Source organism: Niveispirillum sp. SYP-B3756 (assembly GCF_009495745.1).
Taxonomy (GTDB): Bacteria; Pseudomonadota; Alphaproteobacteria; order Azospirillales; family Azospirillaceae; genus Niveispirillum.
This window is the reverse complement of record NZ_WIDQ01000001.1, coordinates 57,672-111,528: the sequence shown is the minus strand read 5'-3', so window position 1 is coordinate 111,528 and position 53,857 is coordinate 57,672. Positions and strand designations below refer to the sequence as shown.

Here is a 53,857-nt window from a genome sequence, read left to right as displayed (position 1 = left end):
GAAACCTTCTGGATGGCGGCGATCTGCACGGCGATTTCCTCTGTCGCCTTGGCCGTCTGACTGGCCAGATTCTTCACTTCGGAGGCGACGACGGCGAAGCCCTTGCCGGCCTCTCCCGCCCTTGCTGCCTCAATGGTGGCGTTCAGGGCCAGCAGGTTGGTCTGGCTGGCGATGGCCTGGATCAGCCCTACCACATCACCGATCCGCTGGGCGGCCTGCGCCAACCCGGTGACCGTCTCGTCGGTCTGGCGCACCCCGGTGGCGGCCTCCCCGGCCACCTGCTTGGCGCGGTAGATCTGTTGATTGATCTCGGTGATGCTGGCCACCATCTGCTCGCTGGCGGCGGCCACCGTTTCCACATTCGATGTCGTCTGTTCAGCCGAGGCGGCTGCATCGGCGGCCTGCCGACTGGTCTGTTCCGACAGGGCCGACATGGTGTGGGCGGTGCTGTCCAGGTCGTTGGCGGCGTCGGTGACGTTGCGCAAGGTCTCGCCGGATTCGCTGTCAAAGGCCTGGATCAGCCGGTCGATCTGCGCGGCGCGGCGGCTTTTCGCCTCCTCCTCTGCTGCCTGGGCGGCGGCCAGCGCATCGGCCTGGATCAGCCCTTCCTTGAATACCTGGACGGCGCGGGCCATGGAACCGATCTCATCCTGACGGTCCATGCCGAAAATCTCCGTCCCCAGCTGCTTCTGGCTCAGCAGGGACATGCATTGCGTCAGCCGGTTGGTGGGGACGGTGATGGCACGGGTGATGGCGATACCGATGCCCGCGGCCAGAACCAGGGCGATGGCAAGTGCGCTCATTGCCACCGTGCGGGCGCGATCCCATTCTTTTTGCATATTCCGGCGGGCGGCCTCGCCCTCGGCCTCGTTCACCACGACAGCCTTGTCAAGGGCCGTGAACATTTCATTGACGGCCGTACGGCTCTCACCTTGGAACAAGGCCACCGCTGCTGCGGTATCGCCATCGCCCAACTTCTGCAAAATGGCGCTGCTGCTCGGCTGGAAAAGGGTCCAGGCCCGATCGAAACGCGTAATCTCCGCCCGTTCGTCATCGACAATGGACTCGTAGTCTTTCCGTATCTCGATGATATTATTATCCAGTTCAGCGATGGTTTTTTGATGTTCTTTCAGCTTTTCTGGGTCATTTTCAATAATCGCGGTGGCCTGATAACGGCGTAGCTGCAGGACGCTTATCAGCAATTTATTGCTGGCGACGACGGACGGCATTGTGTTCGTCATCACCTCATCGCTCGTTTCGCCCATGGCTGACATGCCCATCAGCGAGAAGAACCCAAGAAACGCTGTGACAACAAGCATCAGTCCAAAGGATCCGATGATCCGGGTCCGAAACGATAAATCGGACAAGCGCATCTTAACTCTCCCACTTAAGTAACCAAAAATGGAAAAATGCCAATTATTTCGCTAGAAGTTTCCTTTATGGACATTATTTTGCCGGCGTATATTTGGCCAGTTAAAAATTTATGCAAAATAATCACCGTTGATTATTTTGTCGCTTGTACGAGCATGAACTTGTCCCACTGCTATTTACAATGTACCGTCGCGCAGTGGCTTGGCAGCGGGCAGCAGTGTTAACAAACAGTCACTTCCCCTTTCGACGGCGCGGGTTTACTCCCAAACAGATGTGCGGAGCACTAGCGGGGCCGTCGGCCCAGGGGAGGTCGGGTTTGTTCTCGATATTGATCCCGCTCATGAACGAGCAGGATAATGTCCAGCCCTTGCTGGCGGAAATTTATGCGACATTGCCGGATGCGCCTTCCTTCGAGCTGTTGCTGGTGGATGACGGTTCCACCGACGAGACGGTGGCACGGGTGCGGGAGGTGCAGGGGCTTTATCCGGGCCTGCGGCTGATCCGCCACCAATGGCGTGCCGGCAAGAGTGCGGCACTGCGCACAGGCGCGCTGGCCGCGCGGGGGGAGTGGCTGGTGACCATTGATGGCGACCGCCAGAATGATCCGGCCGATATTCCCCGCCTGCTGGCTGAGCGCGACAGGCAACCCGATCTGGTACTGGTGGCTGGTAACCGCCGTCGACGCGATGACACATTGGCCAAGCGCCTGACCTCGCGTCTGGGCAATGGCATCCGGCGCGCCTTCCTGCGCGATGCCTGTCCGGATACGGCCTGCGGGTTGAAGCTGATCCGCCGCGACCTGTTCCTGGCACTGCCATTTTTCGACAGCCAGCATCGGTTCCTGCCCGCCCTGGTGAAGGGGCGGGGGCTGGCCTATGCCAACCTTGCCATCAATGACCGTGCCCGCGTCGCCGGCCGGTCAAAATATACCAATCTGGGTCGGGCGGCTGTCGGGCTGTTCGACCTGCTGGGGGTGGTCTGGCTGTTGCGCCGCACCAGCGTGCCGGGCGCTGTGACGGAGGATGGGCAAGCATGATCTGGACCCATATAGCAGCGTGGTGGAATGCCGCCATTGCCGACAAGGGTTGGCTGGTGCTGTTCGGTCTGTCGGCGCAGATCATGTTCATGATGCGCTTTCTGGTGCAGTGGATCAGCTCTGAACGGGCCGGTCGCAGCGTGATGCCTGAGGCTTTCTGGTATTTCTCTCTCGGCGGCGGGCTGATGCTGATCATCTATGGCGTCTTGCGGCCGGATATCGTGATCATCGCCGGGCAGATCCCGGCCCTGGTCATCTATGCCCGCAATATTGTGCTGATCCGCCGGCACAAGCCGGGCCGGGTGGTGCCGGCGGCCCGCCAGACGGCGGCGGTGGCGGAATGAACAGGCTTTACCGCCCGGCGGTCTTGCTGCCGGTCCATTGGCTGCTGCTGCTGCTGGTGGCGCTGGCGGCCTTTCTGCCGGGTTTTGCCGGTATCCCGCCCTTTGACCGCGACGAGTCGCGCTATGTCCAGGCCAGCCGGCAGATGCTGGAGACCGGCGATTATGTCGATATCCGCTTCCAGGATGAGGCGCGGCATAAGAAGCCGGTGGGTATCTATTGGGCGCAGGTCGTGGCGGTAAAGGCGCTGGGCGGCGATGCTGCCGATGCGCCGATCTGGATGTACCGGGTGCCCTCCCTGATCGGGGCGGTGGCCTCGGTGCTGCTGACAGCCGGGATTGGCGCGCGACTGTTCGGTGCCACCGTGGGGCTGGCCGCCGGTCTGATGATGGCGACTTGCGTCATTCTGGGCGTGGAAGCACGCATGGCGAAAACCGATGCGGCACAACTGGCCTGCATCCTGGGGGCTATGTTGGTGCTGGCTCATCTTTATCTGGACCGGGAAAAGCCATTTGCCGCCCCGCTGGGGCTGGTGTTGCTGTTCTGGCTGTCGCTGGGGCTGGGCATTCTGATCAAGGGGCCGATCATCATCATGGTGGTGGGTACGGCCTGTGCCGCCCTGTGGGCCATGGACCGTCGGGCCGGCTGGCTGAAACGGCTGCGGCCCCTCCTCGGGGTGCCACTGCTACTGGCTGTGGTCCTGCCCTGGCTGGTGGCGATTGCCATCGTTACCAAGGGCGCCTTCTTCAGCTATGCCATCGGGCATGAATTTCTCGGCAAGGCCAATGCCGGGCAGGAAAGCCATGGCGCACCGCCCGGCTATTTCCTGGCCACCTTCTGGCTGACCTTCTGGCCCTGGGCCTTCCTGGCCCTGCCGGCCATCCCGTGGGCCTGGCGGCACCGGCATATCGATGCCGTGCGCTTCTGTGCCGCCTGGATTATCCCCACCTGGGTGATCCATGAGGGCGTGGTGACCAAGCTGCCGCATTACCTGCTGCCGGTGCTGCCGGCGGTGGCCATGCTGGCGGTGGCGGCCTTGCTGGACCGGGTGGATGGGCTGTCGGTACCGGGTGACCGCTGGTGGCGTCGGGCGGCACTGGGCCTGGGCGGGCTGGTCGGGCTGGGTTTTGCCGGCGCGCTGGTGGCGTTCCCTATTCAATTGACGGGGGGGCCGGTCTTCACCGCCCTTCTTGCGGCGCTGGGCGTGCTGGTGACAGTGGGGGCCATGTTCCTGTTTGACCGGCGCGGCGATGGTGACCGGCTGCTGCTGGCTGGTCTGGGTGGGGCGGTGGCGACCTTTGTGCTGCTGTTCGGTGTAGCCCTGCCAGGGCTGAAACCGATGTGGCTCAGCCCGCAGGTGGCCGATGCCTTCAGCCGCACGCGGCCCTGTGGCCATTCCGTGCTGGCGGCGGCCGGCTATAACGAGCCCAGCATGGTGTTTCTGATCGGCACCAATACAAGGTTGGGCGGCGGGGAAATGGTGGCCGGCCATCTGCTGGCCGATCCCGCCTGCGCCGTGGGTCTGGTGGCCAGGGGGCGGGAGGAGGATGCCTTCATGGCTGGCCTTGCCACCCAGGGGCGTACACCGCGCCTGCTGGTGGAACTGGCTGGCTTCAACTATTCGCGGGGGCGCAAGGAGGTTCTGCACCTCTATACATTGGCACCCTGAAACAACAGAACAGCCTTTCGCGGCGGCCCGCAGCCGCGTTATACCCTGTCCCGGTGATCGGAACCGATCACCGGTCTCAAGCGCCGGGGCCAACGTCCGTTGGCTTGGCTCACGCGGCACGTGCCGCGCGGCGGCGGTCGCCGCCGTACCAAATCCCGGTAAGTTCTCCTCACCGGGATTTGGTATTAAACAGAGGCTCAACCAATGTTTCGGCCGGACCAGCGTGCCGGAATTTAGCAGCAATCAACATACAGGAGGATTTCATGTCAGGTCGTATCGATGCGCGTCTGGCGGAACTGGGGATTGAACTGCCGAAGGCAGCGGCTCCGGTGGCAGCCTATGTGCCGGCCGTGCGCACCGGCAACCAGCTGTTCATTTCCGGCCAGATTCCGCTGTGGAATGGAGAACTGCGCCATGTCGGCAAGCTGGGTGCCGGTTACAGCCTTGAGGAAGGGCGCGAGGCCGCCCGCACCTGTGCGCTGAACCTGATCGCCCAGGCCAAGGCAGCACTGGATGGCGATCTGGACCGGATCACCCGCGTGGTGAAGCTGGTCGGCTTCGTCAATTCCACCGGCGATTTCAATGATCAGCCCAAGGTGATCAATGGCGCCTCGGAGCTGATGCAGGAAGTCTTCGGCGATGCCGGCCGCCACGCCCGCTCCGCCGTTTCCGCGTCTTCCCTGCCGCTGGGCGTGGCTGTGGAGGTCGAGGCGATCTTCGAAGTGGCGTAAAAACATTATCTTTTCAGGGGTTGGCCCTTGGCGGGCCAGCCCCTGGTGCCATATCGTCTGTCGCAGACGTGACGGAATGTTGAGTGATATGGAAACAGGCACGCCCCCCGGCACCATCACGCTGAAGCTGGTGGACAGTATCCGTGACATTCCCGCTGCCGACTGGGCCTCCTGCGCCGCCGGTGTGCCGGGCGGGGCCGATAACCCCTTCATCAACCATGATTTTCTGCGCATTCTCGAACAAAGCGGTTCTGTCGGGGGAGATACCGGCTGGCAGCCGCGTCACCTGACGCTTTGCGATGGGGAAGGCCGCCTGCTGGCGGCCATGCCGCTTTATGTGAAATCCCATTCCTATGGCGAATATGTCTTCGACCAGGGTTGGGCGCGTGCCTTTGAAAATGCCGGCGGCGAATATTATCCCAAGCTTCTCTCCGCCGTTCCCTTCACCCCCGTCACCGGCCCCCGGCTGCTGCTGCGCGCCGATGCGCCGCCGGGTGCGGCGGCGGTGATGATGACGGGGCTGCGCCGGCTGGCCGAGGATAATGAGCTTTCCGGCGTGCATGTGAATTTCGTGACAGCGGCGGAATATCGGGATTTCACAGAGCGCGGCTGGCTTGGCCGCATCGGCACCCAATATCATTGGACCAATCAGGGCTATCGCAGCTTCGATGATTTCCTGGCCCAGTTCAGTTCCCGCAAGCGCAAGGCGGTGCGCAAGGAGCGCCAGGCGGTGGCCGATAGCGGGCTGGCGCTGGTCACCCTGACCGGGGATGAACTGCGCGAGGAACATTGGGATGCGTTCGACCGGCTATACCGCGCCACCTCCGACCGGAAATGGGGCTGGCCCTATCTGACGCGGGAGTTCTTTTTCCGCTTGGGTGAGACGATGGCCGATCAAGTGGTTCTGGTCATGGCGCGCGAGGGCGCGCGCTGGGTCGGCGGTGCCTTGAACCTGCTGGGTGGCGACACGCTTTATGGCCGCAACTGGGGTGGGGCCGGGGAATACCCGTTCCTGCATTTTGAGGCTTGTTACTATCGCGCGCTGGATTTCGCCATTGAGCGCGGGCTGGCGCGGGTAGAGGCTGGCGCCCAGGGAGAACATAAAATCCAGCGCGGCTATCTGCCGGTGGAAACCTATAGTGTGCATCACCTGACCCATCCGGGTCTGCGCGATGCGGTGGCCGGTTTCCTGGACAATGAACGCGCCGCCATGGCGCAGGAAATCACCGCCCTGATGGCGGAGAGTCCCTTCAAGCGGGAAGGCTAGGCCCGCCTTCATGCCGGGCCTCGCAAGGGCTGTTCTTGGGTTTAACCGAGGGGTATTGTCCCTATTACCGGCACAATGCGACCGATTTTGGCATGGCTTTGCCGCGCTGCAAACAGGTGACAGATCGGGCAGACTTGGCATAGTTTTGCGCGCGGCAAGTGAGCGGCCTTCGTGATGAAAGCTTTGGTTGGAGAACCAATCTCACCTTCAGTCATAGAAATGACGTCCTCTTTGCCAAGCAGATGAATGATGCCGGTCAGCCGGATTGGCAACAATCGCGTGGGAGTAACTTTCTTGACTGATCAACTGACGTGTCCCGCCTGCTCGTCTGAGCATGTCTATCAGGATGGCAGCTTGTGGATGTGCCCGGAATGTGGCCATGAGTGGAATCCGGAGGCTGCCGGCACGGAAGAGGCGACGGATGGCGTCATCCGCGATGCCAATGGCAATGTGCTGGCCGATGGTGACACCGTTACGGTCATCAAGGACTTGAAGGTCAAGGGCTCGTCCCTGGTGGTGAAGGGTGGCACAAAGGTCAAGGGCATCCGCCTGACGGACGGGGCCAACGGTCATAATATTTCCTGCAAGATTGACGGCATCGGTGCGATGAATCTTAAGTCGGAATTTGTGAAAAAGGCCTGAGGTGGCAGGATTGAAGGGCTGTATCACCCGATGAGGCACATCATTTTGACGAAACCCTTTGTCAGAGTGACGCCTGTTACAGATTTCAGTCCCCTATATAACGATTGTCCCGCCTGCGGGGGATGATGGGCGGTTGATGCCGCCATCATTTCTATGTCCAACGGCTTATCCGGGGTTGCGCCCTGGTGCCTGATATGAAGAGGCGATCTTGCTGATTGAAAAGCTGAACTGGCGTTATGCCACCAAGAAGATGGACCCGTCCAAGGCTGTGCCGCAGGACAAGCTGGACCGGATTCTGGAGGCGATCCGCCTCGCCCCCACCTCCAGCGGGTTGCAGCAGTTCGAAGTGCTGGTGGTGACCAATAAGGAGATCCGGGAGAAAATCAAGGCGATCGCCTGGGATCAGGGTCAGGTTACCGACGGCTCCCATCTGCTGGTCTTCGCCGCCTGGGATAACTACACCGCAGAGCGCATCAACGGCATGTTCGATCTGGTGAACCAGGAACGCGGATTCACCAATGAAGGCTGGGAAAATTATCGCCAGATGCTGCTGAACAGCTATCCGCAGCGCGATCCGGAAGTGAATTTCCAACATGCCGCGCGTCAGGCCTATATCGCGTTGGGTCTGGCCATGACAGCCGCTGCCTTTGAAGGCGTGGACTGCACCCCGATGGAAGGGTTCGATCCGGCGGCTCTGGATGAAATCCTCGGCCTGCGGGCGCTGGGGCTGCGGTCCGCCGTCATTCTGCCGCTGGGCTATCGGGATGCCGCTGGCGACTGGTTGGTGAACCTTAAGAAGGTGCGTCGCGCCGCCGCTCAGGTGTTCCGCTTCGTGGACTGATCACCGTCAGGTGATGGGTAAGGCCGGGTTCTTCCCTGAAGCGGGAGGGCCCCGGCCTTTTTCATGCCAGCAGTTCGGCCTCCCGGATGTCGAATTCGCGCCGGGCCTGCCGGATGGCGTCATGATGTTGTTCCGCCCATCCCACCAGCGCCCCCAGTGGGCCCAGGATGCCCTGTCCCAGGGGCGAAAGACGATACTCCACCGCCGGCGGCTTGGTGGGGAAGACTTGCCGGATCAGCAGCCCATCGCGTTCCAGATTGCGCAGCGATTGGGTTAACATGCGCTTGGAAATGTCCGGTACGCAGCGGTGCAACTGGCTGAAGCGCTGCGGCCCGTCGGCCAGAGTCAACAGGATCAGGCTGCTCCATTTATCGCCGATCTGGTCCAGCACATCGCGTACCGGGCAATTGGCCAAGGAAAAGCCCAACCTCTCCCAACGGGCGATGGCGCTTTCAGGCGTGGCGTCCCCTATCAGGGCTAGGTTCCCTTTTTGTAACCTGGGCATGGAAAACTGCCTCCTTCCGCGTAGGTTCAGCGGTCTCTATTATAGACCAATCCTTGAACAGAGACCATAGAAGGCGGTTTCATCATGAGCAATGCGCGCATTCTCATCACCGGTGCCACCGGCCAGCTCGGCCGGCTGGTTGTTCAGTCGCTGCGGACCCTGGTGGCGGCCGACCGCATCATTGTTGCCGTGCGCGACCCGGCTAAGGCGGCTGATCTGGCCGCCGCCGGTTTGGAGGTGCGGGCTGCTGACTATAACCAGCCGGCCCAGCTGGCAACGGCCTTTGCCGGGGTTGACCGGGTGCTGCTGATCTCCTCCTCCGACGTGGGGTCGCGGTTGCCGCAGCATCGCCATGTCATCGATGCGGCGGTCCAGGCCGGGGTGAAGCTGCTGGCCTATACCAGCCTGTTGCATGGGGATGCCTCGCCCTTGCCGCTGAAGGCGGAGCATGTGGCGACGGAGGCCTATCTGCAGGCTGCGGGTCTGCCCTTCGTGCTGCTGCGCAATGGCTGGTACATGGAGAATTATAACGGCTTCATCCCGTCCGCCCTGGAGCATGGCGCCCTGTTTGGCGCTGCGGGGGAGGGCCGGATTGCCGCTGCCGCCCGCGCTGACTATGCCGAGGCGGCGGCCCGGGTGATCGCCGAGGGGGAGGCCCATGCCGGCAAGATTTACGAGCTGGCCGGTGACCAGCCCTTCACCCTGGCCGATTGGGCTGCCGCCCTGGCCAAGGCGGCGGGCCAGCCTGTTGCCTATCAGAACCTGCCGGAAGCGGAATTTCGCGGCCTGCTGGTGAAGGTGGGGCTGCCGGAACCGCTGGCCGACCTGCTGGCCAGCTCTGACGCCGGTGCGGCACAAGGCGGGCTGTTCGATGACAGCCACACGCTGAGCCGTCTGATCGGTCGCCCCACCACGTCCCTGGCCGCCGTGCTGGCGGAAGCGCTTGCGCGTTGAGTTACAGCAGGGCGAGCGTGCTGCTGTCACGCTCGCCCCCGCACCAGCGGTCCAATGCCTGCTTAAACAGGGGGGTACCATCGCCGCCCGCCCGTTCAAACAGGGTCATGCAGGATCGGAATTTCAGATCGTCAGGGGTGCCGAACAATTGGTGCAGGCTGTCGACAGGCGCCCCCATGACCGCGGTGGTACAAGCGTACAGGCGGGAACCCAGTATCGGGTGGCGCAGATAGGTCTGCGCCTCAGCCAGATCGGCCAAGCCAAAGAACTGCGCGGTGGGGGAGCGACCCAGGCCCCGCAGCTGCGGGAAAATGAACCACATCCAGTGGCTTTGTTTGCTGCCCGCCCGTATTTCAGCCAGGGCCTGATCGATCATCGGTTCCTGTGCATCCAGGAATCGCTGGGCATCGAAGCCGCTCATCTCCTCGTCCTCCGCTGATCATGGCGACGCCGTCGGTTGACAGCCAGGGCCAACCTGTGAAGACCTGGGCATGAAATGCCCGCTTTTACAGGGGCTGCAACAAGGAGTCTGTCAGGACATGAGCCGCCGCGTTACCCTTTATGGAATCAAGAATTGCGACACGATGAAGAAGGCCCGGACTTGGCTGGACAGCGCCGGGGTTGACTATGTGTTCCATGATTATAAGGCATCAGGCATTGATCGCCCCACCCTGGAAGGCTGGGTGGCCTCTCTCGGCTGGGAGATCCTGCTGAACCGTGCCGGCACCACCTTCCGCAAGCTGCCGGAAGCGGCCCGCGAAGGCCTGGATCAGGAAAAGGCCGTGGCCCTGATGTTGGACCAGCCCTCCATGATCAAGCGGCCGGTGCTGGATATCGACGGCAAGCTGCTGGTTGGCTTCAAGCCGGAGACTTATCAGGCGGCGTTGGGTTGATATCGCGCGGTGATGGTCGGGCAAAGGGCGCTTGCCATCACCGCGTCTCGCCCAACCGAGATCGTGGTCAAAAAGGAATCCTCAGCCGGGCTCAAGGTCAGTTCACTCGACCCGATATGCGCGTGGCGCATGGGATGTTCCGTTCTCTATGCGAACGAAGTGAGAACATAGCGCTTGATGTTCTTTGTTCGTTCTGACACTGTTCAACCAGAACAGATGGAGGACAAGATGAAGCGTCTCGCCTATCTCCGTGATGTTGTTGCCCTGACGGGCTTTTTCGGCACCATGTATGCGTGGTTTGTTGTCGGTGCGCTTATTTGAGGCGACGGACAGGATGCGGTTTTGACGGAGCGAAAACCGCTCTAACCGGCGTCGATATGGGCGCGAACTGCGGCAAAGACGGTCTGGAACATTTCCGTCGTCAGCCGACCCGTATTGGTATTGTATCGGGAACAGTGATAGCTGTCGAACAGCGTCACACCTCGGCGCAGCGTATGCGTTGCCCCGTGTCCAAAGCGGAAATGTGACGGGCGCAGGCCAAAGGCGGTCAGCGTGCTGTTATGGGAAACCGTGCCCAGGGCAACCACGGCACGCAGCCGTGGCATGGCGGCAGTTTCCCCGACCAGGAAGGGGCGGCAGCTGGCGACCTCCGCCGGTGTGGGCTTATTTTCTGGCGGAACGCAACGCGCCGCGTTCGTCAGACGGCAATCCAGCAGTTCCAACCCATCGTCCGGGCGGCGGTCATACTGTCCATGGGCGAAGCCGTACCGGATCAGTGTGTCATAGAGCAGATCACCGGCATAATCACCGGTGAAGGGGCGGCCTGTCTGGTTGGCCCCGTGCAACCCCGGCGCCAGCCCCACAATCAGCAAACGCCCATCCAGCGTCCCGAAGGAAGGGACGGGGGCATTGTGGTAGCTGGGGTAGGTAGCCCGATTCGTCTGGCGGAATTCCGCCAGACGCGGACAAAGGCCGCAATCCCGGCCAGGGGACGGGATACGGGAAGCAGCGGTGCTGACCATAAGTAAGGCGCTCAGTCCAGCGGATCGGGATGCTGATCGGGCTGCACCGAATGATCATCATGCGGGGCATGTTCAGCTGACAGCGGGGCCTGCTGATAACGCGGCCCGTGGCTGCGTTGGATGGAGGCAGAAAGATCCTGCAATTCCAGGAAATTATCGGCCTGCCGACGCAGTTCGTCCGCCACCATCGGCGGCGTGGAGCGCACCGTGCTGATCACGGTCACGCGCACACCCTTGCGCTGCACGGCTTCCACCAGCCGGCGGAAATCCCCGTCGCCGGAGAAGAGCAGGATATGGTCGACATGCTCGGCCATCTCCATGACATCGATCGCCAGTTCGATGTCCATATTGCCCTTGATCTTGCGGCGGCCTGACGCGTCGGTGAATTCCTTGGTCGGCTTGGTGACCATGGTGTAGCCGTTATAATCCAGCCAATCGACCAGCGGCCGGATCGGCGAATATTCCTGGTCTTCCACCAAAGCCGTGTAATAAAAGGCGCGGATCAGGCGCCCTTCGGCGGCGAACAGTTCCAGCAAGCGCTTGTAATCAATGTCAAAGCCCAGGGACCGGGCAGCGGCGTAGAGGTTGGCGCCGTCAATGAACATCGCCAGCCGTTCCTGTTGATAGAAAATCTTTCGTGCCATTTCTTCCTCAGCAAATTGATCGTGAACAAAACACGCGCGGAATATTGTGTTCCCGCCAGAAGGGATGGGGCCTTGAAATCCGCATCAGCCATGTGGGAGCAGCAGGCCCCAAAAGCCAGCCCTCTCCCCCATTTTCGCGGCATACCGGGCAGAGCTACCCAGAATGCGCATTCCCTGTATGGCAGTTTCTGGCACCCTATGCCATCACTACGTTGTCAGCAAGCGCCGTTATGTAAATGTCGGCAAATGCCGGCGCGATATTACAAAGACCATGGAATTGCCACGTGATTTTCATTGGTATCGGTTCCAATCTCAGCTCTGGTTCGGGGACGCCCGCGCAGACCTGCCGTCAGGCTCTGGATCGGCTGCAAGAACAGGGGGTGCGAATTCTCGCCCTCTCCCGCTTTTATGAATCCGCTCCGGTGCCGGTGTCGGATCAGCCCTGGTTTGTCAATGCGGTGGCAGCATTGGGTACTGATCTGGGCGCCGCCGAATTGCTGGCCCTGATGCATCAGGTTGAGGCGGCGTTCGGGCGGCAGCGGCGCGTGGTTAATGAGGCGCGCACGCTGGACATGGATCTGATCGACTACAATGGTATGTGTAAGGTGGGGGCGCTGGCGTTGCCACACCCGCGTGCGGCGGAACGGGCCTTTGTTCTGCTGCCATTGCGGGAGTTGGCGCCCGATTGGCTGCACCCTGTCAGTGGTCGGTCGATCGGCGATCTGATCGCCCATCTGCCGCCGGGACAACTGATTCGTCCCCTGGCGAGCGAATGACGCGCGGACGTAGGGTGGGGGGCAGCCTTGTTCACGCAGTTGGTGAGGGCGTCTTGCAATGCAGCGGATGCCCCCTTATAAATGAATGCTTCCATGTGGCTGGAGTGTCGTTGGAATGGCCCGCGTTACCGTTGAAGATTGTGTCGAAAGAATCCCGAATCGTTTTGAGCTGGTGATGATGGCCGCTCAGCGCGCCCGTGACATCGCGTCCGGCTCGCTGTTGACCATTGATCGCGACAACGACAAGAATCCCGTTGTGGCCCTGCGCGAAATCGCTGATGAGACTGTTGTTCTGGAAAATCTCAAGAACAGCCTGATCAAGGGGCATCAGCGCGTTGCCGAGCAGGACGAGCCGGAAGAGGAAATCGTCGAGCTGATGGCCGGCGAGGCCGCCTGGGTGCAGGATGCCCCGCGTGCCGATGCCGGTGAAGATGATGATCTGGGCGCTGATTTCAGCGAAGGCGACGTGAACGCCACCGATCTGGCCGACGAGGATCTCTAAGGGGCCGGGCAACGCGAAAATGCAAGGTGCGTGCTGGCGCAGGGATCAGGGCTTGACGGGGGCGCCGCGATGAACCGTCAGGCAAAAATCATCCGCCAGTACGAACTGGTTGAGCGCGTGGTGGGATACGACCCCAACGCGGATGAAGAGGCGCTCAACCGCGCCTATGTCTTTGCCATGAAGGCGCATGGGTCGCAGACGCGCGCCAGTGGCGACCCTTATTACATGCACCCGATCTGGGTAGCATGGCTGCTGACCGAACTGAAGCTGGACTATAGGAGTATCATTACCGCCCTGTTGCATGACACGGTGGAGGATACGCTGACGACGCTGGAGGAAATCCAGCGTCTGTTCGGGGTGGAGGTGGCGCGTCTGGTCGATGGCGTCACCAAACTGTCCCGCATCGAGCTGCAGAATATCGGGGAGCAGAGCGAGAGCACCAAGCAGGCGGAGAATTTCCGCAAGCTGGTGCTGGCCATGTCGGAAGATATTCGCGTTCTGCTGGTCAAGCTGGCCGACCGTCTCCACAATATGGAGACGCTGCAATATCTGAAGCCGGAAAAACGCCGCCGCATCGCCCGTGAAACGCTGGAAATCTATGTGCCCCTGGCGGAGCGCATCGGTATTCAGCGCTGGAAGGACGAGCTGGAAAATATCGCCTTCCGGGAACTGAATACCGACGCCTATGAATCCATCAAGATCCGTCTGGATGAGATGGAAAAGGTCGGCGCTGGCCGCGTCGACCGCATCATTGACGAGTTGAAGAAGACGATCTGCTTCGGCAATGAATCGCCGATCCCCGAGGCAGAGATCAGCGGCCGGCGCAAATCGCCCTATTCGATCTGGCGTAAGATGCACGCCAAGAATGTGGCGTTCGAACAATTATCCGACGTGATGGCCTTCCGCGTCGTCGTCGATAATATTACCGAATGCTATCAGGCGCTGGGCATCATCCATGCCCGCTATCCGGTGGTGCCGGGGCGGTTCAAGGATTACATCTCCACGCCCAAGCCCAATGGCTATCAATCCATCCACACCACGGTGATCGGGCCGGAGAAGCAGCGTATCGAGGTGCAGATCCGCACCCGTGATATGCACGCCGTGGCCGATATGGGTGTGGCTGCCCACTGGTCCTACAAGCAGGGGGCGGGGCCGGAGGCGCCGCGCACGGAAGGCCGGCAATATCGCTGGCTGCGTGAGCTGCTGGATATTTTGGAACATGCCACCCGGCCGGAAGAGTTCCTGGAACATACCAAGCTGGAACTGTTCCAGGATCAGGTGTTCTGCTTCACGCCCAAGGGTGACCTGATCGCTCTGCCGCGCGGGGCGACGCCGGTTGATTTCGCCTATGCCGTGCACAGCCAGGTGGGCGACACCTGCGTCGGGTCCAAGATCAATGGCCGGATGCAGCCGCTGCGCTCCCACCTGCAGAACGGCGATCAGGTGGAGATCCTCACCTCGAAAAATTCCTCGCCCTCGCCGGACTGGGAAAATTTCGTCATCACCGGCAAGGCGCGGGCCCGCATCCGCCGCTTTACCCGCACCCAGCAACGCGGCGAGCATATCAAGCTCGGCCGCGGGTTGATGGAGCGGATTTTCAAGCAGGAAGGCTACGAATATTCGGAAAAAGCCTTCGATGCGGTACTGAAGATCTATCAGCAGCCGTCGGTGGATGATCTGCTGGCGGCCATTGGCAGCGGGCAGACCGGGTCGCGCGATGTCTTCAACTCCATCTTCCCCGGTCACCGTACCGTCACCCCCGCCACCAGCGACGAGAAGGTGGCGGCCTCTGTGGCCGCCGCGGCCAGCAAGGCCAAGTCCCGCAAGACCGGCGCGCCGCTGGCCATCCGCGGGCTGATCCCCGGCATGGCGGTGCATTATGCCCGTTGCTGCCATCCCATCGTCGGCGACCGCATCGTCGGCATCGTTACCACCGGCAAGGGGGTGACAATCCACACGATCGATTGCGAGACGCTGGAAAGCTTCCATGACAGCCCGGAACGCTGGATCGACGTTTCCTGGGATCCCACGGCCGACAGTCCGGATGATCTGGTTGGCCGCTTGTCGGTGGTGGTGTCGAACGAGACCGGGGCGCTGGGCAACCTGTCAACGGTGATTGGCAAGAATGGTGGGAATATCACCAACCTGAAAATCACCAACCGCACCTCCGATTATTTTGAGATGTTGATTGATGTGGATGTGCATGACGTGAAGCACCTGACCAACATCATGGCCGCCTTGCGCGCCACCCCCGTGATCCAGTCGGTGGAACGCGGGCGCTGAAATCCGCTCCCCTGGTCAAGGGGGGCGGGGTTGGCAAGCCGGAAAGGGCTTTGGCACCATTATGTTCATGCGCCGTCACCCCTTGAGCCGGGCACAACAGCTGCGCCGATTGCTCTGGCCGCGCATGGGGCTTCGCCGCCAGGGCCGCTATTACATTATCAAGGTGGCCCGCATCCAGGGCACGCCGCATTCCATCGCCTTGGGCATGGCGGCTGGCGTTTTCATGGGGCTGACCCCCTTTGTCGGGCTGCATGTGCCCTTGTCCATGGGGCTGGCCTGGCTGTTGGGTGCCCGGATGATGGCGGGGGTGATCGGCACGCTGATCGCCAACCCCTGGACCTATCCGGCCATCTGGTTTGCCAGTTATCGGCTGGGTTGCCTGCTGTTGGGCATGTCGCCGGGGGAAGGGGAGGGGCTGGACCTGTCGTTGACCTTCCTGCTGGATCATCCCTGGCAGCTCTTCATGCCGATGCTGGTGGGGGGCAGCCTGCTGGGGGCGGTGCTGGGGCCGCTCACCTATCTCGTTGCCAAGCCGCTCATCGCGCTCTATCAGCAACGCAGGGCGGAGCGCCGCCGGGCGGCGGCGCGTAAACGGCTGAAAGGATAAAAGATGGCGGGGCGGGCTTTGCGTCTGGGCGTGAATATCGACCATGTTGCCACGGTGCGCAATGCGCGCGGCGGGGAGCATCCCGATCCGGTGCGCGCGGCCCTGGCGGCGATTGAGGCCGGGGCCGATGGCATCACCGCCCATCTGCGCGAAGATCGTCGCCATATCCGCGATGCCGATATCGAACGGCTGATGGCCAGCATCTCCCGCCCGCTGAATTTTGAGATGGCGGCGACGGAGGAGATGCTGGCCATCGCCCTGCGCCACAAGCCGCACGCCGTCTGTCTGGTGCCGGAACGGCGGGAAGAACGCACCACAGAGGGCGGGCTGGATGTCATCGCCAACCGCGATTACCTGACGCCCTTCGTCGCGCGCCTCTCCGATGCCGGCATCCGGGTGTCCCTGTTCATCGGGGCGGACCTGGCGCAACTGGAAGCGGCGGTGGCCGTCGGTGCGCCGGTGGTGGAGCTGCATACCGGCGCCTATGCCGATGCCCCGGCGGGCCGGGAGCGGGAGGCGGAGCTGGCACGCCTTCTGGCCGGTGCCGCCCATGCCGAACTTGTCGGCCTGGAATGCCATGCTGGCCATGGGCTGTCCTTCGAGAATGTTGCCCCCATCGCCGCCATCCCCACCATCGTGGAGCTGAATATCGGCCATTTCCTGATCGGGGAGGCGATTTTCAGCGGGCTGACGGCGACGCTGGCCGAGATGCGGGCGCGCATGGATGCTGCCCGTGCCGCTGCGGGCGGCGCATGATCCTGGGCATCGGCAGCGATCTGGTGGATATCCGCCGCATCCAGGCCAGCCTGGACCGGTTTGGGGAGCGTTTCACCGCCCGCGTCTTTACGGGCGCCGAGCGGGCGGCGGGCGATGGCAAACCCACGCCTGCCGCCCGCGCCGCCTTCTATGCCAAGCGCTTTGCCGCCAAGGAGGCGGCATCCAAGGCGCTGGGCACCGGCTATGCCGACGGCGTGTATTTCTGTGACCTGGAGGTGGTGTCGGCGGCCAATGGTCGCCCTGCCTTGCAGTGCCATGGCGGGGCACTCGCCCGGTTGCAAGCGCTGACCCCGCCCGGCATGGCGGCTCGGATTGATCTGTCGATGACAGACGAGCCGCCCTATGCCCAAGCTTTCATCGTCATCTCCACCGCCGTGCTGCCATGAGCCAGACCCGCAAGAGCGCCCGTGTGAAGCCCATTTCCCAGGCGCCCAGCCATAGCGGCTGGGGGGAGGTGATGCGCACGGTTGCCATCGCCCTGCTGTTTGCCATCACGGCGCGCACCAGCGCGTTTGAGCTGTTCAATATCCCCAGCGGCTCCATGGTGCCGACGCTGCTGGTGGGTGACTATGTGGTGGTGTCGAAATTCTCCTATGGTTTCAGCCGCTATTCGCTGCCCAGCTTCCTGCAGTTCGGCGACCGTTCCGCCCCGGTGACGCGGGATTGTCAGGCCGTGCCCGGCCGGTTGTTCGGCCGGATGCCGGATCGGGGCGATGTCGCCGTCTTCAAGCTGCCGAAAGATCCCTCGATCGACTATATCAAGCGCATCGTCGGCCTGCCCTGTGACCGGGTGCAGATGATCGGCGGCACGCTTTATATCAATGGGGAAGCCGCCCCGCGCGTGCGCGTACCGGATTTCGTGCTGGCGGAAACCTTCGGCGGTACCTTCACCGCCGCGCAATATATTGAAACCCTGCCGGGTGGGCGCCAGCATCCGGTGATTGAGATGGCGGGCGATACCTATCCACTGGATAATACGCCGGTCTATACCGTGCCGCCGGGCCATGTCTTTGCCATGGGTGACAGCCGGGATAATTCCCAGGATAGCCGGGTACCGGAAGCGGTCGGCATGGTGCCGCTGGAAAATCTGGTGGGGCGCGCCAGCCACGTCCTGCTGTCGCTGGAGGAGGGGGCATCCCTCTGGCAATTCTGGAAATGGCCGTCGGTCCTGCGGACCGAGCGGCTTTGGGAGCCGGTTGAATGAGTAAGAACCTGCCATCCACCGCCGCCGCCCCGGCGGAGGGGCTGGAAGCGGCCCTCAATCACAGCTTTGCCAACAAGCTGTTGCTGCGCGAAGCGCTGACCCATCCGTCTGTCGGTGGTCTGGATCGCCGGGCCGTTGGCCGGGGGTATGAGCGACTGGAGTTCCTGGGCGACCGGGTGCTGGGGCTGGTGATCGCGGAATGGCTGTTGGAACGTTTCCCCAGTGAACAGGAAGGGGCGCTGGCCCGCCGCCTGACCGCCCTGGTGCGGGCCGAGGCGCTGGTGGTGGTGGCGGGCAAGATCGGTCTTGCCCAATATCTGCACTTGTCCCCGTCCGAACAGGCGGCCGAGGGCGGCATCAAGCCCGCCATCCTGGCCGATGCCTGCGAGGCGGTGATTGGCGCGCTGTATCTCGATGCCGGGCTGGAGTCGGCGCGGGCCTTCATCCGCCGCCATTGGGACGTGCAGTTGGAACGCGCCCGCGCCGCACCCCCGCAAGACCCGAAGACCGGCCTTCAGGAATGGGCGCTGGCGCGCGGACAAAAACTGCCGCTTTATGAGGATATCGGCCGCAGCGGCCCCGACCATGCGCCGCAGTTCGAAGTCCGCGTCAGCGTGGATGGACATGAACCAGCGACGGCCAAGGGGCCATCCAAACGCGCGGCGGAAAAGGCTGCCGCCGAACAATTGCTGCGCCGTGTTAGGACGTGAATGACCGAGAATGAAAAGAAGCCGTCTCCGGATGGCAGCCAAGCCGCTTCGGCACAGGACACCCCGGTGGTGAGCGGTGACGATATCGTCTCCCGCTTCCTGTCGGGCCAGGGGGCTGCCGATGAAACGCCGGCGCCGGAGAATCCCCGTTGCGGCTTCGTCGCCCTGGTGGGCGCGCCCAATGCCGGCAAATCCACCCTGCTGAATGCGCTGGTCGGTTCCAAGATCTCCATCGTCAGCCCCAAGGTGCAGACCACGCGGTCGCGCGTGCTGGGCATTGGCATGGAAGGCGACAGCCAGATTCTCTATGTCGACACGCCCGGCATCTTCACGCCCAAAAAGCGGTTGGAACGCGCCATGGTGGCGGCCGCCTGGCAGGGGGCGACCGACGCCGATCTGGTGGCCGTGCTGTTCGACGCCACGCAGAAGCGTATCGACGATGATACGCTGGGCATCATCGAGAAGCTGAAGGAGGCAGGCCGCAAGGCGCTGCTGATCCTCAACAAGATCGATCTGATCCGGCGCGACCGTTTGCTGGAACTGGCGCAGGAATTTGCCGGCCACGGCATTTTCACCGACACGTTCATGGTCTCGGCCCTGACCGGGGACGGGCTGAAAGGCCTGTTGAAATATATTGCTGGTGCCCTGCCGGCTGGCCCCTGGCTTTATCCGCCTGACCAGCTCTCCGACATGCCAGAACGTCTGCTGGCGGCGGAAGTGACGCGGGAAAAGCTGTTTCTCCAGCTCCACCAGGAAGTTCCCTATGCCACCACGGTGGAGACGGAAAGCTGGCAAGAGTTCGAGAATGGCAGCGTCCGCATCTCCCAGGTGATCTATGTCCAGCGGGACAGCCAGAAGGCGATCATCCTGGGCAAGGGGGGCGCACGCATCAAATCCATCTCCGTGGCATCGCGCCTGGAACTGACCAAGATGCTGGAACGACCAGTCCACTTGATGCTGTTCATCAAGGTGCGGGAAAATTGGTCGGAAGACCCCGACCAGTACGAGGCGTGGGGCCTGGACTTCAACGCCTGATCGTTACGAAAAAGGGCCCCGGAACAAAGCTGTTCCGGGGCCCTTTTTGGGGGGGCATACTGAGCATCCAAAGAAAAAGGCACCGCGAAAAATCCGCCGGCGCCTTTTCTTCAAGCACAGGGCCGTCAGGCCAACAGCTTACTTCAGGCCGAAGCTCTGGAAGCGCTTGTTGAACTTGGCGATCTGCCCGCCGGTGTCCAGCAGCTTCTGAACGCCGGTCCACGCCGGATGCGACTTGGTGTCGATGTCCAGACGCAGCGTATCGCCGGCCTTGCCCATGGTGGAGCGGGTCTTGAACGAGGTGCCGTCGGTCATGATGACGGTGATCTCGTGGTAGTCGGGATGGATATCGGTCTTCATGGTCGGCAGTCCTCAAAACGAAGCCGGGCTTATAAACAATCGCGCGCAGGCTGGCAACCCCATCACGCATTGCTGTAACGCAAAGCTGGGTTGGGCTGCGGCAGGTGTTCCAGTTGCCCTCAGGCCGCGCAGCCGTTACCACGGGTGACGGGTGGATGCCACCTGCTTTTTCTGATTGAGGGCTCTGCCTTGGCGTTTCGAGACAGCAACCGTTCCGATGATGCCGCCGCCGCCCGCCCGGTGCGGCGGGATTTGAAGCCGCTGCGCCTGCTCTGGCCCCTTTTGCTGCCCTATCGGGCCCGGATGGCGGGGGCGACGCTGGCACTGATCGTCTCCGCCGGCACGGTGCTGGGGCTGGGGCAGGGGTTGCGGGCGCTGGTTGACCGTGGATTCGCCGCTGGGGATGGCAGCCTGCTGAATCAGGCGCTGCTGGTCCTGCTGCTGGTGATCATCCTGATGGCGGTCTCCACCTTTGCCCGATTCTATCTGGTCTCCTGGGTGGGGGAACGGGTGGTGGCGGATATCCGCCGCCGGGTCTTTGACCATCTGGTGTCACTGTCGCCGGAATTTTATGAGACGACTCGCACCGGTGAGGTGATGTCGCGCCTGACCACCGACACCACCCTGCTGCAACAGGTGATCGGTACATCGGTCTCCATCGCGCTGCGCAATACCCTGATGATGGCCGGCGGTCTGGTGTTGCTGGGGCTGACCAGCGCCAAGCTGACCGGCATGGTCTTGCTGGTGGTGCCGCTGGTGGTGGCGCCCATCGTGATTTTCGGCCGCAAGGTTCGTCAGCTTTCCCGCGCCTCCCAGGATGCGGTGGCCGATGTCGGCAGTGCCGTGGATGAGGTGCTGGGCGGCATCCGCACCGTGCAGGCCTTTGGTCATGAGGCCTGGGAGCGCCAGCGATTCGCCGGCCGGGTGGAGGCGGCGGTCGATGTCGCCCTGCTGCGCATCAAGGCAAGGTCATGGTTGACCATGCTGGTGATCGTGCTGGTCTTCACCGCCATCGGGCTGGTGCTCTGGGTGGGCGGGCAGGATGTCATTGCCGGGCGAATCAGTGGCGGCCAGCTTTCCGCCTTCGTCTTTTATGCCGTGTTGGTGGCCGGCGCCGTGGGCGCCTTATCGGAGGTGGCCAGCGATCTGGCCCGTGCGGCGGGCGCTACGGAGCGGCTGTTCGACCTGCTGGCTACGCCGTCCCCGGTGCAGCCGCCTTCTCAGCCGCTGTCCCTGCCGCAGCCGGCGCGCGGGGCGGTACAGTTCGATGATGTGCATTTCAACTATCCAGCCCGACCAGATCAGTCGGCCCTGACCGGCCTGACCCTGGCGGTGGAGCCGGGAGAGACGGTGGCGCTCGTCGGCCCGTCCGGTGCCGGCAAGACGACTATCTTCCAATTACTGCTGCGTTTTTACGATCCGCAGCGGGGCAACATCCGTCTGGATGGGGTGGATGTGGCCCAGGCAGCGCTGGACGATCTGCGCGGGCGCATCGCCATTGTGCCGCAAGACCCCGTGATCTTCTCCACCAACGCCATGGAAAATATCCGCTATGGCCGGCCCGATGCCAGCGACGCCGAGGTGCTGGCGGCCGCCCAGGCCGCCCATGCGCTGGAATTCCTGCAGGCACTGCCGGACGGGTTCAACACGTTCTTAGGCGAAAAGGGCGTGCGGCTGTCCGGCGGCCAGCGCCAGCGCATCGCTATTGCCCGCGCCATTCTGCGCAATGCGCCCGTGCTGCTGCTGGATGAGGCGACATCGGCGCTGGACGCCGAAAGCGAACGCGCCGTGCAGCAGGCGCTGGACGGGTTGATGCGTGGGCGTACCACCCTGATCATCGCCCATCGGCTGGCCACCATCGTCAATGCCGACCGTATTGTCGTGCTGGACCAGGGCAGGGTAGAGGCGGTGGGTCGGCATGAGGAACTGATCCGCCAGAACGGGCTCTATGCCCGGTTGGCGGCGTTGCAGTTCGACCAGCCGCAGGGCGCCTGATCAGCAGCCGGCCGGGCAGGGGGCCTCCCCGCCCGGCCGGTGGTGCTTCCTCACCGGATGCGGGACAGCGTCAACTGCGCCTTGGACGCAGCAACCAGCAGGTCTTCGGGTTTGACCGGCAGGGTGGCGGGGCGCTTGGCGGTGGGATAGGCCTTTTCCAGCAGGCTGATCGCCTGCGTCGCCTCCGCCGGGGCCGACTTGCCCGCTTTGGTCAAGCCGGCCAGCCGCTGCTTGGCGGCGATGGCGAAGCCATACCCGTCCAGATAGGGCTCAAACGCGGTGCCGGCGGCGGCGGTGCGATACTGCCGCGCACCCCGGTCGATCATGTCGGCCAGCAGCTTGGCTTGAACCTGAGCCGGAGAGGCGGTTCCAGCCGGGGCCCTGCCGGCGGCGGCCTCCAGCGCATCCAGCACGGCCTTCACGGCCTTTTTCACCTCTGGCAGCGGGGCCTTGTTCAGCGCCAGTTCGGAGGCTTTTTCCATCTGGGCCTGGAAGGGCGTCACGCCCTGGGCTTTGAAGACAGGCTCCAGATCGACATAAATCTCTGAAATCGGGTGGGCGAACATCTCCCCGGCGGCCTGAGTCTCGCCCTCCTCGAAGGCTTTCAACCCGGCATGATAATGGGCGGCGGTGACATCCAGGGCGGAAATGAAGGCCACCGGATCCTTAGCGGCTGCCTCGGGGCTGACCCCGGCCTCCCCGCCTTCGCCACCCTCTCCCCCTTCGCCGCCTTCACCGCCCTGGGCCAGCTGCATCAGCAGCGGTGCGCCGTCCAAGGTTGGGCTCGCGGTGGCAGAGAGCATCGGGGCGGCACTCGCCACAACGGAAAGGCCGATGCCGAGCCAGAGGCGATGACGAATTTGCATGATCCATTCCCATAATTTGCTGCATGAAAGATGGGCGAGACGGTGCCATGTGGCCTATAATATTGCAAGTCACTCGCAACACCATTCTCTTTTGAAACGGCTGGAGCCCCGATGATACTGCCCGTCGCCAATGTGCTTTCCCCGGATCAGATACAGCAGATTGTCGAACGCCTGACCGGCGGGCGCTGGCAGCCGGGGGCGGCGACGGCGGGCTGGCACGCTCGCTTGGTGAAAGAAAATGAACAGCTGCGCGCCGACGACCCCGCCCATGCCGATCTGCGGGCCCTGGTGGAACAGGCGGTACGGGGCAATCCGCTGGTGGCGATGGCCACCAGGCCGCGCCGCTTCGGCCCCATCCTGTTCAGCCGCTATGCCGGTGGTCAGCATTATGGCTCGCATGTTGATGATGCGCTGATGGGCGGGGTGCGCACCGATATTTCCTTCACCTTGTTTCTGGCCGAACCAGAAAGCTACGAGGGTGGCGAACTGGTGATGGAAACGACGGCAGGGGAGGTGGCCTTCAAGATGCCGGCGGGCAGCGGCATTTTCTATCCCTCCACAACCCTGCATCATGTGGCACCGGTGACGGCGGGGCAGCGTATGGCAGCGGTCGGCTGGATACGCTCCCTGGTACGTGATGCGGCCGACCGGGAAATTCTGTTTGATCTGGATACGGCCCGTCAGGCCCTGTTCCAGCAATCCGGGAAAACCCCGGCCTTTGATCTTCTCTCCAAATCCCTGGCCAATCTGTTGCGCAAATGGGCGGAGGATTAATTTCTGCGTGCCGCGGCCCTGATTTCCGCCGGCCAGCGACGAATTGGCCCGGCGGATGATTGTTTAAGCCAATTCTTATTGATCCGTGTCAATGCAGCGGCCCTTGCACTGCGTCAATCTTCTGCAATCGAACCTTGGATGGCAGGAGAAGACCCATGTCGCAGAGCCCTTTCCGTTTTCGTGCCGAAGATGCCATAGCGCTGAGCCTGATGGATCTGGCGAACGCGCTTTCCCACCAGTGCGAAGGGGTTCTGGCCGAAGCCGGGCTGACCGCACCGCAATGGACGGTGCTGATGAATGTGGCCGGTGATGTGAATTTCCAGGATGGCCGCCGCATCGGCGATGGCATCTTCTCCTCGGAGATCGCTTCGGCCCGCGGCCTGTCGCGCCCGCATATCAGCGCCACCGTGACCGAGCTGATCCGCAAGGGCCTGATCAGCCAGACCGATGATCCGCAGGATCGCCGCCGCAAGCTGCTGCGCGTTACCCCGGCCGGTCTGGAAATCCTCTATCGTCTGCAGCCGCGCCGGCAGATGATCAATGATCGTCTTCTGGCTGATCTGTCGGCTGATCAGCGTCAGCGCCTGATGGACCTGTTGCTGGTGGCTCGTCGCCGCGCCCGCGAAACCGCGGAGGGCGATACGGTAAGCCTGCGGATCGCTTGAAACGTGGCGGGCACCGCCCGCCGATCATGGCATAATTGAGGTGTTTTGCTGCTATGCACAACGGGCTGGGTTGCGGAACATGCTGTTGAATCAGCCTGCTCTTAATCCAATGTTAGCCATGTTTCGTGTTGCAGCGGGTGCCCAGGCCTTTAAGGCGTTCCACCTATCCTTTTGGCTGGGCCTTCTTGCGGCGCGAAAGGGGCGTGACGATATAGAGTGTGACAGTGGGTCTTCGTCGCGCTGCTTATCGCGTCACGCCCGGTCCCGTCAGCAGGTTCCGTCAGCAGGTGATGGTTGTCATGGCTCTGGATATTCGTCCGCTCGTCAATGGCGTCGCGGTTGCCCCGCAGATGGCGCTGGATGATTTCGCAGCCATCCAGGCTGCGGGTTATCGCACCATCATCAATAACCGCCCTGATGGCGAAGACCCGGGCCAGCCCACCGCTGCGGATGCGGCGGCGCGCGCCCAGGCACTGGGGCTTGCCTATATTCATCAGCCGGTTACCAGTGCAACGCTGGGCGCAGAGGTGGCAGCCGCTTTTGCCGGGGCTGTCGCGGCATCGCCAGGGCCAGTGCTTGCCCATTGCCGCAGTGGCACGCGCTGCACGATTCTATGGGCACTCGCTGAAGCGAAAGCCGGAACGCATTCAATCGACGAAATATTACGCATTTCCCGCTCTGCGGGTTACGATATTACCGCGCATCGACCATTGCTCGACCGTCAGCGCTAAAAGTCGGGATAATCATACAGCGAAAACGCTTAAGGCCATTGTGTTGGCCGCATCGCTGTGCGAGTGTCGCTACCGGTCCGGTCGGGGTACCGGTAGGTGGAGGCTGCACGCGACATGATGCGCAGTTGGGCTCAAGGGCTCCTCGCAATCCTGTTTACGGTGACGTTGGTCCAGGGGAGTTTGCTTCCCCGGTCTGCGCTGCAATCCTTTGCCTCCAATCTGCTGGCCGTACCGCTGCTTTCGCTCTCTCCAGAGGATAAGCAACAGTCGCCTCGTTTTTCCGATAAGGGAATTGAGCCGACATCCAGTCGTTCCCATGGCTCTGCCAAGCGTGAGCGGCAGCTGGATGGTGATGAGCCCTCCTTGCTGCCGACCTTGCTGGTGGTGGCCATTGCTCTCTTCTACGCCCTGCCACTTCGTGGCAGCGACGTCGTTCGTGCCCTTCGCATCGGTCTGACGCCGGAAGGGCGCCATCGTGAAGCCGGACGTTGCCCCACCGGGCCGCCCGGTTTGCCGTGCTGAGAGTGAGCGGGTTTCTGCACGGCGTTTCGCCTGCCTACGGCCCGCAAAGAACTGTCCCCGTAACAGGCCCTGTCTTTGAAGTCCTGCTTCGGACTTGTCAGGCCGTCGCATTCGGAACCTTGTCGAACAGCTGTGATTACTTCGCGGGATACTTCCTTCGCAACGGGAAGGTCGCGTATATCACTGACTTTTGGCAAGAACATGGCTCGCGGCTGTGGATTTGAAAAAAAGTCGGCTTTGAATAAGACCGGCAGATGATTCAACCCACCTATGTGTGCTATGCCGGATGCCCCATCCCCCGTGGATCGAGTGACCGACCGATGTCCTACCTGTCGCAAACGCCCTATCGGCGGCAAACACAGCCGCAAAAATCCGGGCGGTTGGTTGGCATTGTGGTGGTTGTTGTCCTGCATATCGGGTTGATCTACGCCCTCGCATCCGGTCTTGCTCGCGATGTGGTTCAGATGGCTACTGAACCGCTTGAGACCAAGATCATCGAGGAAGTCGCCCCGCCGCCGCCGGAAGAACCGCCGCCGCCGCCACCTCCGCAGTTCGAAACGCCGCCGCCGCCGTTCATTCCGCCGCCAGAGATTCAGATCTCTCAGCCGCCGCCGGCCAATCCGCCGATTACGGTGGCGACCAACCAGCGGCCCCCGGAAGTGCGTCCGCCGACGCCGGCCCCGACGCCCGCTCCTGCCCCGCCGGCACCGCCGACGGGCGGCAAGCTGAACGTCAAGTCGGTGTCCAAGCCGGACTACCCCTCTCAGTCGATTCGACTGGAAGAGGCCGGCACGACGATGATGCGCCTCTACTGTAATGAAGATGGCCGCATCTCTGACGCTAAGGTTGAAAAGTCGAGCGGATATGAACGGCTTGACAATGCCTGGTTGAAGGAAGCCAAACGTGGTCGCTGGAAATGCGAGCCCCCGACGATTGGCGGCAAGACCCAGGGCGCCTGGCTGCCGGTGATCGTTCCGCTGGTTTTCCGCCTGGAAGACGCGCGTTAAGCGTCAGTTGCAAGACCGATCGATCCCATTCGAAACACGTAAGTCTGAAAGCAGAGCTACGATGAGCAAGATGTTCACCCTCGGCGGTATCAGCCGCCTTGCCGCTGCCGCCGCCCTGGTTGCCACCCTGTCGGCACCGGTTTTTGCCCAGGCCACCGATCCGGCTGCCGCTCCGACGGCCACCACGACCACCCCGGCTGCCGCTGATCCTGCCGCTGCCCCGGCTGCTGCTGATCCTGCCGCTGCCCCGGCTGCCGTTGAGCCGGCCCCTGTCCCGGCCGCCGAGGCTCCGGCCGCCGAGGCACCGGCTGCCCCGTCTGAGAACCCCTACGGTCTGAAGGCCATTGTTGCTCACGGCGACCCAGTCGATCAGGGCGTGCTCGTTGTTTTGGTCATCATGTCTGCTGGCACCTGGTATATCCTGATCACCAAGCTGTTCGAGCAGACCCGTCTGATGAGCCAGGCCAAGGCTGCCGAGAGGGATTTCTGGACCGCCGGTTCGGTTGCCGAAGGTGCGACCCGCCTGAAGGAAACCTCGGCTTTCCGCGGCGTGGTGGAAGATGGCCTGCGCGCCACCGAGCATCATGATGGCGCCCTGACCGACCATATCGACTTGCACACCTGGGTGACCATGTCGCTGCAGCGGTCGGTCGATGCCGTTAATGCCCGTCTGCAGGGCGGCCTGTCCTTCTTGGCCTCCGTTGGTTCCACCGCCCCCTTCATCGGTCTGTTCGGTACCGTGTGGGGCATTCTGAACGCGCTGGTGAATATCGGTCTGTCCGGTCAGGCTTCGATCGACAAGGTCGCCGGTCCGGTCGGTAGCGCTCTGGTCATGACCGCTATCGGTCTGCTGGTCGCCGTGCCCGCCGTGCTGGCCTATAACTGGCTGACCCGCCGCAACAAGGTGGTGATGGACCGTCTGCGCAACTTCTCCTCCGATCTGCACTCCCTGCTGATCGCCGGCCAGAAGGTGAAGACCTCCTCCGCCCGGAGCGCCTGACCATGGGAATGAGCGTCGGGCCCGCCGATGGCGATGAAGAAACGGTGGTGTCGGAGATCAATACGACGCCGCTCGTGGACGTGATGCTCGTTCTGCTGATCATCTTCCTGCTGACCATTCCGGTCGCTATCCAGACGGTTCCCGTGACGCTTCCCACCGAAGCCAACGTTCCGACTGTGACCAAGCCGGAGAACGTGACAATTGCGATTGATGTTGACGGCAACATCTACTGGAACGCCAGTTTGTTGCCCGATTACAACGCGCTGTTCGAGCGTATGAAGGAAGTCGCGGTGCTGAACCCCCAGCCGGAGATCCACATTCGTGGTGACAAGGAGGGGCGGTATGAGTTCGTTGGTCGGGTGGTTGTGACCTGCCAGCGCGCCGGCATCATGAAGATCGGCTTTATTACCGAGCCCCCCGCAGGTGTTCTGGGGACTGCCGGTCAGTGACCGGCAGTCTTCCCCTCGGGACTTATACGATAGGAGGCCCCCATGGGCATGAGTGTAGGTGGCGGCAGCGGTGAAGAGGGTGCAGTCAGTCCGGAAATGAACACGACGCCGTTGATCGACGTCATGTTGGTTCTGCTGGTGATGCTCATCATCACTATTCCGGTTCAGACCCACGCCGTGAAGCTGGATATGCCGATCGGTCCGCCGCCTCCGCAGGAAAATACTGTGGAGCCTGAGGTGGTTACCATCCAGGTCGATTTCGACGGCACCGTCATGTGGAATGGTCGCGCCCTTTCCGGGCGTGACGAGCTTGAGCGGGAGATCCGGACCGCCGCTGCGAAAAATCCGCAGCCGGAAGTTCATCTCTGGTCGAACAAGCTGGTTAAGTACAAGAGTGTTGCGACCGTTCTGACGTCGGCCCAGCGTCTGGGCTTGACCAAGATCAGTCTGATTGGCGGCGAACAGTTCCTGAACTGATTTGCTACTGAAGAGATGTGGCGTCGGTCTTGTCGACGGCGCCACATCTCTGCCGTCATGCAGTGATTTAATCCGTTTTCAGCGGTCGGATGGCCGGCCGTCATGGTTCACCTGATCGGCGGAGTGGGCGCCCCCTTTGGTGTGCGCGCGCCGATGCGAGACCCGAGATCGAGACAATGACCCGTACCCGTATCTTCAAGGCCGCCCTGCTGGGAACGGCTCTCGCCTTTGGCTCCTTCGCTGCCGTGATGGCGCCGGCCGATGCCTTTGCGCAGAAGGCCAAGGAGGAGAAGGGCAAGCCCGCTGGTGACACCGTGCGGCCCGAGGTTGGCAAGCCGCTGACCGAAGCCCAGGATCTGATGAAGGCGAAGAAGTTCAAGGAAGCTGTCGCCAAGATCCGCGAGGCTGACTCTGTCGCCGACAAGACGCCGTTCGAAGATTTCATGGTCGAACAGATGCGTCTGGTTGCCGCCTATCAGGCGGGCGACACACCGACTGCCGAAAAGGCGTTCGAGACGGTTGCAGCGTCTGGCCGTATGCAGGCCTCGCAGCTTCTGACCTTTACGCAGGCTTTTGCCCAGCAATATTATCAACAGAAGAATTTCTCCAAGGCTGTCGCCTGGACACAGCGTTATTTCAAGGATGGCGGCAACGATGCCAACATGCGGACGCTGCTGATTCAGTCCTATTACCTGAACAAAGATTACGCCAACACGATCAAGGAAGTGTCCGCAAAGATTAGCGCAGTCGAAAAGTCTGGCCACAAGCCGGACGAGAAAGATTTGCAGTTGCTGGCGGCTTCCAACAATGAAAGTAATAACGAAGCTGGCTATGTTGTCGCGCTGGAGAAGCTGGTTCAATATTATCCTAGTAAGAATTACTGGACGGATCTGGTGTTGCGCACCCAGCGTAAGCCCGGCTTCAATCGTGATCGCCTGGGACTGGATGTCTATCGCCTGATGAACAATATCGGGATGCTGGATACCACCAGCGATATCATGGAAATGGCGCAGTTGTCGCTGCAGGCCGGCAATCCCGGCGAAGCTCAAATGATTATCGATAAGGGCTATGCGACCGGGCTGTTGGGGCAGGGTAAGGAAGCTGAGCGTCACAAGCGTCTGAAAGAGCTCGCTGCCAAGAATGTGGCAGAGGATAAGAAGACCTTGGCACAGACCGAACAGCAGGCTGTTGCCGGTGGTAACCCCGGCCCGATGCTGCGTGTTGCCGAAGCCTATGCCGGCTATGGCCAATACGACAAGGCCATCAGCCTGACCGAGCAAGCGCTGGCAAAGGGTACCGGTCTGAAGACGCCGGATGATTCCCGCCTGCGTCTGGTGACTTACTATTTGGCCACCGGTCAGAAGGCCAAGGCGGAGGCGACGGCCAAGCAGATCAAGGCCACCGACGGTTCGGCCGATCTTGCGCGGCTGAACCTGTTGGCGGCGGCTGCCAAGAAGTAAGCCGGACGAAAAGGGCGGGTGGAGCGATCCACCCGCCCTTTCACTTTCTGCCCAGCTTTAAGATGCGGCAGCGCATAGCTCTGCCGTTGACAATCCGCCTGCGCTGTTGCCGGACCCCCGATGCCGGAATTCGAACCGCTCTACCGTCCACGACTGCAATATCCTGAACGGGCCCTGCGGCTGCGGCGGGAAGGGCGCGTCATTGTGGAATTTCAGATCGGCAGTGATGGTGCCCCTCACGATGTCCGCGTGGTGGAGGCCACACCTCCAGGATTGTTCGAACAGTCCGCATTGCGATATGCTGCGGGCCTGCGCTATACGCCGGATATCGCGGCGGACACAGACGGTCTGGTCGCGCGGGAGCGTGCGCGGCAGCGACTTGTCGTTCGTTTCGAAATGCGGGGTCAGGCTTAGCCCCTGCCGAATAGCTGGGCAGCTTTTCCGTGCTTGGCTACGGAAGGTCTTTCCAGGTGGCCTGGAAATCCTTATCTGTATGCCAGAGGCATAGCTTTCATCTGGATCGGGAGAATTCCCATGGGCACCTTTAGCATTTGGCATTGGGTTATTGTTTTGGTTGTTGTCCTGCTGGTGTTTGGTGCCGGCAAACTGCCCAATGTAATGGGCGACATGGCCAAGGGTGTGAAGGCGTTCAAGAAAGGTATGCGCGACGACGAGACGCAGGCCGATGATCCGAAACTGACCGAAAACAAGCCCGGTGCTGACGCCCCGCGTTAAGTTCCAAAGTTTATCGGTATCGGTTTGTGCCCTCACGAATATGTCGGATCAAGCTGCTTTTTTAACCCCGGCTGATGTTGAGAATCTGGCCGGGGATCGTTCTGTTGAGCCCCGTATTCTTCTGGTGCAGAAGATCGTACGGACAGCGGAACTTGGCCTGATGGCGCCGGGTGCGCAGGAAACGGCCCGTGACCTTCTGCTAAGACTGGCCCGCGACACGGTGCTTCAGGTGCGCGAAGCTGTGGCCTGGCAGGTTTATAACAGCCCTTTGCTGAATGATGAGTTGGCGAGCGCGCTGGCCACCGACGTGACATCGGTGGCCTTTCCATTGCTGCGTCACGCGGACAGTCTGGCGGATTCGATCCTGCTGGAGGTTATCGGTCAGGATGATGCCGCCAAGCAATTGGCCATCGCTGCCCGGCGCGCGCTTTCTGCCACGGTCAGCCACGCACTGGCGAAGGTCGGCAATCTGGCTGTGATTGCAAAACTGGCAGGCAATGCTGGTGCTGAACTGCCTGAGAAGACCCTGCAAGGGCTGGCTGACCGTTATGCCCATGTGCCGTTGATCGCCGAGCCACTGGCGGGGCGTGAATTGCTGCCAGCATCGGTGGTGGAACGGCTGGTGGCAGGTGCCTCCAATCTCGTGCGTGACATGCTGATCAGCCGCTACCACCTTTCACCCGTTCTGGTGAAGGAACTGGTGGGGCACGGGCGGGACAGCGCGACATTGGCGCTGCTGCGGCCGCTGGGACGATCCGGGATGCATTCGCGTGCGATGGCGGTTCACCTGCATGATGCCGGCCGTCTGGGGTTACCGCTTCTTCTGCGTGCCCTTTGTGCGGGCGATTTTGACTTTTTCGCCGCCGGTATTTCCGTGCGATCGCACGTCGCCGCCGGCAATGCGGCGGCGTTGCTGGCGGATGGCACGGGCGAGGGGCTGCGTACGCTGTTGGGCCATGCGCATGTGCCCAAGCGGTTGCACCAGCCGTTCCTGTTGGCTCATCAAGTGGCGCAGGAAATGGACTATGCGGGCGGGGATGTCGGTCGCGTGGCGTATCAAACCGCCGTGCTGGCCACGCTCTATGCCAAATGCGGGCAATCGGAAGAACGGGCGATGGATGATCTGTTGCTGCAGTTGTTTGACAGCAAAGATGAACAGCTCGTCGACGAGGCGATGGATCGCGCCGGGGTTTTGTTCGTTCCGGTCAGGGGCACCCCTCCACGCGAATAGCGCCGGATGTCGGGCTTGTGGCGTTATACTCAGCGGTGTTGATCAACACTCTCAATTGCCGCACCGTCATGCCAGAGGATTGGCTTCACGCGGCATATGAGGGAACTGATGAATTCCAAGAGCCATGATCCATAACTCGTGGGGTTAGAACGCCTTGATCTGCATCTGGATCGGGCCGTCGGCCCGGCCATGGATGAATTGATCAACATAGGGGTTGCCGGAATTATCGATCTGCGACACCGGCCCGACCCAGATCAGCTTGCCTTTGTAGAGCATGGCGATACGGTCGGCGATCTTGCGGGCGCTGGCCATGTCATGGGTGATCGACAGGGCCGTCGCGCCCAGATCCTTCACGCATTTCACGATCAGATCATTGATGACGTCGGCCATGATCGGGTCTAGCCCGGTGGTCGGTTCATCGAAAAAGATGATTTCCGGGTTGGTGCAGATGGCGCGGGCCAAGCCGACGCGCTTTTGCATCCCGCCGGAAAGCTCCGCCGGTGACAGGTTGGCCACATCCGGCCCCAGCCCGACGGCGCCCAGCGTGGCAATGGCGCGTTCCCGCGCCTCCTTACGACCCACGCCATGGCCCTGGATCAGGCCGAAGGCGACATTTTCCCAGACCGGCAGGCTGTCAAACAGGGCGGCCCCCTGGAACAACATGCCGAACTTGGCCAAAGCCCGTTCGCGGTCGCGGCCACCAATATGGGTGGTATCCTCGCCATCAATCTGTATCGTCCCGGAATCCGGTGTCAGGATGCCCAGGATGCTTTTCAGCAGCACCGACTTACCGGTGCCGGAACCGCCAATAATGACAATGCTTTCGCCGCGCTTGATCTCCAGATCGACGCCATCCAGCACGACCTTGGTACCAAAGGCCTTCTTCACGCCTTTCAGGGCGATCTTTGGCACTTCCATGGCGGTGTTCAATTCCAGCGTCTCGCTCATGAGAAGAAGATCCCCGTCAGCAGATAATTCAGCACCAGGATAAGGATGGAGGAGGAAACCACGGCATTGGTGGTGGCCGCCCCCACGCCCTGGGCACCCCCGCGCGAGTTATAGCCGTGGTAGCAGCCCATCAGGGAGATGACGAAGCCGAAGGCGCCGGCCTTCACCAGCCCCGACACCACATCCATGAATTCCAGATAATGCCAAGTATTGTTGATATAGCTGGAGGGGTTGAAGCCCAGTCGGTAAACCGACACCAGATAGCCGCCGAACACGCCAATAATATCGGCCACCAGCACCAGCAGCGGCAGCATGGTGGTGCCGGCCAGCAGGCGCGGCACCACCAGATATTTGAAGGGGTTGGTGGACAGGGTGGTCAGCGCATCCACCTGCTCCGTCACCCGCATGGTGCCCAGTTCCGCCGCCATGGCGGCACCGATGCGCCCCGCCACCATCAGACCGGCCAGCACCGGCCCCAGCTCACGGGTGATGGACAGCACCACCACAGTGGCGATGGCGCTTTCGGCTGAGAAGCGGGAAAAGCCGCTATAGCTCTGCAGCGCCAACACCATGCCGGTGAAAACGGCGGTCAGGCCGACGACGGGGAGGCTGTAATAGCCGATCTCCACCATCTGCCGGCCGATATGGCGGAAATAGAAGGGCGGGCGCACGCAATGCGACAGGGCCGTCAGGGTAAACATGGCCAGCCGACCCGTCGCTTCCAGGAAGGTCAGGGTGGCGCGACCAATCGCACGAAGAAAATGCATTAACCTGACCTCTCAGGGCGCGGGGCGGATGGGTTAACGGCTAGCCCCTGGCATCCGCCCTGTCAATGGCGCCAAGGGACGTGCGGCTGCGGCGCAACAGAGCCATGAACATAGGGGGCGGCCATCGGTTCCGCCAGCCATCATCCGCCGTGATAGACCCGATGATAGCGGGCACCCAGACGGGTGAGGATTTCATAGCCGATGGTGCCGGCCTCCCGCGCCACCTGATCCACATCGCGGGCGGGGCCGATCACCTCCGCCCAGCCGCCGACATTCAGCAGGGGTGCGGGCACCTCGGTGACATCCACGGTCAACAGATCCATGGAAACGCGGCCGATAACGGGGCAGGGGTGCCCGGCAATCATCGCTCGGCCCTTGCCGGCCAGCGACCAGGGATAGCCATCGGCATAGCCCAGGCCCAAGGCGGCCACCTTGCCGGGGCGGGTCACCCGATGGGTGGCATCATAACCGACGGTGACGCCCGCCGGCACTTCCCGCACCTGTAAAATCCGGCCCAGCAGCCGGATGACGGGGCGCATCGGGTTGGGCATCCAGGGAGCAGGGTTGGGACCATAAAGGGCGATACCGGGGCGGACCAGATCGAAATGGTAATTGGCCCCATGGAAGATGCCGGCGGAATTGCTGAGGCAAAGCGGTGCGGGCGGTAAACCCGCTACGGCCCCCAAGAAGCGGCTACGCTGCTCAGCCGTCAGCGGATGCTGTGGATCGTCGGCACAGGCCAGATGGCTCATCCAGGCCTGCAATTCCAGCCCGGCCAAAAGGGTGGGTAGATCATTTCGGACCCGATCCAAATCACCCAGCGGTAGGCCAAGGCGGTTCATTCCGGTATCGACATGAATAATCGCCGGCAGTTTCCGGCTCAGCCGGGCCGCATGATCGCACCAGCGTTCCATCTCTGCCAGGGTGGAGAGCACCGGTACCAGCCTTTGATCGGCGATCTCCCCCTGGGTGCCGGCGGGCACCCCGTGCAGCACGATGATGCGGGCTTGGGGCAGGGCGGCGCGCAGCCGCACGCCGGCCTCAATATCGGCGACAAAGAAAGTACGGGCGCCGGCCTGCCACAGGCTGCGGCCCACCGGCACGGCGCCCAGCCCATAGGCATCGGCCTTGACGACGGCGCCGCATTCGGCCGGACCGACGCGGGCGGCAAGATCGCGCCAGTTGGCGACAAGGGCAGCCAGATCAATGGCAAGCACCGCCCCGACGCGGGCCGCAGCCGGTGTTTCCAGCGCAGCGGCGAGGGGGGAGGGGAGGTCAATCATGTTTGCTGTATCCTGCGTCGCGGAGTGGCGCGTCGCTTAATCGTCGTAATCACCACCGCCATGGGTGGTGTCCAGATCGCCGAAGCGCGTGTAATTGCCATCGAAGAACAGGCGCACCGTGCCGACGGGGCCGTGACGCTGCTTGCCGATGATCACGTCGGCGGTGTTGTGTACCTGGGCCAGCCGTTCCTGCCATTGCTGGTAACGGTCATTATATTTGTCTTCGCTCTCATCCGGCCGGCGTCCGGGTTCGGCGCGCTCCAGATAATATTGTTCGCGGAAGACGAACATCACCACGTCGGCATCCTGCTCAATGGAGCCGGATTCACGCAGGTCGGACAGCTGGGGGCGCTTATCCTCGCGGCTTTCCACGCTACGCGACAACTGCGACAGCGCGATGACGGGCAGTTCCAGTTCCTTGGCGATGGCCTTCAGGCCACGCGTGATCTCGGAGATTTCCTGCACGCGGTTCTGTTCGCCCCGGCCGGTGCCGCCGCCGCGCAACAGTTGCAGATAGTCGACCACCACCAGACCCAGCCCATGGGTGCGCTTCAGCCGCCGCGCACGGGTGCGCACGGCGGTGATGGACAAGGCCGGCGTGTCATCCACGAAGAAGGGGACACGGGCCAGATACTGGCTGGCCTCGACGAATTTCGGGAAATCGGTGGCGGCGATATCACCCCGGCGGATCTTGTCGCCGGAGACCTCCGCCTGATCGGCCAGGATACGCAAAGCCAACTGCTCGGCCGACATTTCCAGGGAGAAGAAGCCGACCGGCGCCCCCTCCTTGCCGCCGGACAGCATATAGGCCTTGGCGGCATTGAAGGCGATGTTGGTAGCCAGCGCCGTTTTACCCATGGAGGGACGGCCGGCCAGGATCAACAGATCGCTGGGATGCAGGCCACCCAGCTTGCCATCCAGATCGCGCAGGCCCGAGGTGACGCCGGTGACATGGGTGGAACGGCGGAAGGCCGCCTCCGCCGTTTCGATGGCGGCCTTCAGCGCCCGGTCAAAGGGCACGAAATCGCCCTTGATGTCGCCGGTGGCCGCCAGTTCGAACAGCTTCTTTTCCGCCTCTTCGATCTGGTCATTGGCGGCAATGTCGATATCGTGCTTATAGGCCTGATTGACCATCTCCTCGCCCACCTCGATGAGCTGGCGGCGGAGATAGCTGTCATGGATGATGCGGCCGTAATCTTCCACATTATGGACGGTGACGATGGCTGCGGCCAGGCGGGCCAGATATTCCTGGCCGCCAATATCGGCCAGATCGCGGTCCTGCTCGAAAAAGGCCTTCAGCGTGATCGGGTTGGCCACCTGCCCCCGATCAATCATCTTCAAGATCGCCTGGAAAATCTTCTGGTTGGCCGGATCGAAGAAATGTTCCGGGCGCAGAAACTCGCCCACCTTTTCGAAGGCCTTGTTGTTCACCAGAATGGCGCCCAACACAGTCTGCTCCGCCTCCTCATTATGGGGCGGGCTGCGATAGGCGGGCGTGTTGCCGGTGAAGCCGGAAGGGTCGATCAGCTTGGTATCCATGATGGGATGATTTTAGCAGCCCTGCAGGCCAGCCGCTAAACCATCCCATGGCAAGCCCGGTGAAAGCCGGGGACAGTTTGTGGATAAGCTGTGGATAAATAGGATCAGGCGGCATGTATCCGGCGCTGTTCTGCACGTTCGCCGACATAGAGATAATCGCGCGTCAGCGGCACGCTGTCGACCTCCCGGGACAGTTGCATCTGGAAGACCATATGGCCCTGATGGCGGAAGGCACATTCACTCCCGACCAGATAAAATTCCCACATCCGGCAGAAACGCTCATCATAAAGGGCGGCCACCTTGTCGCGGTTGGCCATGAAGCGGCGGCGCCAATGGCGCAGGGTCTGGGCGTAATGCAGCCGCAGAATCTCCACATCCGTCAGCCAGAGACCGGCCCGTTCCACCTGCGGAATGACTTCAGACAGGGCAGGGGAATAGCCGCCGGGGAAGATATATTTGCGCAGCCAGGGATTGGAGGTTTCCGGCCCTTCTGCCCGGCCGATGGAATGCAACAGGGCTACCCCATCCGGGGCCAGCAATGATCGTATTGTCCGGAAGAAGCCCGCATAATGGGGCACGCCGACATGTTCGAACATGCCGACGCTGACGATCCGGTCAAACTGGCCCTGGCATTCCCGGTAATCGCACAGGGCGAATCGCACCCGGTTGGACAGTCCCGCCAGCTCGGCACGCTGGCGGGCCACGGCCAGCTGCTCCTGGGACAGGGTGATGCCCGTCACCTCCACATCGGCCAGTTCCGCCAGGGTCAACGCCATGCCACCCCAGCCACAGCCAATATCCAGCACCTTCTGACCAGGACGCAGCAGCAGCTTTGCCGCGATATGGTGCTTCTTGGCCGCCTGCGCCTCCTCCAGATTCATGTCGGGTTCGGCGAAATAGGCACAGGAATATTGCCGGTCGGCATCCAGGAACAGATCATAAAGCGCGCCGGACAGGTCGTAATGATGGGCCACATTCCGCCGCGACCGGTCCATTGGGTTGCGCTGCTGCCAGAACCGCTGCAACCCGATGCCCAGCCGGCGCAGCCCATCAAAGGGGCCGATCGTGCCGAAACCGGCATTGCGGGTGACCAGATCGATGAAATCATAGAGGCTGCCGCGCACCATCTGCAGCGTGCCATCCATATAGGCTTCACCCGCATAAAGGCCGGGATTGAGGGCCAGTTTCCAGTGCAGCGACGGATCGGTCAGCCGCACGATGATGGTTTCCGCCGCATCGCCCGTGCCGAAAGCGTGCACGCCGCCACGCGCATCCACCACTTCCAGCCGGCCGCTACGGATCAACCGGGAAAGCATCCGGAACAACAGCATGTCGGTTCCCCTGCCGCCGATACCTCGTGACGATAGGGTAATCCCGAAAGGGCCCGGATTGAACCCGGCCCTTCGATGCAGCCAAAAGGGCATAGATCGGCAAGCGCCAAAGAAAAAGGCGGCCTGTCTTTATCGGACGGGCCGCCTTTCGCTTCAGTCAGACAGAAACCGGGGCTATCAGGCCTCGGTTTCTTCCGTGGCTTCGACTTCCTCAGCCACGTCGTCTTCCTCATCCTCGTCGTTGCCGACGACCATGCCGCCACGCTGGGCCTGCACGGTGGCTTCTTCCACCGAGCGGGCAACGTTGACGGTCACGAACACCGACACTTCCGGGTGCAGGACAACCTTGACCTTGAACAGGCCCAGGGTCTTGATCGGGTCGACGATGGCGACCTGAGCACGGGAGATGGTGGTGCCGGCGGCGGTGACGGCATCGGAAACGTCACGCGACGTGACGGAACCGTACAGCACACCCGACTCGGCAGCCTGACGCACCACGACGACGGCCAGACCGTCGACCTTGGTGGCCACCACTTCGGCTTCCTTCTTCAGTTCCAGATTGCGCGCTTCCAGCTGCGCCTTCTGGCCTTCGAAGTAAGCAAGGTTTTCCTTGGTCGCGCGCAGGGCCTTCTTCTTGGGCAGAAGGAAGTTACGGGCATAACCTGCCTTGACCTTCACAACCTGGCCCAGTTGACCCAGCTTTTCGACGCGTTCCAGCAGAATGACGTCCATGGTCTTTTCTCCTGGTTCGCTTACTTCACGATGTACGGCAGAAGAGCCAGGAAGCGGGCGCGCTTGATTGCACGGGCCAGCTCACGCTGCTTCTTCGCCGACACGGCGGTGATACGGGACGGGACGATCTTGCCGCGCTCGGAGATGAAGCGGGACAGCAGCTTGACGTCCTTGTAATCGATCGCCGGCGCATTCGGGCCGGAGAACGGGCAGGTCTTCCGGCGACGGAAGAACGGACGACGGCCACCGCCGCCGGAGCGGGGAGCGCCTGCGGCCGGAGCGGCGCCCTGGGGACGTTCGGCGTTCATGCGCGGTCTCCTTCACCTTCAACAGCGGCGTCACGACGCGGGCCACGGCTCGGACGGTCACCACGATCACCGAATTCACGACGAGGACCACGATCGCCGAAGCCACCGCGCGGGCCACGCTCAGCGCGCTCGCCCTTGTTGGCCAGCATGGCGGTCTGGCCTTCCTCGATCTTTTCAACCTTAACGGTCATGTAGCGCAGCACGTCTTCGTTGATCGACATGTTGCGTTCCATCTCGGCCACGGCCACGGCAGGCGCGTCCAGACCCAGATAGACATAATGACCCTTGCGGTTCTTCTTGATCCGGTAGGTGAGGGTCTTCAGACCCCACTGCTCGGTCTTCACGACGGAGCCGCCCTGTTCCTTCAGGATGTTGCTGAAGGTTTCGGTCAGGCTCTCGACCTGCGCGGACGAGATGTCCTGGCGGCAGATCAGGATGGTTTCATACAGTGCCATTAAACTCCCCATGGCTATTGATGATCCGCCGCTGAACCAGTTCGGTTAAGAGCCGGAAAACAGCCGCACGGACCTAGCCGATGCCAAGGCAGGACACCGGCGGGGTTACGGAAGCGGGGGACTATACAGCAACTTTCCCCCGGTGCAAGCCGGCTTGCACCTGCTTTCCGGCATGGGCTTGTGCGCTTTTGCGCATGGGGTCAGGGTGCTGGGCGGCGTGCCCAGAGGGCCAGAAATTCCAGGCGCAGCCTCTCGCTCTCTTCCCGTTCAAGGGCTTTGCGCAGCCGCGCAACACGTTCCTGCTCCATCAGGCGGCTGCAGGAAAACCAGAAATCCATATCGGCGATCTTGCCCAGAATGCGGATGCGGCCGGGGCCGGTGTGGGTTTGCGCGGCACTGCCGACCAGCAGGCCGAAACGCAGGCGCCCCATGTCAATCATCTGGATGATGGCGCCTTGATCATCAACGGGGATATAGCGGATGCCGCGCTGTTCCAGGGTGACGCGATAGATGCCGGATGCCGCACCGATGGCCCCGTCGGCCAGCCGCAGCAACGCGTCGACATCGCCTTGGTACGGGTCGTCTGCCCGCCCGACGATAACCAGACTGTCACGCAGCACGGGCAGCAACCAATGGGCAGATTGCTCCCGGTCCGGCAGTCGGGCATTGGCCAGCGCGCAGCTGTCAGGTTCCTGTGTCAGCTGGACCTGCCAGCGTTCCGCGCTGGCAGGGCGCAATTGAAAGCTGACAGAAGCCTGCCGGGCCACTTGAGTCAGCCAGGTTTTCAGTGCCTGAACGCGCCCATCCGCCGGATCGCGGGTCAGCTGCGTGCGGGCAATATAGAGATTGATCGGCGACTGTTCGTGGTCCCCGATCCAGACGCCGTCCAGGGGGCCTGATTTGGCGAAGCCTGGGGATGGGCAGATCGTGGCCAGTGTGATCATAATGATCTGCAGCCAACGGAAGTACCGTCCGGTGCAGTGTCTGTCAGTATGCAGGGTGATGGATTTTTTCCCTTTCATGGCGCGCCGTCATCTTCTGGTCCCAGGCAGGGCATTGTGATTGAACTTTCTATTGTCCGATCCTGACAAGTTCATGAATACTGCTTTGTGAATGCAATAGCATGGCTTTTTGAAGTGCTGTCCGTTCCGGTGACGCAACGATGGTACCTTACCTTAACGTCATAGGGGTTTCCGGCCGGGCAGGCAGGGCTTTGGCTTGACAGGGCGCGGCGCCGCTGTATCAAGGCCCCACTGGATTTACAGCAGGATTTCGCTATGACCCGCGCTTTCGTCTTTCCCGGTCAGGGCAGCCAGGCCGTCGGCATGGGCCGTGAACTGGCGGCGAATTTCGCCGTCGCCAAATCGGTCTTTGATGAGGTGGATGCGGCGCTTGGTCAGAATCTTTCTGCGCTGATGTTTGAGGGGCCGGAAGGCGACCTGACGCTGACGGAGAATGCCCAGCCGGCGCTGATGGCTGTCTCCGTTGCCGTGGCCCGCGTGCTGCAGGCGGAAAAGGGGCTGGACCTGTCCAAGGCCGCCTTTGTCGCCGGGCACAGCCTGGGTGAATATTCGGCCCTGTGCGCGGCCGGTGCCATCAGCCTGTCTGATACGGCCCGCTTGTTGAAGCTGCGCGGCCAGTCCATGCAGAAGGCAGTGCCGGTTGGCGTGGGCGCCATGGCTGCCATTCTGGGGGCTGATCTGGATGCCGCCCGGGAGATCGCGGCGGAAGCGGCGCAGGGCGAGGTCTGCAGCGCTGCCAATGACAATGCGCCGGGTCAGGTGGTGGTTTCAGGCCATAAATCAGCGGTGGAACGCGCCATCAAGATCGCCGCCGAGCGCGGCTTCAAGCGGGCTATCCTGCTGCCCGTCTCTGCCCCCTTCCATTGCCCCCTGATGCAGCCGGCGGCCGATGCCATGGCGGCAGCCCTGGCCGACACGGCGATCCAGTCGCCCGTGGCCCCGCTGGTGGCCAATGTCACCGCCTCGGCGGTGACGGACCCGGAGACCATCCGCCGTTTGCTGGTGGAGCAGGTCACCGGGGCCGTGCGCTGGCGTGAGAGCGTGCTGTTCATGAAGCAACAGGGTGTCACCGAACTGGTGGAACTGGGGTCCGGCAAGGTGCTGGCCGGTCTGGTCAAGCGCATTGATAAGGAACTGGCCGCCATTTCCGTCGGGGCTCCGGCGGATATTGACGCTTTCACCCTGGCCTGATAGCCCGGACCCAACGAATTCCTAAGGAGTACAGGCATGTTCGACCTGATTGGCAAGAAGGCGCTGGTCACCGGCGCCTCGGGCGGTATCGGTGCTGCCATCGCCAAGGTGCTGCACGCCCATGGTGCCACCGTGGCTCTGCATGGCACCAAGGTGGAAGCGCTGAACGCCCTGGCGGCGGAACTGGGGGAGCGGGCCGTTGTGGTGCCGGCCAACCTGTCCGACCCGGCCCAGGTGGAAGAACTGGCCAAGCAGGCCGAGGCCGCGCTTGGTGGTGGCGTTGACATTCTGGTCAATAATGCCGGGCTGACCCGCGACGGGCTGATCCTGCGCATGAAGGATGAGGATTGGCAGTCGGTTATCGATGTCAATCTGACGGCCGGTTTCCGCCTGTCGCGCTCGCTGCTGAAAGGCATGATGAAGCGGCGCTGGGGCCGCATCATCGGCATCACCTCGGTGGTGGGCGTCACCGGCAATCCCGGTCAGGTCAATTATGCCGCCAGCAAGGCTGGCATGATCGGCATGTCCAAGGCGCTGGCCCAGGAAGTGGCCAGCCGCAATGTCACCGTCAATTGCGTGGCTCCCGGCATGATTGCCACGGCCATGACCGACGTGCTGAACGATGCCCAGAAGGAGGCGATGCATAGCCGCATCCCCGCCGGCAAGCTGGGGACGCCAGATGACATTGCCGCCGCGGTTCTGTATCTGGCCAGCAGCGAAGCGGGCTATGTCACCGGCCAGACCTTGCATGTCAATGGCGGCATGGCGATGATCTGATCAGATCGAGGCGGGCAATCGCTTCGACGGATATTTTCTGCCGTGCCCCGCATAATCGGCACCCCTGTCCCTCGCGTGAAAGCTGGTCAGGGGTCGCGGTTCGTGTTAAGTGACGGCACTTTCCCGAACGGCGTCCGGGAAATTCGGGTCTTTAGGGCGTTGCCGCCTGCCCGTTTTTCCGAGCGCCCTTAACGCCAGGCAGAGACTGGTTCCACCGGAAGATCCTGAAAGGTCAAATCAATGAGCGATGTTGCTGAACGCGTGAAGAAGATCGTCATCGAACACCTGGGCGCTGAAGAAGCCAAGGTGACGGAGACGGCCAGCTTCATCGACGATCTGGGCGCTGACAGCCTGGACACGGTCGAGCTGGTGATGGCCTTCGAAGAAGAGTTCGGCATCGAGATCCCGGACGACGCGGCCGAGAAGATCCTGACCGTGAAGGACGCTATCGACTTCATCAGCTCGAAGCAGGCCTGATAAGGGTCGGGGCGGGCCGGCTGGGCGCTGCTTTTCATTCATGGAAAAGCGCGTCGCCGGCCTCGCAACGCCTCAGCGGAAGTCCCATATCCGGGGCTGGGTGCCCCGCCCAAAGGCGCCCTTTTTCCAATAACGTTCGCAGGTCGGACACATGCGCCGCGTTGTCATCACCGGTCTCGGTCTCGTCACCCCGCTGGGGGTGGGCGTGCAGACCAATTGGGATCGCCTGATCGCAGGCCAGTCGGGTATCCGTACCATCCAGGGGTTCGATATTTCGGACCTTCCCTGCAAGATCGCGGGCCAGGTGCCGCGCGGTGATGGCACCGACGGCACGCTGAACCTCGATCTCTTCATTCCGCCCAAGGAACAGAAGAAGATGGACGACTTCATCATGTTCGCCATTGCGGCGGCGGATGAAGCCATCAAGGACAGCGGCTGGAAGCCCAGCACCGAGGAAGAGTTCGAGCGGACCGGCGTGACCGTCGGCTCTGGCATCGGCGGCCTTCCCGGCATTTATGAAACGTCGCTGCTGCTGGCCGAAAAGGGCCCGCGCCGCGTTTCGCCCTTCTTCATCCCTTCCTGCCTGATCAATCTGGCCTCCGGCCATATTTCGATCATGCATGGCTATAAGGGCCCGAACCATGCGGTGGTCACCGCCTGTTCCACGGGTGCCCATTCCATCGGCGACGCCGCGCGCATGATCGCGCTGGACGATGCCGACGTGATGGTGGCCGGCGGGGCGGAGGGTGCCTGCAGCCGTCTGGGCATTGCCGGCTTTGCCGCGGCCCGCGCGCTGTCCACCGCTTATAACGACACGCCTGAAAAGGGCAGCCGCCCCTATGACAAGGGCCGTGACGGTTTCGTCATGGGCGAGGGCGCCGGCGTCGTGGTGCTGGAAGAGCTGGAACACGCCAAGAAGCGTGGCGCCAAGATTTACGGCGAAGTGGTTGGCTACGGCATGTCCGGCGATGCCTATCACATCACCTCCCCGTCGGAAGATGGCAATGGCGGCTTCCGTTCCATGCGTATGGCGCTGAAGCGGGCTGGCCTGAACCCGGACGAGGTGGATTACATCAACGCGCACGGCACCTCCACCCCGCTGGGCGACATGATCGAGCTGGGGGCCGTGAAGCGGCTGTTCGGCAATGATCTGGCCGGTGCCTCCATGTCCTCCACCAAGTCGGCCATTGGCCACCTGCTGGGGGCCGCGGGTGCGGTGGAAGCCATTTACTCCGTGCTGTCGATCCGCGATCAGGTGGTCCCGCCCACCCTGAACCTGGAAAACCCGGATGATGGGACCGAGGGCGCCGATCTGGTGCCCAAGGTGGCGAAGGAACGCAAGGTCCGGGCCGCGCTGTCCAACAGCTTCGGCTTCGGTGGCACCAACGCTTCCCTGGTGTTTAAGGCCTTCCAGTAAGGTCGCCAGCAACGATCAGGGCGGGCCACCATGGCCCGCCCTTTTTGTTTCGGGTCCGGTGCTGACACCCGGCCCTGTTCCAGCCAGAGCCGACCGCTTTGACAGAACCCGATTCCCCTACCCCCAGCACACCCGCCAGAACGCACCGACGGTTTCGTTGGCTGTTATGGTTTGGCGCCCTGCTTTTGCTGCTGCTGGCGGCAGCGGGCGGGGCTGGTCTCTATGGCTGGCAGCGTTACACCGGCCCCGGCCCGCTGGTGGCCGACAAGGCGCTGGTCATCCCGCGCGGCAGCGGTGTCGCCGCCATTTCCCGCCAGCTGGCGGAGGCCGGGATTACCCGCCATCCGCTGGAACTGGCCATTGCCATGCGCCTGCGACGCGACGGGGCGGGGCTGCGGGCTGGCGAATATGCATTCCCGGCCGGCATCAGCCTGAAAGCCGCGATTGAACTGATTCTCAGCGGCAAGACGGTGGTGCGGCGCTTCACCGTGCCGGAGGGTCTCACCTCCTGGCAGATTGTCGAGCTGCTGAAGGCCGATCCGGCCCTGGCGGGTGAGGTGGCGGCGGTGCCGGCGGAAGGCAGTTTGCTGCCTGAGACCTATCACTATTCCTATGGTGATGCGCGGGCTGACCTGTTGGCCCGGATGCAGGCGGACATGGCCAAGGCGCTGGAAAAGCTGTGGGCCGAGCGCGCGCCCGACCTGCCGATCACGTCCAAGGAGCAGGCCGTCATCCTGGCCTCGGTGGTGGAGAAAGAGACGGGCGTGGCGGCAGAGCGCCCCCGCGTGGCCGGTGTCTTCATCAACCGGCTGCGCCAGGGCATGAAGCTGCAATCCGACCCCACCATCATCTATGCCCTGTCGCAGGGCAAGGGCAGCATCGACCGGGCGCTGACCCGCGCCGACTGGAAGCTGAACAGTCCTTATAACACCTACATGGTTGATGGCTTGCCCGCCGGCCCCATCGCCAATCCGGGTTTGTTGTCGCTGCAGGCAGTGCTGAAACCGGAAACCAACCGTTATCTGTACTTCGTTGCCGATGGCACGGGCGGCCACGCCTTTGCGGAGACGCTGGACCAGCATAACCGCAACGTCGCCCAATGGCGCAAGGTGCGTGACGGGGAGTAGTCTATATCTTGATATAGACACACTGTTTTCCATATGCTGGTGACAGCGGCTGGAAGGGGTGTGCCATGGTTCATATTGCCAAGCTGTTCAGCAATGGTGGCAGTCAGGCGGTACGCCTGCCCGCCGCTTATCGCTTTGACGGGGTTTCCGAGGTCTATATCCGGCAAGATCCTGCGACCGGCGATCTCATCCTCTCCCGTCGTCCGCAGGACTGGAGCGGCTTTATTGAAGCGCTCGCCGACACGCCGGTGCCGGATGATTTTCTGATGGAACGTCAGACGGACCCGGCTGCCGTCCGTGATCCGCTTAGCGGCTGGCGTGAATGACCGGCTTTATGCTGGATACCAACATCGTCGGGCATATGGTGCGTGGCCATCCCGTGGTCATGCGGCATGTGACGGCGCTTCCCATGTCGCAACTGTTCCTTTCAGTCGTCACAGAGGCGGAATTGCTTTATGGGCTCGCCAAACGGCCAGAGGCCATAAAACTCCACCGGCTTGTTAGCGAGTTGCTGCTGCGGCTGGACGTATTGCCCTGGGACCATGATGCTGCTGCCACCTACGGCCAGATGCGAGCAGGGCTGGAGGCGCGGGGATTCACTCTTGGCCTTGCCGACCAGATGATCGCGGCCCATGCACTTTCCCGCCGGATGACCTTGATCAGCAATGATCAGGCATTCGGCAGGGTAGAGGGTCTGTTGCTGCAGGACTGGACGATGCCTTAACGCCCCCCAAAAGAAAACGGCGCCGGGGTTGCCCCTGGCGCCGTTGCTCTTTTCAACCCCGTCAGGGCCGGCTGTTACAGCCGGCTCTTGGCAGCGGCAACAACGGCGTCCACCGTGATGCCGAAATGGTTGTACAGTTCCTGATACGGGCCGGATTCGCCAAAGCCCGGCATCCCGATGAAGATGCCATCTTCACCCAGCCAGCGGTCCCAGCCCAGCCGCACCATGGCTTCCACGCCGATGCGCACCGTGCCACGGCCCAGCACTTCGGCCCGGTATTCGTCCGGCTGTTCGGCGAACAGTTCCCAGGACGGCATGGAGACAACGGCGGTGCCGATGCCGGCGGCCTGCAGGCGGTCGCGGGCTTCCACGGCCAGGGCCACTTCCGAACCGGTCGCCAGCAGGGTCACCTTGCGAGCACCTTCGGCTTCGCGCAGCACATAGGCGCCCTTGGCGGTCAGGTTCTCTTCGCTGTAATCCGGGCGCAGGGTTGGCAGGTTCTGGCGGGTCAGCGCCAGAACCGACGGACGGTTGCGGCTGGCCAGCGCGATCTGCCAAGCTTCGGCCGTTTCCACCGCATCACCGGGGCGGAAGACCAGCAGGTTGGGGATGGCGCGCAGCGCGGCCATATGCTCCACCGGCTGGTGGGTCGGGCCATCTTCACCCAGGCCGATGCTGTCATGCGTCATCACATAGATGACGCGGGTCTTCATCAGCGCCGAGAGGCGGATGGCCGGGCGGCAATAGTCGGAGAAGCACAGGAAGGTGCCGGAGAACGGGATCACGCCGCCATGCAGCGCCATACCGTTCATGGCGGCGGCCATGCCATGCTCACGAATGCCGTAATGGATATAGCGGCCGGACCAATTGTCCTTCTGCACGCCCGCCGCACCCTTGGCACGGGTATTGTTGGAACCGGTCAGGTCGGCGGAACCGCCCATCAGTTCCGGCACCAGCGGCACCACAACATCCAGCGTATTGCCGGAAGCCAGACGGGTGGCGATGTTCGGCTTGGTCTCGATCACCGCCTTCTTGTGCGCCAGCAAGGCGGCCTGTGCCTCCACCGGAATTTCACCGGCGATGGCGGCCTTGAAGGCCAGACGCTGTTCGCTGCGGGCCAGACGCTTCACCCAGGCATCGGCCTCGGTGGCACCACGGTTGCCCAGAGCGCGCCACGCATTCAGGATGGGTTCCGGGATCTCGAACGGGGCGTGCGGCCAGTTCAGGTTGGCGCGGGCACCTTCGATCTCCTTGGCACCCAGCGGGGAGCCGTGGGAGGAGGCGGTGTTGGCCTTGGTCGGGGCGCCATAGCCGATGGTGGTGCGGCAGGCGATCAGCGACGGTGCCTCGGTCGTGCGGGCATATTCGATGGCGGCGGCGATGGCCTTGGGATCATGGCCATCAACTTCCTGCACATCCCAGTTATAGGCGCGGAAACGGGCCAGATTGTCATCGCTGAAGGAAACGCTGGTGGCACCGTCGATGCTGATCTTGTTGTCGTCCCACAGCACGATCAGCTTGGACAGGGCCAGATGGCCGGCCAGCGACGCGGCTTCGTGGCTGATGCCTTCCTGCAGGTCACCGTCAGAGGCGATGACATAGGTGAAATGGTTCACCAGATCATCGCCGAAGCGGGAATGCATGATGCGTTCGGCCATGGCCATGCCGACGGCGGTGGCGATGCCCTGGCCCAGCGGGCCGGTTGTGGTCTCAATCCCGCCACCATAGCCATATTCCGGGTGGCCGGCGGTGCGCGAGCCGATCTGGCGGAAGCGCTTCAGTTCCGACAGCGGGAAATCATCATAGCCCGTCAGGTGCAGCAGGCTGTAGAGCAGCATGGAACCATGGCCGGCGGACAGCACGAAACGGTCGCGGTCGGCCCAGCTGGGGCGCTTCGGGTCAAACTTCAGGAACTTGGTAAACAGCACCGTCGCCACATCGGCCATGCCCATCGGCATACCGGGGTGCCCGGACTTGGCGGCTTCCACCGCGTCCATGGAAAGCGCGCGGATGGCGTTGGCGAGATCGGCGTGCGAGACGCCTTCGATCAGATCAGACGGTGCGGAGGACATTGCGCGAAGGGCCTTTCATGGGGGCATCCGCCATGCGTTGGGCGGGTGCCGGCATTGTCTTGAAGCGCGTACCAGCAACAAGCAGGGCTCCAGCCACCCCGATCCGGCGGTTGCAGCCCCATTGGAACGGCGGCAAATTGCGGTAACGACCCTAAAGGGTCAAGGCTCAGCCAAGCATGGCCGCTGTTCAATAGGACATGGCGGGTCGTCGGAATATCAGCGATCTTTCGGCTATGCGACGGGGGCTGTTATTGACGGCAGCCAGCGGCCCCCCTATCGTTCGCCGCAGCGCGAACAAAGCGTCGGCGCTGGTGCTTTTACATGCCCGGCGCTGTTCCCATCGATATTCAGAGAGTTTCGCAATTGGATCGCCTGACCACCGCGTTGCAGCGCCTGGATATGGCCATTGGCCAACTGGACAAGGCCCTGACCAAACGGCTGGAACGGCTGGACAATAGTTCACCCCTGGACAGCACCATGCTGGCCGAATGGACCCGGCTGGAAACGGAGAATGCCCAGCTGACCCTGGAAAGGGATCAGTCGCAGACGACGCTGACAAGCCTGACCGAAGAGAATGCCGGGTTGAAAGACACAGCCGACCGGCTGGCCGGTGAGAAGGATGAGCTTCAGCGGCAGCGCGACCAGTTGGCGCATGAGCTGGGGCAGGCGCAGCAGGCAGCGGCACGCCTGACGGAAGATCATGGCGCCGCCAAGGCTGCCGCCGACCGGCTGGCCGGGGAGAAGGATGAGCTTCAGCGGCGGTGTGACCAATTGGCACAGGAGCTGGAGCAGGCGCAGCAGGCAGAAACGCGGTTGACGGAAGATCACAATGCCTCCAAGGCCGCCGCCGACCGGCTGGTCGGGGAGAAGGAGGAGCTTCAGCGGCGGTGCAACCAGTTGGCGCAGGAGCTGGGGCAGGTACAGCAGGCAGCGATGCGCCTGACGGAAGATCACAATGCCTCCAAGGCCGCCGCCGACCGGCTGGCCGGGGAGAAGGACCAGATCAGGCGGCAACGTGACCAGTTGACCCGCGAACTGGAGCGGGTCCGTGATGGGGAGCGTAAGACGCAGGATCTTGCGCGGGCCGTGAGGGCCCAACTGGATGCTGCGATTACGGGCCTGCAGGGCATGTTGGAGGAAGGTTGAGATGCGGCGGGTCGATTTTACCCTGAATGGGCGCAGCCATTCGCTGAATTGCGAAGATGGGCAGGAAAAGCGGGTCGCGGATTTGGCCGCCTATATCGATTCCCGGATGCGGGAGGTCACAGGCGGTGCCGGCGGCAATGATGTGCAGAACCTGCTGGTCACCTGCATGGTGCTGGCCGATGAGTTGCAGGAGGCGCGGGCCGAGGTGCAGCGGCGGGGCAATGTGGTGACACTGCCGTCCCTGTCGCAGCCGTCCACGCCTGCGCCCGCCCCGGTTTCTCGCCCGGCTGACGATGGCGTGGTGATCGCTGCCGTCGATGGTTTGGCAAAACGTATAGAAGACATTGCAGCGCGGCTCGAACGCCCCTAGATTAGGTATCAGGAAGGCTGGCTGCCTGGTGCGTCAGGCTGCTTTATCCCCGGGGCCGATAATCATTACCTCTGGGGGCTGTCCCTGTCGGCGCCGTGGTGCCGGTATATGGCTCCCACCTGCTTGAGCAGGTCACGAGGGATGGCTTACGCCAACGGCCAAGGTGGCCACCTTCCCCCCGATCCTGTCAAAACGGCCCCGTTATGTGGGGCCGTTTTGCCATCCAGGCCAAGGCACTCCCCATGTCCGACAGCGCCCATCCCGTGGACCCGCAGGCCCTTGCCGAGGAGGTGGAGGCCAGCGTTGCCGCCAAGCGGGAGGCGAGGCGCGCAGCCCGTGCCATCCGGGCCGCCTGCCATACGGCCGCGGCCGATGCGGCCGAACAACTGGCCGGGCGGGTGCGTGATCTGGTGGCGCAGCTTTCCCCCAGCGGTCCCGCCATGGTGGCGGGCTATTGGCCAAAGGGGGATGAGCTGGATTTGCGCCCCACATTGGAGATGCTGGCCCTGGCCGGGCATGGCGTCTGTCTGCCCGTCGTCTCCGGCGTGGCCTGGCCGCTGCTGTTCCGGTTCTGGCGGCCCGGCCATCCGCTGGTGCCGGGATCGTTCCGCATCATGGAACCCATGGCCGATGCGCCGCTGGCCCAGCCTTCCATCGTGCTGGTGCCGCTGCTGGCCTTTGACAAGGACGGCTGGCGGCTGGGCTATGGCGGTGGTTTCTATGACCGCACGCTGGCGGTGCTGCGCGACAGTGCGCCGGTGGTGGCGGTGGGTATCGCCTATGCGGGCCAGGAAGTGCCCAGCGTGCCGCGCGACCCGTATGATCAGCGTCTGGACTGGCTGGTCACAGAAAAGGGGGTGAGCCGGTTCGCCCCCACCCAGTCATAAAAATACCGGCGGTACGAAAGGTACTGTTCTTATGCGTTTGATTTTCCTTGGCGATATTGTCGGCCGCAGCGGGCGGGAAGGGGTGCTGCGGCACCTGCCCACCCTGCGGGAGAAGCTGAAGCCCGATTTCATCGTGGTGAATGGCGAGAACGCCGCCGGCGGCTTCGGCATCACCGACAAGATCGCGCAGGAGCTGTTCGCCGCCGGGGTGGATTGTGTGACCCTGGGCAACCATGCCTGGGATCAGAAGGAATTGCTGTCGCAGATCGACCGCATCCCCCAGCTTGTTCGCCCGATCAACTTCCCCGATGGCACGCCGGGGCGTGGCTATACGGTGCTGCCGGCCAAGAATGGCCGACACAAGGTGATGGTGATCAATGCCATGGGCCGGGTCTTCATGGACCCGCTGGATGATCCGTTCCCGCCGGTGGAAAAGCTGCTGCGAATCCATCAACTGGGCGGGGCCCGCATGGGACCGGCCGGGGTGGATGCCATCATCATGGATTTCCATGGCGAGGCCAGCTCGGAGAAGATGATCATGGGCCATGTGCTGGATGGCCGTACCAGTCTGGTGGTCGGCACCCATTGCCATGTGCCCACCGCCGACCTGCAGATCCTGAATGGCGGCACCGCCTATCAGACGGATGCCGGCATGTGCGGTGACTATGACACGGTCATCGGCATGAAGAAGGAAGCCGCCATCCACAAGATGCTGCGCAAGACCCCTGGCGAGCGTTATTCCCCCGGTGAGAATGACGCGACGGTGAGCGTCTGTGGCGTGTTTGTGGAGACGGATGATCGCACGGGGCTCGCCAAGCGTGCCGAACCGATCCGCATCGGCGGTCGGCTTGGCCAGTCCATGCCGGTATTATAACACCCGTGGTGCCCCCGGCAGGCGGCGCCATTCATCATCGGGCAGCAGGATGTCGATGCGTGCCGGCCCATTCGCCGGCAGCAGCCCTTCCAGTGGAATGACGAAACCGCATTGTCCGTCGCCATGCCCGGCGGCGGCGACATCGGGCCGGGGCAGGGTGGCCAGCGATTCCATCCCTATCCCGTCATTCACCACCAGCCGCAGCCGCACCGGGTTCCCGGTCGGGTCATGGGCCCAGCCATGGGCATGACCATCCTGGACGCCATCGAACCAACCCTGGATGCGGCCCGGTGCCCGGTAATGCAGGGGCAGGCCCTGGAAATCCATATAGAGCGGGCTTTCCGGGCCATCCCGGAAGGCCCGCCAGCGCCGCCGCACTTCATTGGTCGGCATGTAGGGTGTCAGCTTGGCCAGCGTCATGACATCGGCCAGACGGTGCGGCCGTCCGGCCCAGCTCTCCCCACAAGGCGGCGGAAGCTGGCCGGTCAAGGCTGGGGCCAGCCGTTCCAGCAGGTTTACCACGGCGCTCAGGGCCAGATCGGACAGGCTGCGATGGCCGATATTGGCGGGGATGGCAAAGCGCTCCACCGCCAGGATGGGGCCGGAATCGACAGGCAGTTGCATCAGGTGCGCCGTGGCGCCGAAGCTGGCAGCCTCTTCATAAAGGGCCCGATGCAGGGCACCGGAACCGGGATATTCCGGCGGTGCCGGATGTAGATTGACCGCCCCCGCCCCACAACGCGCCAGCAGTGCAGCCGGCACCACCTGCCCAAAGCAGATGGTGATCAGCCGCACCCGCTGGCCTTCCGATGCCGTCAGGGCTGCTTCCAGCCCGGCCAGATCATGCGCCAGGGTAAAGGCAAGATCAGCTCTGGCCGTGGCCAGGATCTGATGGGCGGTTCCGGCCAGATGGGGCGGTGACAATAAGACCAGCACGTCGGGAGACGCGGGCATTGTTGTGACATCCGCCCGAGCCGCATCCATTCAGATCACCCCCCGTTCCTGGGCGAAGCGCACAGCCTCCTCGGCGGCCTTGAACAGGGCTTTGGCCTTGTTCACCGTCTCCTGATATTCGGCTTCCGGGTCGCTGTCGGCCACCACGCCGCCGCCGGCCTGCACATGCATCACCCCGTCCTTCAGCACGGCGGTGCGGAGCGCGATACAGGTATCCATGCTGCCATTGGCGGCAAAATAGCCGATGCAACCGCCATAGATGCCGCGCCGGGTCTTTTCCAGCTCGTCGATGATCTCCATCGCCCGCACCTTCGGTGCACCCGACACCGTACCCGCCGGGAAGCCTGCCACCAGCGCCTCAATCGGCGTGAATTTCGGGTTCAGCTTGCCTTCCACGTTGGAGACGATGTGCATGACATGGGAGTAATATTCGATGGTGTATTTTTCCGTCACCGTCACGGTGCCGGTCTGCGCCACCCGGCCCACATCATTGCGGCCCAGATCCAGCAGCATCAGATGTTCGGCCAACTCCTTGGGATCGGACAGCAGGTCGGCGGCCAGCGCCTTATCCTCCGCCGCATCCTTGCCGCGCCGGCGGGTGCCGGCGATGGGGCGGATGGTGACGGTATCGTCCCGCAGCCGCACCAGGATTTCCGGGCTGGAGCCCACCACCGACAGGTGCCCGAAATCCAGGAAGAACATGAAGGGCGACGGGTTCAGCCGGCGCAGCGCGCGGTAAAGCGCAAAGGGCGGCAGGGCAAAGGGGACGGAGAAACGCTGGCTGGGCACCACCTGGAAGATGTCGCCGGCGCGGATATATTCCTTCGCCTTCTCCACGATGCCGTAATATTCCTGCATCGCCGTGTTGGAGCTGGGGGCGGGCAGCGCCGTCACCTCCAACGTCGTTTCATGCGCAGCGGGAACCGGCCCTTCCAGGTCGGTCACGGTTTCCGCCAGCAGGGCGCGGGCAGCGGCATAGGCATCGGCGGCGGACAGGCTGGCCACCGGCCGCACCGGCGTCACCACCGTCACCACATTTTCAATCCCGTCGAAGATGGCCATGACCGTCGGGCGGATCATGATGCTGTCTTCGACATTCAGCTCATCGGGATTGCTGTCCGGCAGCCGTTCCATCAGCCGGACCATGTCATAGCCCAGATAGCCGAACAGCCCGGCCGACATGGGCGGCAGTTCCGCCGGCAGGTCGATGCGCGATTCGTCCAGCAAGGCGGCCAGCACCTTCAGCGGATCGCCCTGGCAGGGGGTGAAGCTGTCGGGATCGGCCGCCGCGTTGCGGTTGATCTCCGAGCCGGTGCCTCGGCAGCGCCAGATCAGATCCGGCTTCAGTCCGATCAGGGAATAGCGGCCGCGCA

60 protein-coding genes, 1 other RNA gene and 1 pseudogene (2 of these 62 only partly in view) are annotated in these 53,857 nt (G+C 62.7%); 43 read left to right on the top strand and 19 right to left on the bottom strand.

What is annotated here, in order from left to right; all coding sequences use genetic code 11:
- Positions 1–1,373, bottom strand: partial view of a methyl-accepting chemotaxis protein gene (locus tag GE253_RS00520; protein ID WP_153202196.1) — the 5' portion only. Its footprint begins 307 nt before the window's first position; 1,373 of the gene's 1,680 nt are visible here — the first part of the coding sequence; its start codon is at positions 1,371–1,373; the stop codon falls past the left edge of the window.
- A gap of 269 nt (positions 1,374–1,642) precedes the next feature.
- On the opposite strand from GE253_RS00520, the gene GE253_RS00515 reads away from it, so the two are divergent.
- From GE253_RS00515 to GE253_RS00485, 7 genes are all read left to right on the top strand, one after another.
- Positions 1,643–2,407 carry a glycosyltransferase family 2 protein gene (locus GE253_RS00515; protein WP_153202195.1) on the top strand — a complete coding sequence of 255 codons (765 nt, stop codon included), beginning with the start codon at positions 1,643–1,645 and terminating at the stop codon, positions 2,405–2,407.
- Positions 2,404–2,751, top strand: a complete 348-nt coding sequence (locus tag GE253_RS00510; RefSeq protein WP_153202194.1) for a lipid-A-disaccharide synthase N-terminal domain-containing protein — start codon at positions 2,404–2,406, stop codon at positions 2,749–2,751. The genes GE253_RS00515 and GE253_RS00510 overlap by 4 nt, the downstream gene beginning before the upstream one ends.
- Positions 2,748–4,418: a glycosyltransferase family 39 protein gene (locus tag GE253_RS00505; RefSeq protein ID WP_153202193.1), complete on the top strand. Its 1,671-nt coding sequence runs from the start codon at positions 2,748–2,750 to the stop codon at positions 4,416–4,418. Before GE253_RS00510 ends, GE253_RS00505 begins: the two co-directional genes overlap by 4 nt.
- A gap of 263 nt (positions 4,419–4,681) precedes the next feature.
- Entirely contained in the window at positions 4,682–5,149 is a 468-nt protein-coding gene (locus GE253_RS00500; protein ID WP_153202192.1) for a RidA family protein, read from the top strand.
- Between the two features lie 88 nt (positions 5,150–5,237).
- The gene (locus tag GE253_RS00495; protein ID WP_153202191.1) at positions 5,238–6,416 is read left to right on the top strand and encodes a GNAT family N-acetyltransferase; all 1,179 of its coding nucleotides are present in this window, start codon (positions 5,238–5,240) and stop codon (positions 6,414–6,416) included.
- A 294-nt stretch (positions 6,417–6,710) separates the two neighbouring features.
- On the top strand, positions 6,711–7,058 hold the full coding sequence (locus GE253_RS00490) for a zinc ribbon domain-containing protein YjdM (RefSeq protein WP_153202190.1): 348 nt from the start codon (positions 6,711–6,713) through the stop codon (positions 7,056–7,058).
- A 208-nt stretch (positions 7,059–7,266) separates the two neighbouring features.
- Positions 7,267–7,899, top strand: coding sequence for an NAD(P)H-dependent oxidoreductase (locus tag GE253_RS00485; protein ID WP_153202189.1), 633 nt, complete (start codon positions 7,267–7,269; stop codon positions 7,897–7,899).
- A gap of 61 nt (positions 7,900–7,960) precedes the next feature.
- Here the strand turns inward: GE253_RS00485 and GE253_RS00480 are convergent, their stop codons facing one another.
- Entirely contained in the window at positions 7,961–8,326 is a 366-nt protein-coding gene (locus GE253_RS00480) for a helix-turn-helix domain-containing protein (protein ID WP_247878416.1), read from the bottom strand.
- 162 nt (positions 8,327–8,488) lie between these two features.
- On the opposite strand from GE253_RS00480, the gene GE253_RS00475 reads away from it, so the two are divergent.
- The gene (locus GE253_RS00475) at positions 8,489–9,358 is read left to right on the top strand and encodes an SDR family oxidoreductase (protein ID WP_153202187.1); all 870 of its coding nucleotides are present in this window, start codon (positions 8,489–8,491) and stop codon (positions 9,356–9,358) included.
- Position 9,359: 1 nt separating this feature from the next.
- Here GE253_RS00475 and GE253_RS00470 read toward each other — a convergent pair whose 3' ends face one another.
- Entirely contained in the window at positions 9,360–9,779 is a 420-nt protein-coding gene (locus GE253_RS00470; protein WP_153202186.1) for a DUF1810 domain-containing protein, read from the bottom strand.
- Positions 9,780–9,897: 118 nt separating this feature from the next.
- On the opposite strand from GE253_RS00470, the gene GE253_RS00465 reads away from it, so the two are divergent.
- Positions 9,898–10,251: an ArsC family reductase gene (locus GE253_RS00465; protein WP_153202185.1), complete on the top strand. Its 354-nt coding sequence runs from the start codon at positions 9,898–9,900 to the stop codon at positions 10,249–10,251.
- Positions 10,252–10,613: 362 nt separating this feature from the next.
- On the opposite strand, the gene GE253_RS00460 is transcribed toward GE253_RS00465, so the two are convergent.
- Together GE253_RS00460 and GE253_RS00455 are read right to left on the bottom strand one after the other, a co-directional pair.
- Complete coding sequence (locus GE253_RS00460; RefSeq protein WP_153202184.1) at positions 10,614–11,273, bottom strand: uracil-DNA glycosylase; 660 nt, start codon at positions 11,271–11,273, stop codon at positions 10,614–10,616.
- A gap of 11 nt (positions 11,274–11,284) precedes the next feature.
- Complete coding sequence (locus GE253_RS00455; RefSeq protein WP_153202183.1) at positions 11,285–11,917, bottom strand: NYN domain-containing protein; 633 nt, start codon at positions 11,915–11,917, stop codon at positions 11,285–11,287.
- A gap of 284 nt (positions 11,918–12,201) precedes the next feature.
- Between GE253_RS00455 and folK the strand changes: the two genes are divergently transcribed.
- The 9 genes from folK to era all read left to right on the top strand — a co-directional run bounded on the left by folK (position 12,202) and on the right by era (position 19,811).
- Positions 12,202–12,693, top strand: a complete 492-nt coding sequence (folK, locus tag GE253_RS00450; protein WP_348770749.1) for a 2-amino-4-hydroxy-6-hydroxymethyldihydropteridine diphosphokinase — start codon at positions 12,202–12,204, stop codon at positions 12,691–12,693.
- A 115-nt stretch (positions 12,694–12,808) separates the two neighbouring features.
- A complete protein-coding gene (gene rpoZ, locus GE253_RS00445) occupies positions 12,809–13,195 on the top strand; it encodes a DNA-directed RNA polymerase subunit omega (RefSeq protein WP_153202181.1) in 387 nt (128 codons plus the stop codon).
- 69 nt (positions 13,196–13,264) lie between these two features.
- Complete coding sequence (locus GE253_RS00440) at positions 13,265–15,478, top strand: bifunctional (p)ppGpp synthetase/guanosine-3',5'-bis(diphosphate) 3'-pyrophosphohydrolase (RefSeq protein WP_153202180.1); 2,214 nt, start codon at positions 13,265–13,267, stop codon at positions 15,476–15,478.
- A 67-nt stretch (positions 15,479–15,545) separates the two neighbouring features.
- The gene (locus GE253_RS00435) at positions 15,546–16,085 is read left to right on the top strand and encodes a DUF2062 domain-containing protein (protein ID WP_173012420.1); all 540 of its coding nucleotides are present in this window, start codon (positions 15,546–15,548) and stop codon (positions 16,083–16,085) included.
- Positions 16,086–16,088: 3 nt separating this feature from the next.
- Positions 16,089–16,841 carry a pyridoxine 5'-phosphate synthase gene (locus tag GE253_RS00430; RefSeq protein WP_153202178.1) on the top strand — a complete coding sequence of 251 codons (753 nt, stop codon included), beginning with the start codon at positions 16,089–16,091 and terminating at the stop codon, positions 16,839–16,841.
- Positions 16,838–17,248, top strand: coding sequence for a holo-ACP synthase (gene acpS / locus GE253_RS00425; RefSeq protein ID WP_153202177.1), 411 nt, complete (start codon positions 16,838–16,840; stop codon positions 17,246–17,248). The genes GE253_RS00430 and acpS overlap by 4 nt, the downstream gene beginning before the upstream one ends.
- A complete protein-coding gene (gene lepB / locus GE253_RS00420) occupies positions 17,245–18,066 on the top strand; it encodes a signal peptidase I (RefSeq protein WP_153202176.1) in 822 nt (273 codons plus the stop codon). The genes acpS and lepB overlap by 4 nt, the downstream gene beginning before the upstream one ends.
- Positions 18,063–18,776 (top strand): ribonuclease III, encoded by a 714-nt coding sequence (rnc, locus tag GE253_RS00415; protein ID WP_153202175.1) that lies wholly within the window; start codon positions 18,063–18,065, stop codon positions 18,774–18,776. Before lepB ends, rnc begins: the two co-directional genes overlap by 4 nt.
- The gene (era, locus tag GE253_RS00410) at positions 18,777–19,811 is read left to right on the top strand and encodes a GTPase Era (protein WP_153202174.1); all 1,035 of its coding nucleotides are present in this window, start codon (positions 18,777–18,779) and stop codon (positions 19,809–19,811) included.
- A gap of 138 nt (positions 19,812–19,949) precedes the next feature.
- On the opposite strand, the gene rpmE is transcribed toward era, so the two are convergent.
- Entirely contained in the window at positions 19,950–20,171 is a 222-nt protein-coding gene (gene rpmE / locus GE253_RS00405) for a 50S ribosomal protein L31 (RefSeq protein ID WP_089286437.1), read from the bottom strand.
- Positions 20,172–20,360: 189 nt separating this feature from the next.
- On the opposite strand from rpmE, the gene GE253_RS00400 reads away from it, so the two are divergent.
- Positions 20,361–22,166: an ABC transporter transmembrane domain-containing protein gene (locus GE253_RS00400; RefSeq protein ID WP_153202173.1), complete on the top strand. Its 1,806-nt coding sequence runs from the start codon at positions 20,361–20,363 to the stop codon at positions 22,164–22,166.
- A gap of 50 nt (positions 22,167–22,216) precedes the next feature.
- Here GE253_RS00400 and GE253_RS00395 read toward each other — a convergent pair whose 3' ends face one another.
- Complete coding sequence (locus tag GE253_RS00395) at positions 22,217–23,032, bottom strand: hypothetical protein (RefSeq protein WP_153202172.1); 816 nt, start codon at positions 23,030–23,032, stop codon at positions 22,217–22,219.
- 111 nt (positions 23,033–23,143) lie between these two features.
- Here GE253_RS00395 and GE253_RS00390 point away from each other — a divergent pair, with 111 nt between their 5' ends.
- From GE253_RS00390 to GE253_RS00335, 12 genes and pseudogenes are all read left to right on the top strand, one after another.
- Positions 23,144–23,806 carry a Fe2+-dependent dioxygenase gene (locus GE253_RS00390; protein WP_153202171.1) on the top strand — a complete coding sequence of 221 codons (663 nt, stop codon included), beginning with the start codon at positions 23,144–23,146 and terminating at the stop codon, positions 23,804–23,806.
- Between the two features lie 155 nt (positions 23,807–23,961).
- Positions 23,962–24,471: a MarR family transcriptional regulator gene (locus GE253_RS00385; protein ID WP_089286440.1), complete on the top strand. Its 510-nt coding sequence runs from the start codon at positions 23,962–23,964 to the stop codon at positions 24,469–24,471.
- A gap of 299 nt (positions 24,472–24,770) precedes the next feature.
- The gene (locus GE253_RS00380; protein ID WP_153202170.1) at positions 24,771–25,202 is read left to right on the top strand and encodes a TIGR01244 family sulfur transferase; all 432 of its coding nucleotides are present in this window, start codon (positions 24,771–24,773) and stop codon (positions 25,200–25,202) included.
- A 114-nt stretch (positions 25,203–25,316) separates the two neighbouring features.
- A complete protein-coding gene (locus GE253_RS00375) occupies positions 25,317–25,724 on the top strand; it encodes a hypothetical protein (RefSeq protein WP_153202169.1) in 408 nt (135 codons plus the stop codon).
- Positions 25,725–26,044: 320 nt separating this feature from the next.
- Positions 26,045–26,731 carry an energy transducer TonB gene (locus GE253_RS00370; protein WP_153202168.1) on the top strand — a complete coding sequence of 229 codons (687 nt, stop codon included), beginning with the start codon at positions 26,045–26,047 and terminating at the stop codon, positions 26,729–26,731.
- A gap of 61 nt (positions 26,732–26,792) precedes the next feature.
- Complete coding sequence (locus GE253_RS00365) at positions 26,793–27,731, top strand: MotA/TolQ/ExbB proton channel family protein (protein WP_211101310.1); 939 nt, start codon at positions 26,793–26,795, stop codon at positions 27,729–27,731.
- 2 nt (positions 27,732–27,733) lie between these two features.
- Entirely contained in the window at positions 27,734–28,180 is a 447-nt protein-coding gene (locus GE253_RS00360) for a biopolymer transporter ExbD (RefSeq protein WP_153202167.1), read from the top strand.
- Positions 28,181–28,222: 42 nt separating this feature from the next.
- Positions 28,223–28,657: a biopolymer transporter ExbD gene (locus GE253_RS00355; protein ID WP_173012419.1), complete on the top strand. Its 435-nt coding sequence runs from the start codon at positions 28,223–28,225 to the stop codon at positions 28,655–28,657.
- 176 nt (positions 28,658–28,833) lie between these two features.
- Positions 28,834–30,117: a hypothetical protein gene (locus GE253_RS00350; RefSeq protein ID WP_153202166.1), complete on the top strand. Its 1,284-nt coding sequence runs from the start codon at positions 28,834–28,836 to the stop codon at positions 30,115–30,117.
- A gap of 120 nt (positions 30,118–30,237) precedes the next feature.
- Entirely contained in the window at positions 30,238–30,531 is a 294-nt protein-coding gene (locus GE253_RS00345; protein WP_153202165.1) for an energy transducer TonB, read from the top strand.
- 120 nt (positions 30,532–30,651) lie between these two features.
- A pseudogene (locus GE253_RS00340) lies at positions 30,652–30,804 on the top strand (twin-arginine translocase TatA/TatE family subunit); the annotation flags it as partial.
- 208 nt (positions 30,805–31,012) lie between these two features.
- Positions 31,013–32,083 carry a DUF2336 domain-containing protein gene (locus GE253_RS00335; RefSeq protein WP_173012418.1) on the top strand — a complete coding sequence of 357 codons (1,071 nt, stop codon included), beginning with the start codon at positions 31,013–31,015 and terminating at the stop codon, positions 32,081–32,083.
- 144 nt (positions 32,084–32,227) lie between these two features.
- Here the strand turns inward: GE253_RS00335 and GE253_RS00330 are convergent, their stop codons facing one another.
- From GE253_RS00330 to GE253_RS00290, 9 genes are all read right to left on the bottom strand, one after another.
- Positions 32,228–33,031, bottom strand: a complete 804-nt coding sequence (locus GE253_RS00330; protein ID WP_247878415.1) for an ATP-binding cassette domain-containing protein — start codon at positions 33,029–33,031, stop codon at positions 32,228–32,230.
- A complete protein-coding gene (locus GE253_RS00325; RefSeq protein ID WP_153202162.1) occupies positions 33,028–33,798 on the bottom strand; it encodes an ABC transporter permease in 771 nt (256 codons plus the stop codon). The genes GE253_RS00330 and GE253_RS00325 overlap by 4 nt, the downstream gene beginning before the upstream one ends.
- 140 nt (positions 33,799–33,938) lie before the next feature.
- Entirely contained in the window at positions 33,939–35,081 is a 1,143-nt protein-coding gene (gene alr / locus GE253_RS00320; RefSeq protein WP_153202161.1) for an alanine racemase, read from the bottom strand.
- A gap of 36 nt (positions 35,082–35,117) precedes the next feature.
- Complete coding sequence (locus tag GE253_RS00315; RefSeq protein ID WP_153202160.1) at positions 35,118–36,620, bottom strand: replicative DNA helicase; 1,503 nt, start codon at positions 36,618–36,620, stop codon at positions 35,118–35,120.
- Positions 36,621–36,724: 104 nt separating this feature from the next.
- Entirely contained in the window at positions 36,725–37,951 is a 1,227-nt protein-coding gene (locus GE253_RS00310; protein ID WP_153202159.1) for a cyclopropane-fatty-acyl-phospholipid synthase family protein, read from the bottom strand.
- Between the two features lie 177 nt (positions 37,952–38,128).
- The gene (rplI, locus tag GE253_RS00305) at positions 38,129–38,683 is read right to left on the bottom strand and encodes a 50S ribosomal protein L9 (RefSeq protein ID WP_153202158.1); all 555 of its coding nucleotides are present in this window, start codon (positions 38,681–38,683) and stop codon (positions 38,129–38,131) included.
- A gap of 20 nt (positions 38,684–38,703) precedes the next feature.
- A complete protein-coding gene (gene rpsR / locus GE253_RS00300; protein ID WP_089286454.1) occupies positions 38,704–38,991 on the bottom strand; it encodes a 30S ribosomal protein S18 in 288 nt (95 codons plus the stop codon).
- Positions 38,988–39,446, bottom strand: coding sequence for a 30S ribosomal protein S6 (rpsF, locus tag GE253_RS00295; protein WP_153202157.1), 459 nt, complete (start codon positions 39,444–39,446; stop codon positions 38,988–38,990). The genes rpsR and rpsF overlap by 4 nt, the downstream gene beginning before the upstream one ends.
- A 200-nt stretch (positions 39,447–39,646) precedes the next feature.
- Positions 39,647–40,390, bottom strand: a complete 744-nt coding sequence (locus GE253_RS00290) for a hypothetical protein (protein ID WP_153202156.1) — start codon at positions 40,388–40,390, stop codon at positions 39,647–39,649.
- A gap of 333 nt (positions 40,391–40,723) precedes the next feature.
- Here GE253_RS00290 and fabD point away from each other — a divergent pair, with 333 nt between their 5' ends.
- The 7 genes from fabD (at position 40,724) to GE253_RS00255 (ending at position 46,181) form a co-directional block, all read left to right on the top strand.
- A complete protein-coding gene (fabD, locus tag GE253_RS00285) occupies positions 40,724–41,659 on the top strand; it encodes an ACP S-malonyltransferase (protein WP_153202155.1) in 936 nt (311 codons plus the stop codon).
- Positions 41,660–41,695: 36 nt separating this feature from the next.
- Complete coding sequence (gene fabG, locus GE253_RS00280; RefSeq protein ID WP_153202154.1) at positions 41,696–42,436, top strand: 3-oxoacyl-[acyl-carrier-protein] reductase; 741 nt, start codon at positions 41,696–41,698, stop codon at positions 42,434–42,436.
- Positions 42,437–42,676: 240 nt separating this feature from the next.
- Complete coding sequence (locus GE253_RS00275) at positions 42,677–42,913, top strand: acyl carrier protein (protein ID WP_089286459.1); 237 nt, start codon at positions 42,677–42,679, stop codon at positions 42,911–42,913.
- Between the two features lie 151 nt (positions 42,914–43,064).
- Complete coding sequence (gene fabF, locus GE253_RS00270; protein WP_153202153.1) at positions 43,065–44,330, top strand: beta-ketoacyl-ACP synthase II; 1,266 nt, start codon at positions 43,065–43,067, stop codon at positions 44,328–44,330.
- Between the two features lie 185 nt (positions 44,331–44,515).
- A complete protein-coding gene (gene mltG / locus GE253_RS00265; RefSeq protein ID WP_247878414.1) occupies positions 44,516–45,457 on the top strand; it encodes an endolytic transglycosylase MltG in 942 nt (313 codons plus the stop codon).
- A 65-nt stretch (positions 45,458–45,522) separates the two neighbouring features.
- Entirely contained in the window at positions 45,523–45,783 is a 261-nt protein-coding gene (locus GE253_RS00260) for an AbrB/MazE/SpoVT family DNA-binding domain-containing protein (RefSeq protein ID WP_153202152.1), read from the top strand.
- Complete coding sequence (locus GE253_RS00255; protein ID WP_153202151.1) at positions 45,780–46,181, top strand: type II toxin-antitoxin system VapC family toxin; 402 nt, start codon at positions 45,780–45,782, stop codon at positions 46,179–46,181. The genes GE253_RS00260 and GE253_RS00255 overlap by 4 nt, the downstream gene beginning before the upstream one ends.
- A gap of 74 nt (positions 46,182–46,255) precedes the next feature.
- Here GE253_RS00255 and tkt read toward each other — a convergent pair whose 3' ends face one another.
- On the bottom strand, positions 46,256–48,253 hold the full coding sequence (gene tkt / locus GE253_RS00250) for a transketolase (protein WP_153202150.1): 1,998 nt from the start codon (positions 48,251–48,253) through the stop codon (positions 46,256–46,258).
- 321 nt (positions 48,254–48,574) lie between these two features.
- Between tkt and GE253_RS00245 the strand changes: the two genes are divergently transcribed.
- The 5 genes from GE253_RS00245 to GE253_RS00225 all read left to right on the top strand — a co-directional run bounded on the left by GE253_RS00245 (position 48,575) and on the right by GE253_RS00225 (position 51,530).
- Positions 48,575–49,399, top strand: a complete 825-nt coding sequence (locus GE253_RS00245) for a hypothetical protein (protein WP_153202149.1) — start codon at positions 48,575–48,577, stop codon at positions 49,397–49,399.
- Position 49,400: 1 nt separating this feature from the next.
- Positions 49,401–49,769, top strand: coding sequence for a cell division protein ZapA (locus tag GE253_RS00240; RefSeq protein WP_153202148.1), 369 nt, complete (start codon positions 49,401–49,403; stop codon positions 49,767–49,769).
- Positions 49,770–49,784: 15 nt separating this feature from the next.
- A non-coding RNA gene (gene ssrS / locus GE253_RS00235) (6S RNA) lies at positions 49,785–49,943 on the top strand.
- A gap of 68 nt (positions 49,944–50,011) precedes the next feature.
- Positions 50,012–50,656, top strand: a complete 645-nt coding sequence (locus tag GE253_RS00230) for a 5-formyltetrahydrofolate cyclo-ligase (protein WP_153202147.1) — start codon at positions 50,012–50,014, stop codon at positions 50,654–50,656.
- 31 nt (positions 50,657–50,687) lie between these two features.
- On the top strand, positions 50,688–51,530 hold the full coding sequence (locus tag GE253_RS00225; protein ID WP_153202146.1) for a TIGR00282 family metallophosphoesterase: 843 nt from the start codon (positions 50,688–50,690) through the stop codon (positions 51,528–51,530).
- Here GE253_RS00225 and GE253_RS00220 read toward each other — a convergent pair.
- Together GE253_RS00220 and trpE are read right to left on the bottom strand one after the other, a co-directional pair.
- On the bottom strand, positions 51,525–52,484 hold the full coding sequence (locus GE253_RS00220; RefSeq protein WP_153202145.1) for a formyltransferase family protein: 960 nt from the start codon (positions 52,482–52,484) through the stop codon (positions 51,525–51,527). The two genes, GE253_RS00225 and GE253_RS00220, sit on opposite strands and share 6 nt — an antisense overlap.
- Before the next feature lie 30 nt (positions 52,485–52,514).
- Positions 52,515–53,857: the 3' portion of an anthranilate synthase component I gene (trpE, locus tag GE253_RS00215; protein ID WP_348770748.1), read on the bottom strand. The gene runs 172 nt beyond the window's last position; the window shows 1,343 of its 1,515 coding nt (coding positions 173–1,515); the start codon falls outside the window, past its right edge; the stop codon is at positions 52,515–52,517.

Excerpts from the sequence above, each read along its gene's own strand:
- GE253_RS00515 (WP_153202195.1), top strand. The coding sequence starts at position 1,643 with ATGTGCGGAGCACTAGCGGGGCCGTCGGCCCAGGGGAGGTCGGGTTTG.
- GE253_RS00510 (WP_153202194.1), top strand. The coding sequence starts at position 2,404 with ATGATCTGGACCCATATAGCAGCGTGGTGGAATGCCGCCATTGCCGAC.
- GE253_RS00505 (WP_153202193.1), top strand. The coding sequence starts at position 2,748 with ATGAACAGGCTTTACCGCCCGGCGGTCTTGCTGCCGGTCCATTGGCTG.
- GE253_RS00500 (WP_153202192.1), top strand. The coding sequence starts at position 4,682 with ATGTCAGGTCGTATCGATGCGCGTCTGGCGGAACTGGGGATTGAACTG.
- GE253_RS00495 (WP_153202191.1), top strand. The coding sequence starts at position 5,238 with ATGGAAACAGGCACGCCCCCCGGCACCATCACGCTGAAGCTGGTGGAC.
- GE253_RS00475 (WP_153202187.1), top strand. The coding sequence starts at position 8,489 with ATGAGCAATGCGCGCATTCTCATCACCGGTGCCACCGGCCAGCTCGGC.
- GE253_RS00470 (WP_153202186.1), bottom strand. The coding sequence starts at position 9,779 with ATGAGCGGCTTCGATGCCCAGCGATTCCTGGATGCACAGGAACCGATG.
- GE253_RS00465 (WP_153202185.1), top strand. The coding sequence starts at position 9,898 with ATGAGCCGCCGCGTTACCCTTTATGGAATCAAGAATTGCGACACGATG.
- GE253_RS00460 (WP_153202184.1), bottom strand. The coding sequence starts at position 11,273 with ATGGTCAGCACCGCTGCTTCCCGTATCCCGTCCCCTGGCCGGGATTGC.
- GE253_RS00455 (WP_153202183.1), bottom strand. The coding sequence starts at position 11,917 with ATGGCACGAAAGATTTTCTATCAACAGGAACGGCTGGCGATGTTCATT.
- rpoZ (WP_153202181.1), top strand. The coding sequence starts at position 12,809 with ATGGCCCGCGTTACCGTTGAAGATTGTGTCGAAAGAATCCCGAATCGT.
- GE253_RS00440 (WP_153202180.1), top strand. The coding sequence starts at position 13,265 with ATGAACCGTCAGGCAAAAATCATCCGCCAGTACGAACTGGTTGAGCGC.
- GE253_RS00435 (WP_173012420.1), top strand. The coding sequence starts at position 15,546 with ATGCGCCGTCACCCCTTGAGCCGGGCACAACAGCTGCGCCGATTGCTC.
- GE253_RS00430 (WP_153202178.1), top strand. The coding sequence starts at position 16,089 with ATGGCGGGGCGGGCTTTGCGTCTGGGCGTGAATATCGACCATGTTGCC.
- acpS (WP_153202177.1), top strand. The coding sequence starts at position 16,838 with ATGATCCTGGGCATCGGCAGCGATCTGGTGGATATCCGCCGCATCCAG.
- lepB (WP_153202176.1), top strand. The coding sequence starts at position 17,245 with ATGAGCCAGACCCGCAAGAGCGCCCGTGTGAAGCCCATTTCCCAGGCG.
- rnc (WP_153202175.1), top strand. The coding sequence starts at position 18,063 with ATGAGTAAGAACCTGCCATCCACCGCCGCCGCCCCGGCGGAGGGGCTG.
- era (WP_153202174.1), top strand. The coding sequence starts at position 18,777 with ATGACCGAGAATGAAAAGAAGCCGTCTCCGGATGGCAGCCAAGCCGCT.
- rpmE (WP_089286437.1), bottom strand. The coding sequence starts at position 20,171 with ATGAAGACCGATATCCATCCCGACTACCACGAGATCACCGTCATCATG.
- GE253_RS00395 (WP_153202172.1), bottom strand. The coding sequence starts at position 23,032 with ATGCAAATTCGTCATCGCCTCTGGCTCGGCATCGGCCTTTCCGTTGTG.
- GE253_RS00390 (WP_153202171.1), top strand. The coding sequence starts at position 23,144 with ATGATACTGCCCGTCGCCAATGTGCTTTCCCCGGATCAGATACAGCAG.
- GE253_RS00385 (WP_089286440.1), top strand. The coding sequence starts at position 23,962 with ATGTCGCAGAGCCCTTTCCGTTTTCGTGCCGAAGATGCCATAGCGCTG.
- GE253_RS00380 (WP_153202170.1), top strand. The coding sequence starts at position 24,771 with ATGGCTCTGGATATTCGTCCGCTCGTCAATGGCGTCGCGGTTGCCCCG.
- GE253_RS00375 (WP_153202169.1), top strand. The coding sequence starts at position 25,317 with ATGATGCGCAGTTGGGCTCAAGGGCTCCTCGCAATCCTGTTTACGGTG.
- GE253_RS00370 (WP_153202168.1), top strand. The coding sequence starts at position 26,045 with ATGTCCTACCTGTCGCAAACGCCCTATCGGCGGCAAACACAGCCGCAA.
- GE253_RS00365 (WP_211101310.1), top strand. The coding sequence starts at position 26,793 with ATGAGCAAGATGTTCACCCTCGGCGGTATCAGCCGCCTTGCCGCTGCC.
- GE253_RS00360 (WP_153202167.1), top strand. The coding sequence starts at position 27,734 with ATGGGAATGAGCGTCGGGCCCGCCGATGGCGATGAAGAAACGGTGGTG.
- GE253_RS00355 (WP_173012419.1), top strand. The coding sequence starts at position 28,223 with ATGGGCATGAGTGTAGGTGGCGGCAGCGGTGAAGAGGGTGCAGTCAGT.
- GE253_RS00350 (WP_153202166.1), top strand. The coding sequence starts at position 28,834 with ATGACCCGTACCCGTATCTTCAAGGCCGCCCTGCTGGGAACGGCTCTC.
- GE253_RS00345 (WP_153202165.1), top strand. The coding sequence starts at position 30,238 with ATGCCGGAATTCGAACCGCTCTACCGTCCACGACTGCAATATCCTGAA.
- GE253_RS00335 (WP_173012418.1), top strand. The coding sequence starts at position 31,013 with ATGGCGCCGGGTGCGCAGGAAACGGCCCGTGACCTTCTGCTAAGACTG.
- GE253_RS00330 (WP_247878415.1), bottom strand. The coding sequence starts at position 33,031 with ATGAGCGAGACGCTGGAATTGAACACCGCCATGGAAGTGCCAAAGATC.
- GE253_RS00325 (WP_153202162.1), bottom strand. The coding sequence starts at position 33,798 with ATGCATTTTCTTCGTGCGATTGGTCGCGCCACCCTGACCTTCCTGGAA.
- alr (WP_153202161.1), bottom strand. The coding sequence starts at position 35,081 with ATGATTGACCTCCCCTCCCCCCTCGCCGCTGCGCTGGAAACACCGGCT.
- GE253_RS00315 (WP_153202160.1), bottom strand. The coding sequence starts at position 36,620 with ATGGATACCAAGCTGATCGACCCTTCCGGCTTCACCGGCAACACGCCC.
- GE253_RS00310 (WP_153202159.1), bottom strand. The coding sequence starts at position 37,951 with ATGCTGTTGTTCCGGATGCTTTCCCGGTTGATCCGTAGCGGCCGGCTG.
- rplI (WP_153202158.1), bottom strand. The coding sequence starts at position 38,683 with ATGGACGTCATTCTGCTGGAACGCGTCGAAAAGCTGGGTCAACTGGGC.
- rpsR (WP_089286454.1), bottom strand. The coding sequence starts at position 38,991 with ATGAACGCCGAACGTCCCCAGGGCGCCGCTCCGGCCGCAGGCGCTCCC.
- rpsF (WP_153202157.1), bottom strand. The coding sequence starts at position 39,446 with ATGGCACTGTATGAAACCATCCTGATCTGCCGCCAGGACATCTCGTCC.
- GE253_RS00290 (WP_153202156.1), bottom strand. The coding sequence starts at position 40,390 with ATGATCACACTGGCCACGATCTGCCCATCCCCAGGCTTCGCCAAATCA.
- fabD (WP_153202155.1), top strand. The coding sequence starts at position 40,724 with ATGACCCGCGCTTTCGTCTTTCCCGGTCAGGGCAGCCAGGCCGTCGGC.
- fabG (WP_153202154.1), top strand. The coding sequence starts at position 41,696 with ATGTTCGACCTGATTGGCAAGAAGGCGCTGGTCACCGGCGCCTCGGGC.
- GE253_RS00275 (WP_089286459.1), top strand. The coding sequence starts at position 42,677 with ATGAGCGATGTTGCTGAACGCGTGAAGAAGATCGTCATCGAACACCTG.
- fabF (WP_153202153.1), top strand. The coding sequence starts at position 43,065 with ATGCGCCGCGTTGTCATCACCGGTCTCGGTCTCGTCACCCCGCTGGGG.
- GE253_RS00260 (WP_153202152.1), top strand. The coding sequence starts at position 45,523 with ATGGTTCATATTGCCAAGCTGTTCAGCAATGGTGGCAGTCAGGCGGTA.
- GE253_RS00255 (WP_153202151.1), top strand. The coding sequence starts at position 45,780 with ATGACCGGCTTTATGCTGGATACCAACATCGTCGGGCATATGGTGCGT.
- tkt (WP_153202150.1), bottom strand. The coding sequence starts at position 48,253 with ATGTCCTCCGCACCGTCTGATCTGATCGAAGGCGTCTCGCACGCCGAT.
- GE253_RS00245 (WP_153202149.1), top strand. The coding sequence starts at position 48,575 with ATGCCCGGCGCTGTTCCCATCGATATTCAGAGAGTTTCGCAATTGGAT.
- GE253_RS00240 (WP_153202148.1), top strand. The coding sequence starts at position 49,401 with ATGCGGCGGGTCGATTTTACCCTGAATGGGCGCAGCCATTCGCTGAAT.
- GE253_RS00230 (WP_153202147.1), top strand. The coding sequence starts at position 50,012 with ATGTCCGACAGCGCCCATCCCGTGGACCCGCAGGCCCTTGCCGAGGAG.
- GE253_RS00225 (WP_153202146.1), top strand. The coding sequence starts at position 50,688 with ATGCGTTTGATTTTCCTTGGCGATATTGTCGGCCGCAGCGGGCGGGAA.
- GE253_RS00220 (WP_153202145.1), bottom strand. The coding sequence starts at position 52,484 with ATGCCCGCGTCTCCCGACGTGCTGGTCTTATTGTCACCGCCCCATCTG.